The sequence below is a fragment of the Streptomyces sp. DSM 116793 genome (assembly GCF_057320905.1).
Genome location: NZ_CM170494.1, coordinates 7,190,912 through 7,248,582, shown reverse-complemented (window position 1 = coordinate 7,248,582; position 57,671 = coordinate 7,190,912). Strand labels below are relative to the sequence as shown.

General features: G+C 72.2%; 41 protein-coding genes and 1 riboswitch (2 of these 42 running past the window's edge). Of the genes, 11 read left to right on the top strand and 30 right to left on the bottom strand.

The window, feature by feature from the left end; all coding sequences use genetic code 11:
- Nucleotides 1–140: the 5' portion of a DNA polymerase III subunit gamma/tau domain-containing protein gene (locus ACSMXW_RS28435; protein ID WP_485800437.1), read on the bottom strand. 1,108 nt of this gene lie to the left of the window's left edge; 140 of the gene's 1,248 nt are visible here — the first part of the coding sequence; the start codon lies at nt 138–140; its stop codon lies off the left edge, out of view.
- A gap of 642 nt (nt 141–782) precedes the next feature.
- Here ACSMXW_RS28435 and sepH point away from each other — a divergent pair.
- Nucleotides 783–1,826 carry a septation protein SepH gene (gene sepH, locus ACSMXW_RS28430; RefSeq protein WP_485800436.1) on the top strand — a complete coding sequence of 348 codons (1,044 nt, stop codon included), beginning with the start codon at nt 783–785 and terminating at the stop codon, nt 1,824–1,826.
- Between the two features lie 65 nt (nt 1,827–1,891).
- On the opposite strand, the gene ACSMXW_RS28425 is transcribed toward sepH, so the two are convergent.
- Nucleotides 1,892–2,809: a sulfurtransferase gene (locus ACSMXW_RS28425; RefSeq protein WP_485800434.1), complete on the bottom strand. Its 918-nt coding sequence runs from the start codon at nt 2,807–2,809 to the stop codon at nt 1,892–1,894.
- Between the two features lie 307 nt (nt 2,810–3,116).
- Here ACSMXW_RS28425 and ACSMXW_RS28420 point away from each other — a divergent pair, with 307 nt between their 5' ends.
- Nucleotides 3,117–3,932, top strand: coding sequence for a VOC family protein (locus ACSMXW_RS28420; protein WP_485800433.1), 816 nt, complete (start codon nt 3,117–3,119; stop codon nt 3,930–3,932).
- A 358-nt stretch (nt 3,933–4,290) separates the two neighbouring features.
- Here ACSMXW_RS28420 and ACSMXW_RS28415 read toward each other — a convergent pair whose 3' ends face one another.
- The 3 genes from ACSMXW_RS28415 to ACSMXW_RS28405 form a co-directional block, all read right to left on the bottom strand.
- Entirely contained in the window at nt 4,291–5,475 is a 1,185-nt protein-coding gene (locus ACSMXW_RS28415; RefSeq protein ID WP_485800432.1) for an alkaline phosphatase family protein, read from the bottom strand.
- The gene (locus ACSMXW_RS28410; RefSeq protein ID WP_485800430.1) at nt 5,475–6,083 is read right to left on the bottom strand and encodes a DUF5998 family protein; all 609 of its coding nucleotides are present in this window, start codon (nt 6,081–6,083) and stop codon (nt 5,475–5,477) included. The genes ACSMXW_RS28415 and ACSMXW_RS28410 overlap by 1 nt, the downstream gene beginning before the upstream one ends.
- A 120-nt stretch (nt 6,084–6,203) precedes the next feature.
- Nucleotides 6,204–9,176, bottom strand: a complete 2,973-nt coding sequence (locus ACSMXW_RS28405) for a bifunctional acetate--CoA ligase family protein/GNAT family N-acetyltransferase (protein WP_485800428.1) — start codon at nt 9,174–9,176, stop codon at nt 6,204–6,206.
- A 395-nt stretch (nt 9,177–9,571) separates the two neighbouring features.
- Between ACSMXW_RS28405 and ACSMXW_RS28400 the strand changes: the two genes are divergently transcribed.
- Nucleotides 9,572–9,853, top strand: coding sequence for an HPr family phosphocarrier protein (locus ACSMXW_RS28400; RefSeq protein ID WP_485800426.1), 282 nt, complete (start codon nt 9,572–9,574; stop codon nt 9,851–9,853).
- A 628-nt stretch (nt 9,854–10,481) separates the two neighbouring features.
- On the opposite strand, the gene ACSMXW_RS28395 is transcribed toward ACSMXW_RS28400, so the two are convergent.
- The 4 genes from ACSMXW_RS28395 to ACSMXW_RS28380 all read right to left on the bottom strand — a co-directional run bounded on the left by ACSMXW_RS28395 (nt 10,482) and on the right by ACSMXW_RS28380 (nt 15,709).
- Entirely contained in the window at nt 10,482–11,144 is a 663-nt protein-coding gene (locus ACSMXW_RS28395) for a GntR family transcriptional regulator (protein WP_485800424.1), read from the bottom strand.
- A 347-nt stretch (nt 11,145–11,491) separates the two neighbouring features.
- The gene (locus ACSMXW_RS28390; RefSeq protein ID WP_485800423.1) at nt 11,492–12,277 is read right to left on the bottom strand and encodes a M23 family metallopeptidase; all 786 of its coding nucleotides are present in this window, start codon (nt 12,275–12,277) and stop codon (nt 11,492–11,494) included.
- Nucleotides 12,278–12,289: 12 nt separating this feature from the next.
- A riboswitch (cyclic di-AMP (ydaO/yuaA leader) is annotated at nt 12,290–12,448 on the bottom strand.
- 436 nt (nt 12,449–12,884) lie between these two features.
- Nucleotides 12,885–14,267 carry a M16 family metallopeptidase gene (locus ACSMXW_RS28385; protein ID WP_485808368.1) on the bottom strand — a complete coding sequence of 461 codons (1,383 nt, stop codon included), beginning with the start codon at nt 14,265–14,267 and terminating at the stop codon, nt 12,885–12,887.
- A 32-nt stretch (nt 14,268–14,299) separates the two neighbouring features.
- Nucleotides 14,300–15,709 (bottom strand): M16 family metallopeptidase, encoded by a 1,410-nt coding sequence (locus tag ACSMXW_RS28380; protein ID WP_485800422.1) that lies wholly within the window; start codon nt 15,707–15,709, stop codon nt 14,300–14,302.
- A gap of 242 nt (nt 15,710–15,951) precedes the next feature.
- Between ACSMXW_RS28380 and ACSMXW_RS28375 the strand changes: the two genes are divergently transcribed.
- Nucleotides 15,952–18,402, top strand: a complete 2,451-nt coding sequence (locus tag ACSMXW_RS28375; protein ID WP_485800420.1) for a DNA gyrase/topoisomerase IV subunit A — start codon at nt 15,952–15,954, stop codon at nt 18,400–18,402.
- Nucleotides 18,403–18,464: 62 nt separating this feature from the next.
- On the opposite strand, the gene ACSMXW_RS28370 is transcribed toward ACSMXW_RS28375, so the two are convergent.
- Together ACSMXW_RS28370 and ACSMXW_RS28365 are read right to left on the bottom strand one after the other, a co-directional pair.
- Nucleotides 18,465–19,712 carry a CobW family GTP-binding protein gene (locus tag ACSMXW_RS28370; RefSeq protein WP_485800419.1) on the bottom strand — a complete coding sequence of 416 codons (1,248 nt, stop codon included), beginning with the start codon at nt 19,710–19,712 and terminating at the stop codon, nt 18,465–18,467.
- Nucleotides 19,713–19,817: 105 nt separating this feature from the next.
- Nucleotides 19,818–21,014 (bottom strand): citrate synthase, encoded by a 1,197-nt coding sequence (locus ACSMXW_RS28365; protein ID WP_485800418.1) that lies wholly within the window; start codon nt 21,012–21,014, stop codon nt 19,818–19,820.
- A gap of 128 nt (nt 21,015–21,142) precedes the next feature.
- Here ACSMXW_RS28365 and ACSMXW_RS28360 point away from each other — a divergent pair, with 128 nt between their 5' ends.
- The gene (locus tag ACSMXW_RS28360; protein WP_485800416.1) at nt 21,143–22,420 is read left to right on the top strand and encodes a citrate synthase; all 1,278 of its coding nucleotides are present in this window, start codon (nt 21,143–21,145) and stop codon (nt 22,418–22,420) included.
- Nucleotides 22,421–22,626: 206 nt separating this feature from the next.
- On the top strand, nt 22,627–24,273 hold the full coding sequence (locus ACSMXW_RS28355) for a sensor histidine kinase (protein ID WP_485800414.1): 1,647 nt from the start codon (nt 22,627–22,629) through the stop codon (nt 24,271–24,273).
- A gap of 154 nt (nt 24,274–24,427) precedes the next feature.
- Here the strand turns inward: ACSMXW_RS28355 and ACSMXW_RS28350 are convergent, their stop codons facing one another.
- From ACSMXW_RS28350 to ACSMXW_RS28335, 4 genes are all read right to left on the bottom strand, one after another.
- Nucleotides 24,428–25,117, bottom strand: a complete 690-nt coding sequence (locus ACSMXW_RS28350) for a response regulator transcription factor (RefSeq protein ID WP_485800410.1) — start codon at nt 25,115–25,117, stop codon at nt 24,428–24,430.
- Nucleotides 25,114–26,265 (bottom strand): sensor histidine kinase, encoded by a 1,152-nt coding sequence (locus ACSMXW_RS28345; protein ID WP_485800408.1) that lies wholly within the window; start codon nt 26,263–26,265, stop codon nt 25,114–25,116. The genes ACSMXW_RS28350 and ACSMXW_RS28345 overlap by 4 nt, the downstream gene beginning before the upstream one ends.
- Complete coding sequence (locus ACSMXW_RS28340) at nt 26,262–26,786, bottom strand: DUF1453 domain-containing protein (protein WP_485800407.1); 525 nt, start codon at nt 26,784–26,786, stop codon at nt 26,262–26,264. Before ACSMXW_RS28340 ends, ACSMXW_RS28345 begins: the two co-directional genes overlap by 4 nt.
- A 904-nt stretch (nt 26,787–27,690) precedes the next feature.
- Nucleotides 27,691–29,826 (bottom strand): DNA gyrase/topoisomerase IV subunit B, encoded by a 2,136-nt coding sequence (locus ACSMXW_RS28335; RefSeq protein ID WP_485800405.1) that lies wholly within the window; start codon nt 29,824–29,826, stop codon nt 27,691–27,693.
- Nucleotides 29,827–30,265: 439 nt separating this feature from the next.
- Here ACSMXW_RS28335 and ACSMXW_RS28330 point away from each other — a divergent pair, with 439 nt between their 5' ends.
- The gene (locus ACSMXW_RS28330; RefSeq protein WP_485800403.1) at nt 30,266–30,496 is read left to right on the top strand and encodes a DUF7455 domain-containing protein; all 231 of its coding nucleotides are present in this window, start codon (nt 30,266–30,268) and stop codon (nt 30,494–30,496) included.
- Between the two features lie 386 nt (nt 30,497–30,882).
- On the opposite strand, the gene ACSMXW_RS28325 is transcribed toward ACSMXW_RS28330, so the two are convergent.
- The 5 genes from ACSMXW_RS28325 to ACSMXW_RS28305 form a co-directional block, all read right to left on the bottom strand.
- Nucleotides 30,883–31,779, bottom strand: a complete 897-nt coding sequence (locus tag ACSMXW_RS28325; RefSeq protein WP_485800402.1) for a serine protease — start codon at nt 31,777–31,779, stop codon at nt 30,883–30,885.
- Nucleotides 31,780–32,033: 254 nt separating this feature from the next.
- Nucleotides 32,034–33,596 carry an RNA polymerase sigma factor gene (locus tag ACSMXW_RS28320; protein WP_485800400.1) on the bottom strand — a complete coding sequence of 521 codons (1,563 nt, stop codon included), beginning with the start codon at nt 33,594–33,596 and terminating at the stop codon, nt 32,034–32,036.
- Between the two features lie 685 nt (nt 33,597–34,281).
- Complete coding sequence (locus ACSMXW_RS28315; RefSeq protein ID WP_485800399.1) at nt 34,282–35,172, bottom strand: FadR/GntR family transcriptional regulator; 891 nt, start codon at nt 35,170–35,172, stop codon at nt 34,282–34,284.
- Nucleotides 35,173–37,033: 1,861 nt separating this feature from the next.
- Entirely contained in the window at nt 37,034–37,795 is a 762-nt protein-coding gene (locus ACSMXW_RS28310; protein ID WP_485800397.1) for an NUDIX hydrolase, read from the bottom strand.
- Between the two features lie 439 nt (nt 37,796–38,234).
- Entirely contained in the window at nt 38,235–39,689 is a 1,455-nt protein-coding gene (locus ACSMXW_RS28305; protein ID WP_485800395.1) for a DUF4192 domain-containing protein, read from the bottom strand.
- A 1,047-nt stretch (nt 39,690–40,736) separates the two neighbouring features.
- On the opposite strand from ACSMXW_RS28305, the gene ACSMXW_RS28300 reads away from it, so the two are divergent.
- The 3 genes from ACSMXW_RS28300 to ACSMXW_RS28290 are packed head-to-tail and all read left to right on the top strand — an operon-like array spanning nt 40,737 to nt 43,558.
- Entirely contained in the window at nt 40,737–41,723 is a 987-nt protein-coding gene (locus ACSMXW_RS28300) for a phosphotriesterase family protein (RefSeq protein ID WP_485800393.1), read from the top strand.
- A 48-nt stretch (nt 41,724–41,771) separates the two neighbouring features.
- Nucleotides 41,772–42,023: a DUF3311 domain-containing protein gene (locus ACSMXW_RS28295; protein WP_485800391.1), complete on the top strand. Its 252-nt coding sequence runs from the start codon at nt 41,772–41,774 to the stop codon at nt 42,021–42,023.
- Nucleotides 42,020–43,558: a sodium:solute symporter family protein gene (locus tag ACSMXW_RS28290; RefSeq protein WP_485800390.1), complete on the top strand. Its 1,539-nt coding sequence runs from the start codon at nt 42,020–42,022 to the stop codon at nt 43,556–43,558. Before ACSMXW_RS28295 ends, ACSMXW_RS28290 begins: the two co-directional genes overlap by 4 nt.
- Before the next feature lie 116 nt (nt 43,559–43,674).
- Here the strand turns inward: ACSMXW_RS28290 and ACSMXW_RS28285 are convergent, their stop codons facing one another.
- The 8 genes from ACSMXW_RS28285 to ACSMXW_RS28250 form a co-directional block, all read right to left on the bottom strand.
- On the bottom strand, nt 43,675–44,658 hold the full coding sequence (locus tag ACSMXW_RS28285; RefSeq protein WP_485800389.1) for a DMT family transporter: 984 nt from the start codon (nt 44,656–44,658) through the stop codon (nt 43,675–43,677).
- 38 nt (nt 44,659–44,696) lie between these two features.
- The gene (metK, locus tag ACSMXW_RS28280) at nt 44,697–45,845 is read right to left on the bottom strand and encodes a methionine adenosyltransferase (protein ID WP_485800387.1); all 1,149 of its coding nucleotides are present in this window, start codon (nt 45,843–45,845) and stop codon (nt 44,697–44,699) included.
- Between the two features lie 277 nt (nt 45,846–46,122).
- Nucleotides 46,123–47,172, bottom strand: coding sequence for an aminotransferase class I/II-fold pyridoxal phosphate-dependent enzyme (locus ACSMXW_RS28275; protein WP_485800386.1), 1,050 nt, complete (start codon nt 47,170–47,172; stop codon nt 46,123–46,125).
- Between the two features lie 6 nt (nt 47,173–47,178).
- A complete protein-coding gene (locus tag ACSMXW_RS28270; protein ID WP_485800385.1) occupies nt 47,179–48,303 on the bottom strand; it encodes an iron-containing redox enzyme family protein in 1,125 nt (374 codons plus the stop codon).
- Nucleotides 48,300–49,790 carry an alanine racemase gene (gene alr, locus ACSMXW_RS28265; RefSeq protein ID WP_485800384.1) on the bottom strand — a complete coding sequence of 497 codons (1,491 nt, stop codon included), beginning with the start codon at nt 49,788–49,790 and terminating at the stop codon, nt 48,300–48,302. The genes ACSMXW_RS28270 and alr overlap by 4 nt, the downstream gene beginning before the upstream one ends.
- Nucleotides 49,791–49,858: 68 nt before the next feature.
- Nucleotides 49,859–51,061, bottom strand: a complete 1,203-nt coding sequence (locus tag ACSMXW_RS28260; protein ID WP_485800383.1) for a KamA family radical SAM protein — start codon at nt 51,059–51,061, stop codon at nt 49,859–49,861.
- A 61-nt stretch (nt 51,062–51,122) separates the two neighbouring features.
- Complete coding sequence (locus ACSMXW_RS28255) at nt 51,123–52,046, bottom strand: C-terminal binding protein (protein ID WP_485800382.1); 924 nt, start codon at nt 52,044–52,046, stop codon at nt 51,123–51,125.
- 799 nt (nt 52,047–52,845) lie between these two features.
- Nucleotides 52,846–55,005: a RecQ family ATP-dependent DNA helicase gene (locus tag ACSMXW_RS28250; protein ID WP_485800381.1), complete on the bottom strand. Its 2,160-nt coding sequence runs from the start codon at nt 55,003–55,005 to the stop codon at nt 52,846–52,848.
- Between the two features lie 537 nt (nt 55,006–55,542).
- Here ACSMXW_RS28250 and ACSMXW_RS28245 point away from each other — a divergent pair.
- Nucleotides 55,543–56,181, top strand: a complete 639-nt coding sequence (locus ACSMXW_RS28245; protein WP_485800380.1) for a hypothetical protein — start codon at nt 55,543–55,545, stop codon at nt 56,179–56,181.
- Nucleotides 56,182–56,714: 533 nt separating this feature from the next.
- Here the strand turns inward: ACSMXW_RS28245 and ACSMXW_RS28240 are convergent.
- Both ACSMXW_RS28240 and ACSMXW_RS28235 read right to left on the bottom strand, forming a co-directional pair.
- Nucleotides 56,715–57,392: a hypothetical protein gene (locus ACSMXW_RS28240; RefSeq protein ID WP_485800379.1), complete on the bottom strand. Its 678-nt coding sequence runs from the start codon at nt 57,390–57,392 to the stop codon at nt 56,715–56,717.
- Between the two features lie 67 nt (nt 57,393–57,459).
- Nucleotides 57,460–57,671, bottom strand: partial view of a ribonuclease HII gene (locus ACSMXW_RS28235; protein WP_485800378.1) — the end only. The gene runs 490 nt beyond the window's last position; the window shows 212 of its 702 coding nt (coding positions 491–702); its start codon lies beyond the right edge, outside the window; the stop codon is at nt 57,460–57,462.

The following is a 57,671-nucleotide window of genomic DNA, read 5'->3' as shown; positions in this document are numbered from 1 at the left end:
GCGGCCACCACCGCGGCCACCGCGCTGCCGGCCACCTGGGGGAGGTTCAGGTCCAGGCGGCGCCTGCGGCCGCCCTCCGCCGGGGCGTTCCCGGGTGCGTGCGCGGAAGCGTCCACGGAGGCGTCGGCGGGGCCGTGCACGGAAGGGGCTCCAGAAGGGTCCGCCACGCCCGGGGGGACACGACCCGCACCGCCGTGCGCTCCGCCCTCGTCCGCCGTGGCCCTTCCCGTCCGGTCGCCCGCCCTGCCGTCGGCGTATCCCTGTACCTGCCACCGGGGATCAGGCCTCTTGCCCATCTGCGACCCTTGCCTGCCCTTCTCGACCGTTTGCACGGGAAATTGCACAGCTAGAGTACGTATGAGCCGGGTATTCTGGTTCCGCTTCTGGTGGTTTCGTGAACTATGACACGCACAATCTCCACGGGATCCACCGAAACGCCAGTCAACTCCCGCACCTCTACAGAACTTCAACGGCGCGCCGGTCCACCCGGCTGGCCCAATGGAGTACTGTTGCGAGCCCTGGGTCCGGTCTCCCGCCAGGGTGCCGAGGATCGTCCAGGACCGCCGAAAGGGGGCACATTGCACGCCGCGTTGCACAGAGTGGCCAGAGCAGTCACTCAGCGTTGCGATCAGGTAACCGTGCCATAACGGCGATCCAGGGTCCATGCCCGACACGCCGGGCAACTCGGCAAGGTTGTGGCAGGCTGCACCCGGGCAGGCCACACTCGACCAGCGGAAGCAGCGACGCACGTGACGTCGGCAGGCACCACCCGGGAGGTCCCCATGCCCGAACTGCGTGTCGTGGCCGTCTCAAATGACGGCACACGGCTGGTGCTGAAAGCTGCGGACAGCACGGAGTACACGCTTCCCATCGACGAACGGCTCCGCGCTGCCGTGCGCGGCGACCGTCCGCGCCTCGGCCAGATCGAGATCGAGGTGGAGAGCCATCTCCGCCCGCGCGACATCCAGGCGCGTATACGTGCCGGTGCCACCGCGGAGGAGGTCGCGCAGCTCGCCGGCATCCCCGTCGACCGGGTGCGGCGCTTCGAGGGCCCCGTGCTCGCGGAGCGCGCGTTCATGGCCGAGCGGGCGCGGAAGACTCCGGTGCGCCGTCCGGGTGAGAACACCGGCCCCCAGTTGGGTGAGGCGGTCCAGGAGCGGCTGCTGATGCGCGGCGCCGAGCGGGACACCGTGCAGTGGGACTCCTGGCGGCGCGACGACGGCACCTGGGAGGTGCTGCTCGTCTACCGCGTCGCGGGCGAGACCCACACGGCCAGCTGGACCTACGACCCGCCGCGCCGCCTCGTGCAGGCCGTGGACGAGGAAGCGCGCTCCCTGATCGGCGAGTCCGACGACCTCGCTGCGCCGGAGCCGAGCTTCCCGTTCGTCCCGCGCATCGCACGGCTGCCACGCGAGCGGTCGCTGGAGCGTGCCACGGACCGGCCGAGCCTGCCCGCGCCCGCAAGCCCCCTGGACGACGCCGACGACGCCGACCAGGGCCGTGACTCGCTCACCAGCCTCCTGGAGGCCGTGCCGAGCTTCCGCGGCGACCTGGTGGTGCCCGAGCGCTCCGAACCGGCGGCCGAGCACACCCCGGAGGAGCCCGAGCAGGAGCCGGAGGCTGAGGAGCCACCGGCGCCCGCGGCCTCGGCGGGGTCCGCGTACGCGGACGTGCTGATGCCGCGCTCGGTCGGCGGTCACCGCGATCGACTGATCGGCGCGACGGACCGTCAGGCGGAGCAGGACGGCGTACGGCCCGGCCGCAGGGCGGCGGTGCCGAGCTGGGACGAGATCGTCTTCGGCACCCGCCGCAAGAAGCAGGAGTAGGGACGCGCATGAGAGAACGGCGGCCACACCGGGGTGTGGCCGCCGCCTTGCCATGTCCAGGCCGCCTACTGGGGGTCGGGGCCCGTGGCCACCGGGCGGTCCGGGTCGGACGACCACTCGGACCACGAGCCCACGTACAGGTCGGCACGGATGCCCGCGACGGCCAGCGCCAGCACCTCATGGGCGCCGGAGACGCCGGAGCCGCAGTACACGCCGACCTCGCCGCCACCCGCCGCGCCCAGTGCCGCGAAGCGCTCGGCCAGCTCGCGGGCCGGCCGGAAGCGACCGTCCGCGGTGACGTTCTCGGTGGTCGGCGCCGACACCGCGCCCGGGATGTGGCCCGCCGCCTTGTCGAGCGGCTCGACGTCCCCGCGGTAGCGCTCGGCCGCCCGTGCGTCGAGCAGCACACCGGACCGGGCGAGCGCCGCCGCGGCGTCCGCGTCGAGCAGCCCGGACGCCTCGGCCCCACTGTCGGAACCTCCCGTAACCGACCGGGAACCGCCCTCCGCCGACCGCGACATGTCGGAAGCGGACCGCGAACGGCCCGGAATCGGCCGGAAGTCGCCGGCTTCCGGGCGGGTCTCCGGCTGTCCGGATTCCAGCGGTCCCTGCCAGACGCCGAGGCCGCCGTCCAGCACCCGGACCGAGGGGTGCCCCGTCCAGCGCAGCAGCCACCAGGCGCGTGCGGCGGCCCAGCCCTGGCCACCGTCGTAGACGACGACCGGGCGGTCCGTGCGCACCCCGGCCGCGCGCATGGCCGCGCCGAAGGCCTCGATGTCGGGCAGCGGATGCCGGCCGCCCGGCCCTGCGGGGCCGGCGAGCTCGGTGTCCAGGTCGACGTAGACGGCACCCGGGATGTGGCCCTCCAGATAGGCCGGCCGCTGGCTGGGACCGCCGAGCTGCCAGCGCACGTCGAGCACGACCGGAGGTTTGGGACCGGCAGATTCGGCCATGAGTTCGGATGCAGAGATGATGGCTTCCATGAGGCCATCCTTGCGCATGGGGTGGCCCCCTCGCCTCGCTGCGGATACTCTGCTCGGCGACCAGATGCGACCACGGCGCGTACTGGAGTGGACACACGCTGTGCACTTGACCTACATCCGCCGATCATTCAACAGAAAAGAAGAGTCAATAAGAAACAGTCAGAAAACAGAACAGAATCAGAAAAAGGGCCGAACAGTTAAGGCGAGCAGCTCCAGAGCGTGCGGGTGCAATGGGGCACGGCGCCCACTCCCCTGCGCACGGAGCGGCAGCGAAGCGGCACCACGAAGGGTCGAGGAGAGAGTGACGATGACCGAGGCGCTGGGTTCGACCGGCAGACTGGGTGCCCCCGGGCACCCCCGGCGGACACCGGGAACGCCCTGCTGGGTGAGTCTGCTGGTGCACGATCTGGCGGCGACCCAGGAGTTCTACGGAGCGCTGTTCGGCTGGGAGTTCCGGCCCCAGCCCACCGCCACCCCGCTGGGGTACTACGTCGAGGCGCTACTGGACGACCGGGAGGTCGCCGTGATCGGGCAGCTCCCGGGCGAGCGCCGGTTCCCCGTCGCCTGGACGCCCTATCTGGCCGCGGACGACGTGGACCGCACCGCCGAGAAGGTGCGGCTGTGCGGCGGCACCGTCGGCTTCGGGCCGCTGGACGCCGCCGCCGCGGGCCGGCTGGCCCTCGCCTCCGACCCGACCGGCGCCGTGTTCGGCATCCGGCACGCGGCCGCCCATCCGGGCCACCCGGCCTCCGGGGTGCCCGGCGCGCCCGCCTGGACGGAGCTGATGACCCATGAGTCGGCCCGGGTGATCGGGTTCTACCAGGACGTCTTCGGCTGCACGCACAAGCCGAACGTCTCCGCGGGCCCCGACTGCCTGACCCTGCACACGGCGGACGGCCGTCCGGTGGCCTCCGTCCGCGGAGTCGGGGGCGCGCAGTTGCATGACCGCGGCGCCCACTGGATGACGTACTTCGAGACGCTGGACGTCGACGCGGCGGCCGAGCGGGTGGCGGAACTCGGCGGCAAGGTGGTCGAACCGGCCGAGGAGGGCCCGTACGGCAGGGTGGCTACCATCACCGATCCCGAGGGGGCGGCGTTCGCCCTGGTACGCACACCGGGCTGACCGTGACGTACGGGCCGTCCCCGTCCCCGTAGGGGCGCGGGGAACTGCGCGCCAAGCCCCCACCGGCCGGTGGCAGGACATGAGACCGCAAGGGGCACCCCCCTCCAGGGGCGCGGGGAACCGCGCAACCACCCCCCACCGGCCGGCGGCCGAACACGAGACCGCAAGGGACACCACCCCTCCAGGGGCGCGGGGAACCGCGCAACCACCCCCCACCCGCCCGGCGGCCGAACACGAGACCGCAAGGGGCTCGGCCCGGAGGCCCGCCGCAGGCGCAACGGGGGCGCCGCCCACGCGGCGGGGGCACGCGCCCTCACTGCGGATCCGCCCCGGGCGGACCGGGGCGCCGCAGCGCCCCTCAGGTACGTACCTCGAGCAGAGGGACCAACTGCTCCGCGGGCGTCATCGAGCCATGGTTGCCGACCATGGCTGACTCCTTCGGCTCCAGCCGGCTCGCGGTGATAAGAACGTCGTCCCTGGCCGCCGCGATCACATCGCCCAGCCGCGCGTACACCCGCTCGTCGACCGCCGGGCCGAACCAGCCCGCGGCGATCGCCTCGTCCCGTGCCGCCACCCAGAACCGGTCGCCGAGCACTTCCCGCCAGACCGCGAGCACGTCCCCGGCCGCGCCCGGAACCGCGTAGACGTGCCGCGCGCGGCCCTCACCGCCCAGCAGTGCGACGCCGGCGCGCAGCTCCCAGTCGTCGTCGAAGTCGATGCGGTGCCGTTCGTCGAAGGGGATGTCGAGCATGCCGTGGTCGGCGGTGACGTAGAGGACGCTGCGCGGCGGCAGCTGCTCCGCGAGGCGCTGCACCAGGCGGTCGGCGTGGGCGAGCTGGTCGCGCCACTCGTCGGAGTCGACGCCGAAGCGGTGCCCCTTGCCGTCGACGTCCGCGTAGTACGTGTAGACGAGGGAGCGGTCGCCGCCGGCGAGCTGCCGGGCGGCGAGGTCCATGCGCTCCTCGCCGGAGAGCCGGCCGTGGAAGGTGCCGCCGCTGAGGGCCACCTCGGTGAGCGGGGTGGTCTCGAACGTGGGGGACGACACCTGGGCGGTGTGCACCCCGGCGTCGGCGGCCCGCTGGAAGACCGTGGCGTGCGGCTGCCACCGGCGCGGCGCCGTCCACGGGTGCCAGCGGAGCTGGTTCATCAGATCGCCGGTCTCCGGATTGCGGACGGTGTAGCCGGGCAGCCCGTGCACGCCGGGGGGCAGTCCGGTGCCGACCGACGCGAGGGACGTCGCGGTGGTGGCGGGGAAACCGGCCGTGATGGGCCGGCCCGTGCCGCCGCGTGAGCTGTTCAGCAGCGCGGTCAGGCAGGGGGTCTCGTCCGGGTGGGCCAGGAGCTGCTCCCAGCCGAGGCCGTCGATCAGGAAGACACAGGCACGGTCGGCCGGCGCCAGCTCCTGGATCGCGACGGACGTCCCGGGCACGCCCTGGTGGGCGACGAGGGTCGGCAGGAGGTCGGCGAGCGAGCCGGTGCCGTACTCCGGCACCGGGGCGGAGGCGACGGCGAGCGGCTCGGGATCCAGCGCGGGCTGTGTCATCAGTGCCCGGTGTCCGTGCCGGCGGCCGTGGTCGCCTCGGAGAGCGCCTGGGCGAAGGCGAGGGTCTGCCGTACGGCCTCCGGGCCGTCGCCCGCCTCGCTGACCCGCAGGCTGAGGTCGTCGGCAGTGGAGCTGCCCGTGTAGCCGTGGTCCGCCTCGCAATTGGGGTCACCGCAGGCCGCGGGCTCCAGGTCGAGCCGGGACACGGCGCCCCAGCCGATGGTCAGGACCACTTCACGGGGCAGGGTGCCGGGGGTGTACGACTCGGGGTTCGCCACGACCCGGCTGACCACGACCGACGAGATTCGGCCGATCTTCACCGATTCGGTGGAGGTGGTCGCGTACGGCGTCGGCGAGCTGGAGTCCGCCGCCTGCTCGTCGGTGTGGCTGACGATGAACCGGGTGCCGGTGAGCACCAGGACCGTCACATGGCGGCGCACCTCGTTCGCGTCGAAGGTGGTCTCCTGGTGGACCAGGAACGACCCGATGCCCTCGCCGCCGACCGCGGCCTCCACCGCCTCGGCCACGAGGGCCGGGTAGTAGCCGCTGCGCTCGATCGCCGCTCGCAGCCCCTGGGTCGTCGTACTGGTCTTGGCCATGCCGTCCATCCTACGGCCCTGGGGGCCGCCTCAGGTCCCCCAGGAGGCCCGGTGCGCGGGCCCGTCCCCGCGCCTTCGCGCTCGCCCCGGGACGCCCCGGGTCCGCGCGCCTGAGCCGGACGGCCGCGTTCAGTAGGCGGCCATGGTGCGGGGCCCGAGGTCGGTACGGGCGGGTGGCGGGGCGAGGCGCACGGACGCGCCCAGTACGGACGCCCCCCGCGTGGCCACGACCACGGGCTCCAGGGAGACCGCCACCACCTCCGGATGGCCGTCGACCAGCCGGGAGAGGCGGAGCAGCAACTCTTCCAGGGCGGCTGTGTCGACCGGTGCGGAACCGCGCCAGCCGAACAGGAGCGGGGCGGTCCGGATGGACCTGACCACGGCACGGGCCTCGCGGTCGGTGACCGGGATCAGCCGGTGCGCCATGTCCCCGAGCAGTTCGGAGGCGGCGCCGGCGAGCCCGAAGGAGAGCACCGCTCCGGCGGTGGGGTCGATGACGGCGCGCACGACGGTGTCGACCCCGCGCGGCGCCATCGACTGGACGACCGGGAGCAGTTCCCCGGGGCTGCCGAAGGTGTCGGTCAGCTCCGTGTAGGCGCGCCGGAGTTGCTCCTCGTCGGCCAGGTCCAGCCGGACGCCGCCCAGGTCGGCGCGGTGCCGCAGATGGGGTGCGGTGGTCTTGAGCGCCACCGGGTAACCGAGCTCGGCGGCGGCCCGCGCGGCCTGATCGGGGCCCGGCGCGGGCAGGGCGGCACGGAGCGGGATGCCGTAGGCGCCGAGCAGTTCGCGGGTGTCGCCGGGGGCGAGCGTGGCTCCGCGCGGATCGTTCCCCGAACGCTCCAGGAGGTCCTGGATCAGCTCCGCGGCCCGCTTCGCGTCGATGTCGTCGTAGTGCGGCACCCTGCCGGGGTCGGCCGCCTCGCGGCGCCACTGCGCGTACCCCACGGCCTCGGCGAGCGCACGGACGGCGCGCTCGGCTGCCGGGTAGGCGGGGATGCGGCGGTCGGGAGCGGTCTCCGGGCCGGGGGCGCGGACGGTTTCGGGGGCAGGGTGGTCGCGGGCGGCTTCAGGGGCAGGGTGGTCGCGGGTCGCAGAGGGTTCGACGGCAGCGGAGGACTCGGGGGCACGAGAGGACTCGGGGGCCTCGGCGGGCTCGGCGGGCTCGGCGGTGTCAGAGGACGGGGTGGTCTCGGCGGGCCCGGGCGGCTGCTCGCGGGCCGGCGGGGCGGGGCGGCGCGGGCCCGTGCTGGTGGCCGCGGACAGGGCGGCGGCCAGGCCGCCCAGCTCGACGTGGACCACGGAGAGGGGCTTGTGCGGGTGGGCCGCGGCGGCGGACCGGAGCGCCGCCGCCAGTACCCCGTCCGCCGCGGGTCCGCCGTCCACGGCGGGGATCACGGTGACGACCACGGCGTCGCAGTCGGGGTCCGCCAGGGCCTCGCACAGCGCGGCGTGGAAGTCGTCCGGGGTCGCCGACGTCGTCAGGTCCCGGGGCCGCAGCGGGCGCAGCCCCTCGGAGAGGCAGGCGTCGTAGGTGAGCAGCCCCAGGGACTCGGAGTTGCCGAGGATCGCCACCCGGGGCCCCGCGGGCAGCGGCTGCCCGGCGAGCTGGAGGCCCGCGTCGACCAGCTCGGTGATGGTGTCCACCCGGATGACACCGGCCTGCCGGAGCAGCGCGGAGACCGTCGCGTGGGGCAACCGGGTGGGCTGCACGGCGTGCCCCGTGGGCGCGCTTCCGCCGTGCCGGGCGCCCTGCACCACGACGAGCGGCTTGACGGCGGCGGTGCGCCGGGCGAGGCGGGTGAACTTGCGGGGGTTGCCGATCGACTCCAGGTACATCAGCGCGACGTCGGTGTCCGGGTCCTCGTACCAGTACTGCAGGACGTCGTTGCCGGAGACGTCGGCGCGGTTGCCCGCGGACACGAACGTCGAGAGGCCCACCGCGCCACCGCCGCGCCGGTGCAGCCGGGACAGCAGGGCGATGCCGGTCGCGCCGGACTGCGCGAACAGGCCGATCCGCCCCGGCCGTGGCAGCTGTGGGGCGAGCGAGGCGTTCAGGAGTACGTCCGGGGCGGTGTTGACGATGCCGAAGGCGTTGGGGCCGATGATCCGCATGCCGAAGGAACGGGCCTGGCGGACCAGCGCCCGCTGCCGCTCGAGGCCCTCCTCCCCGCTCTCCGCGTAGCCGGCCGAGAGCACCACGAGCCCCTGCACGCCGTGCGCCCCGCACTCGTCGGCCACCTCGGGCACCCGGGACGCGGGCACCGCGACCACCGCCAGGTCGACGGGCCCGTCCAGCTCGGTGAGGGCCCGGACCGCGGGCACGCCGTCGAGCGAGGTCAGCTCCGGCGGGAAGGCGTGGTTGACGGCGTACAGACGGCCGGTGAAGCCGGCGTCGCGGATGTTGGCCAGCACGCTGCGGCCGACCCCGCCCGGGGTCCGGCTGACGCCGATCACGGCGACGGCGCCCGGCCGCAGCAACCGCTGCACGGAGCGCGCCTCGGCCCGCTGCTCACGGGCGAGCTGGACGGCGCGGGACCCCTCGGTGGGCGCCAGGTCCAGCTCCAGGAGCACGACACCGTCCTCGAAGCTGCGCTTCTGCTGGTAGCCGGCGTCCGTGAAAACCTTGATCATCTTGGTGTTGGCGGGCAGCACCTCGGCAGCGAACCTCCGGATGCCGCGCTCGCGCGCCACCGCGGCGATGTGCTCCAGCAGCGCGGAGGCCACCCCCCTGCCCTGGTGTGCGTCCTGCACCAGGAAGGCGACCTCGGCCTCGTCGGCCGGCTGCCCGGCCGCCCTGCGTGCGCCGTCGATGCGGTCGTAGCGCACGGTCGCGATGAACTCGCCGCCCACCACGGCCGCGAGCCCCACCCGGTCCACGAAGTCATGGTGGGTGAAACGGCGCACGTCGTTCGCGGAGAGCCGGGGGTACGGGGCGAAGAAACGGTAGTACTTCGACTGGTCCGACACCTGCTCGTAGAAGCTGACCAGGCGGTCCGCGTCGTCGGCGGTGATCGGCTTGATCCGCGCGGTGCCACCGTCGCGCAGCACCACGTCGGCCTCCCAGTGCGCGGGGTAGGCGTGCCGGTCCGACGGGCTCTGCATGGGGTCAGGGTACGGCGTACGGGGGCGTGTCTCCGGGTGGGACGGGGCGGGTGGCGGGGTGTGCGGCTGCCGTCTCCGGGGGCGGGGCGGGAGTGCGCGCGGGGGCGGGCGCCCCAGGCTGAACCGGGGCGGGCTGTGGCCAGGGCGCGGGTGACTCGGGGCGAAGCGGGGCCGCTGCGCGAGGGCACTTCCGCGGACGGCACGGGTGGAGCGCGGCCGGAGCCGCGGGGGCATCGCTCGTGTTCGGTGGGGCCGCCCCGGCGCTCCGGACCCGTGTGCGACACTGGTCTAGACAACTACCGGGAGTCATCGCCACGCCGTCGGCCAGACGGCACGCACGGGACCCTTGCCGGACACGCCGGGACACTCCGAGACACTCGAAGGGCAGCAACACCATGGCTGAGCGCCGCGTCAACATCGGCTGGGCCGAGGGGCTTCACGCCCGACCCGCCTCCATCCTCGTCCGGGCGGCCACCGCCTCGGGCGTGCCGGTGACCATCGCCAAGGGCGACGGCGCTCCGGTCAACGCCGCGTCCATGCTCGCGGTGCTCGGCCTGGGGGCCCAGGGCGGTGACGAGATCGTCCTCGCCTGCGACGCGGAGGGCGCGGACGCAGCCCTGGACCGCCTGGCGAAGCTGGTCTCCGAGGGGCTGGAGGAGCTGCCCGAGACGGTCTGAGGGTTCCAGCCGCCCGTCACCCTTGCCGCGCCCGCCGGACGCCTCCGTTCCGGTGGGTGCGGCTTTCGCGTTCTCCGGGCATGGTGCGCGCCCTCCGGGCATGGGCACGTGGTTCAGCGCAGGGGCGCGTTGTTCAGGGCATGGTGGCGTTGTTCAAGGCATGGTGGCGTGGTTCAGGGGTCATGGGCGGTCTGTTCAGGATCATGGGCGGGTTGTTCAGTACACAGGCGGCTTGTTCGGGCATACAGGTCACGTCTCCGGACACCCGGGCTCCACGCCCTCCCGGTGCTTCGGCCCGGTGCCGCGGCCCGGTACGGCGGCCTCGGTGAATCGGCCCGGAGAGTTCGGCCCCGGTGCATCGGACCGAGCGCGTCGATTTTTCGCATTCCGGGCCGGTGAATGTGCTGTGGCAATGCATAGAGGCACATGAGAAGGCGCCTGCGGGATACCGAAAGAAGGCCCCGCCATCGCACGCGTTCACACACGACACGCATAACCGGCCACGGCGAATTCCGCCGCCGCCCACACATGGTGCACGGCACGGATACCGGCCGTATACGAATTCATCGCCAGCTTCGTTTTTACGGGGTTCCTGTTAAAGGCAGTACCCTGCCGCGTGTACGGCGTGTTACGAAGCCCTCACGCGGTCGGGGCGGGCGGGGGTCCTGGGGAAGCGCAGGCGGTGTGCCGGGATGCCCCGTTCGGTGTGCACGGCGGTCACCGCGCGGGCCCGTTCGGCGTCGCCGCGGGCCACGGCGTCGAGGATCGCGGCGTGCTCCGCCCAGGACTCCGCGGGCCGCTCGGTCACGTCGACGGTGTACATCCAGGAGACCTTGTGCCGGAGCTGGGTGAGCAGCGAGGTGAGTCCGGGGCTACCGGAGGCCTGGGCCAGCGTCTCGTGGAACCAGCTCTCCAGCGAGCGCAGATCCTCGCCGTGACCTCGCCTGACACGGTCGTGGCCCAGGCGTACCAGCCCCCTGAGCACCTTCAGATGGGCCTCGGTGCGGCGCTGCGCGGCACGGGCGGCGCCCAGCGGTTCCAGCAGCATACGGATCTCCAGGAGGTCGGCGGCCTCCTGCTCGGTGGGCTCGGCGACACAGGCCCCGGCGTGCCGGCGGGTGACGACGAAGCCCTCCGCCTCCAGGGTGCGCAGCGCCTCGCGCACCGGGATGCGCGAGACGCCGTAGCGCCGTGCGAGGACCTCTTCGGTGAGCCGGCTGCCGCGTTCCAGCAGGCCGGAGACGATGTCGTCCCGGATGGCCGTGCATACCGACTGCGCGGGAATGCGCATGACCGGACCTCCGCCTTGATCCCCGCGAAAACGCGGCCCAATGAAGCCTGTTCGGCGACTCTATTGCAGACAGCCGCATTTGCCGAAGGGTGGCGGGGAACCATGGGTATTTTTTGGACTCGGTCCTGACACCGCCGGGTGCGGTGTCAGGAGGCGGGCGTTCGGCACCGGGCGCTGCCGTATTTCCTTTCGGCGGTCCCCGGCTTCGGTTCGCAAAGGGACGGTGGTCGGCCCTGGGGCAACCATCACCCCGGGGAAGCCGTCGCCCGCGGGGAGCCGTCACCCCGCGGGGAGCCGTCGCCTCGGGGCTCAGTCGTCTCCACGGGAGCAGCGGTGGTTCCCGGTGATCAGACGTCGACCCCGTGGGAGCGGAGGTAGGCCACCGGGTCGATGTCCGAGCCGTAGTCGGGCGTGGTGCGGGCCTCGAAGTGCAGATGGGGGCCCGTGGCGTTGCCGGTCGCGCCGGAGAGGGCGATTCGCTGCCCCGGGGCGACGCTCTGGCCGACGGCGACGCCGATGGAGGACAGATGGCCGTACTGGGTGTACGTGCCGTCGTGCATCCGGATGACGATGTTGTTGCCGTAGGCGCCGCCCCAGCCGGCCTCGACGACGGTGCCGGCGCTCACGGCGTGCACCGGGGTGCCGGACGCCGCGTGGAAGTCGATGCCCGTGTGGCTGCCGGAGGACCACAGGGAGCCGCCCGTCCGGTAGCCCGTGGTGATGTACGAACCGCTGATCGGGACGGTGTAGCCGGTGCTCCTGCGCACCGCGGCGCGGGCGGCCCGCTTCTTGGCCGTGCGGAGCTTGGCCACCTTGGCCTCGGCCTTCCGCTTGGCCTGCGCCGCGGTCCGTGCCGCCTTCTCTTCGGCCGCGCGGCGGGCCGCGGCCTCGTCGGCGGCCCGCCGCTGGGCGGCCGCCTGCGCGCCGATCCGGTCGGCCGTCGTGGCGCCCGCCAGGAGGGCCCGGGTCAGGCCGGCGTCCTCGGGCGGCCGCTGCGCGGCGAGTGCGGGGGTTGCGGTGAGGCCACCGATGACGCCGGTGGCGGTGAGTGCGGCGATGCCTGCCGCGTACGCGGTGGAGCGCACGAGGCGGCCTGGTCGGCGGTGCTTCCCGGTGACACGGGTGAACGCCATGAAGCGGCTGGTCCTTTCCCTCCTTCTCGCCTGCCGGGTTAGCTGACGGGTTCGGAGCAGGAAGGTCTCCTACGGACACCCCCTCGGGAAGGGAGTCCGATTCACCCCGGGACATGTTGGGTCCCCGGCTCCCCCGGCTCGCGCCGTGTGGGGACTCGGCGATGGCTGCCCGGCACCGCGGGCGCGGCGCAGGTCCGACGAACAGCCGGACCGACGCTAAAGGGGACATCTCCAGACCAACAAACAGATCAGCCCTTTTGTAGCGCATGCCACAGGGGCAGACTGGCTTTCTTCCTGTCAATTCGGACAGCGGGTGGGTGAATTCGGGGTGTTTGCCGGTGCCACGGGTGGTGATTGTGGTAGGCGCGGGCGGTGCACGGGCGTACGCGGACGAGCGGGCGTACGGAGTGAGCGGGCGTACGCCGTGAGCGGGCGGCCGGGCGGCATGCGGCGTGCGGCGGGGCCGGGCGGTGGGCGGCGGGTGGGTGTGTTTGCCGTATGCGGCGAGCCGGCGGCGTCCCGCCGAGCGTCCGGCCGTACGCGGCGACGGCGCCCCGCGGAAGACCGCTGGGGCGCCGTCCCGTCACGTCCGGGGTGCGGGGTGCCGTCAGCCGGAGACCACCGTGACCTCGCCGATCCCCAGCGCCCGTACGGGCTCCTCGATCTGCGCGGCGTCCCCGACGAGCACGGTGACGAGCCGGTCCACCGGGAACGCGCTGACGACTGCGGCCGTGGCCTCCACCGTGCCCGTGGCGGCGAACCGCTGGTAGAGGTGGCCCTGGTAGTCGTCCGGAAGGTGCTGCTCCACCTGGTCGGCCAGCGTGCCCGCGACGGCGGCGGCGGTCTCGTACTTGAGGGGGGCGACGCCGACCAGGTTCTGCACGGCGACATCGCGCTCGTCGTCCGTGAGTCCGTCGGCGGCGAGGTCCCGCAGCACCTTCCAGAGGTCGTCAAGGGCGGGGCCCGTGGACGCCGTGTCGACCGACCCGGAGATCGCCAGCATGGCGGCGCCGGCGGCCCCTTCGGGCGACGACGGCGCGGACGAGCGCAGCACCTGGCTGAAGGCCCGCACGCCGTACGTGTAGCCCTTCTCCTCGCGCAGCACCCGGTCGAGCCGGGAGGTGAGCGTGCCGCCGAGGCAGTAGGTGCCGAGCACCTGGGCGGGCCAGACGCGGTCATGGCGGTCGGGTCCGATCCGGCCGATCAGCAGCTGCGTCTGGACGGCGCCGGGCCGGTCCACGATCACCACACGGCCCCGGTCGTCTGCGATGATCGGCGGCACCGGGCGGGGGGCGGCGGTGTCACCGGTCCAGGACCCCAGCGTGTCGGCAAGCACCGTGTCCAGGTCGGTGCCGGTGAGGTCGCCGACCACGACCGCGGTGGCCGTCGCCGGGCGTACGTGCTTCTCGTAGAAGGCGCGCACCGCACCGGCGTCGATGGCGGCGACGGTCTCCTCGGTGCCCTGCCGGGGCCGCGACATGCGCGACGTCGCCGGGAACAGCTCCCTGGAGAGCTCCTTGGCGGCACGGCGGGCGGGGTTGGCCATCTCGTGCGGGATCTCGTCCAGGCGGTTGCGCACCAGGCGCTCGATCTCGCTGTCGGCGAAGGCGGGCGCGCGGAGGGCGTCCGCGAGCAGGCCGAGCCCCTTGGGCAGCCGGGAGGCGGGCACCTCCAGGGAGAGCCGCACTCCCGGGTGGTCGGCGTGCGCGTCCAGCGTGGCGCCGCAGCGCTCCAGCTCGGCGGCGAAGTCCTCCGCGGAGTGCTTGTCGGTGCCCTCGGAGAAGGCGCGCGCCATGATGGTGGCCACCCCGTCGAGGCCCTCGGGCTCCGCGTCCAGGGGGCTGTCGAGCAGCACCTCCACGGCGACCACCTGCTGGCCGGGGCGGTGGCAGCGGAGCACCGTCAGGCCGTTGGAGAGCGAGCCGCGCTCGGGGGTGGGGAACGCCCAGGGCCTGGCCGCGCCGGGCTGGGGCTGGGGGTGGAAGTCCATCGTCGTGCCCTGTTCTGACGTCGCGGCCTCGGTCACTTCGCCGCCTCCTCGTCCTGGTCGGTGCTGTCGGCGGCACCCGCGGCCGCTGCGGTCTCTCCCGTCGCTCCGGTCTCCGCGGTGTCACCGGCGTCCCCGGCGTCTTCGGTGGGTTCGTAGACGAGCACTGCGCGGTTGTCCGGGCGCAGCCGGGCCCTGGCGGCCTCCTGGACCTCCTCGGGGGTGACCTCCAGGGCGCGCTGCACGGCGGTCAGGGCGAGCTGGGGGTCGCCGAAGAGCACGGCGTAGCGGCAGAGTTCGTCGGCGCGGCCCGCGACGGTGCCGAGGCGGTCCAGCCACTCGCGCTCCAACTGCGCCTGCGCGCGCTCCATTTCGCCGGGGGTGGGGCCCTCCTCGGCGAACCGCGCCAGCTCCTCGTCCACGGCGGCCTCGATGACGGGGATCTCCACGTCGCCGGAGGCCTTCACGTCCAGCCAGCCGAGCGAGGGCGCCCCGGCCAGCCGGAGCAGCCCGAATCCGGCGGCCACGGCGGTGCGGTCACGGCGCACGAGGCGGTTGTAGAGCCGCGAGGACTCGCCGCCGCCGAGGACGGTCAGGGCCAGGTCGGCGGCGTCGCACGCGCGCGTGCCGTCCTCCGGGAGGCGGTAGGCGGCCATCAGGGCGCGCGCCGGGACCTCCTCCTCGACGACCTCGCGGAGCTGCTGGCCGATGGTCTCCGGCAGGGCGCCGTCCCGGGGCGCCGGCTTGCCGTCGTACGCGGGGATGCTGCCGAAGTACTTCTCGACCCAGGCCAGCGTCTGCTCCGGGTCGATGTCGCCGACGACGGACAGGACGGCGTTGTTGGGCGCGTAGTAGGTGCGGAAGAACTCCTGGGCGTCCTCCAGGGTGGCCGCGTCCAGGTCGGCCATCGAGCCGATCGGCGTGTGGTGGTAAGGGTGACCCTCCGGGTAGGCCAGGGCCGTCAGCTTCTCGAAGGCGGTGCCGTAGGGGACGTTGTCGTAGCGCTGGCGGCGCTCGTTCTTGACGACGTCGCGCTGGTTGTCCAGGGACTGCTGGTCGAGCGCGGCGAGCAGCGAGCCCATCCGGTCCGCCTCCAGCCACAGGGCCAGCTCCAGCTGGTGCGCCGGCATGGTCTCGAAGTAGTTGGTGCGCTCGAAGCTGGTGGTGCCGTTCAGGGAGCCGCCCGCGCCCTGCACCAGCTCGAAGTGGCCGTTACCGCGTACCTGCTTCGAGCCCTGGAACATCAGGTGCTCGAAGAGGTGCGCCAGGCCCGTACGGCCGGTGACCTCGTGGCGGGAGCCGACGTCGTACCAGAGGCAGACCGCGGCGACCGGGGTCAGGTGGTCCTCGGAGAGCACCACGCGCAGGCCGTTGGCCAGGCGGTGCTCGGTCGCTGTCAGGCCGCCGGAGCCGGCCTGCGCTGTGGCCGTGTGACCCATGGGCATGTACGTCCCTTCGATCGCGAAAGCTGTGGAAACCCCCTGCGGGGTGTCGGGCGACGGGCGCCGGTCCGCCCACTGTATGCAAGCGTGCAGACACCTCGCGAAGTTCCCGCTCCGGCGGTGTCGCGGCCGGGCCCGGCCGGGTCACGGTCCGCGTTGTCCGTGGGGCGGTCCACAATGGAGCGCGTCAGACCCTCGTCCGGTCCCGGCAGTACCGGCAGTATCCGTGAAGGAGCCGCGCAGCGATGGCCCGCCGCAGCACGAAGACCCCGCCGTCCGACGACCCGTTCGAGGAGCGGATCCTCGACATCGACGTCGTCGACGAGATGAAGGGCTCCTACCTCGAATACGCGTACTCGGTCATCTATTCGCGGGCCCTGCCGGACGCGCGGGACGGCATGAAGCCGGTGCACCGCCGCATCGTCTACCAGATGAACGAGATGGGCCTGCGCCCCGACCGCGGCTATGTGAAGTGCGCCCGCGTCGTCGGCGAGGTCATGGGCAAGCTCCACCCGCACGGCGACGCGTCGATCTACGACGCCCTGGTGCGCATGGCCCAGCCGTTCAGCATGCGCCTGCCGCTGGTCGACGGGCACGGCAACTTCGGCTCGCTGGGCAATGACGACCCGCCCGCGGCCATGCGCTACACCGAGTGCCGGATGGCGGACGCCACCTCCCTGATGACCGAGTCGATCGACGAGGACACGGTCGACTTCAACCCGAACTACGACGGGCAGGAGCAGGAGCCGGAGGTCCTCCCGGCCGCCTATCCGAACCTCCTGGTGAACGGCGCCTCGGGAATCGCCGTCGGCATGGCGACGAACATGCCCCCGCACAATCTCCGCGAGGTCGTCGCGGCCGCCCGCCACCTGATCAGGTACCCGGGCGCCGACCTGGAGACGCTGATGAAGTACATCCCGGGCCCCGACCTGCCCACCGGCGGCCGCATCGTCGGCCTCTCCGGCATCCGGGACGCCTACGAGACGGGCCGTGGCACCTTCAAGATCCGGGCGACGGCCTCCGTGGAGAACGTCACCGCCCGCCGCAAGGGCCTGGTCGTGACCGAGCTGCCCTTCGCGGTGGGCCCCGAGAAGGTGATCGCCAAGATCAAGGACCTGGTCGGCGCCAAGAAGCTGCAGGGCATCGCGGACGTCAAGGACCTCACGGACCGTGAGCACGGCCTGCGTCTGGTGATCGAGATCAAGAACGGCTTCGTCCCGGAGGCCGTCCTGGAGCAGCTCTACAAGCTGACCCCCATGGAGGAGTCCTTCGGGATCAACAATGTGGCGCTGGTCGACGGCCAGCCCCTGACGCTGGGCCTCAAGGAGCTGCTCGAGGTCTACCTGGACCACCGCTTCAACGTGGTCCGCCGCCGCAGTGAGTTCCGCCGCGGCAAGAAGCGCGACAGGCTCCACCTGGTCGAGGGACTCCTCGTCGCCCTGGTGGACATCGACGAGGTCATCCGCCTGATCAGGTCCAGTGAGAACTCGGCGCAGGCGAAGCAGCGCCTGATGGACCGCTTCTCCCTGAGCGAGGTCCAGACCCAGTACATCCTGGACACCCCGCTGCGCCGCCTGACGAAGTACGACCGCATCGAGCTGGAGTCGGAGCGCGACCGGCTCAGGGCCGAGATCGAGGAGCTGACCCGCATCCTGGACTCCGACGCGGAGCTGCGGAAGCTGGTCTCCGCCGAACTGTCCGCGGTCGCCAAGAAGTTCGGCACCGACCGGCGCACGGTCCTGCTGGAGTCGGCGGACGCCCCGGCGATCGCCGTGCCGCTCCAGGTGGCCGACGACCCGTGCCGCGTCCTGCTGTCGTCCACCGGCCTGCTGGCCCGTACGGCGACGGACCAGCCGTTCGTCCCGGAGGGCGGCAAGCGCGCCAAGCACGATGTGATCGTCTCCTCCGCGCCCGGGACGGCCCGCGGCGAGGTGGGCGCCGTCACCTCCACGGGGCGGCTGTTGAGGCTGTCGGTGATCGACCTGCCGCAGCTCCCGGAGTCCGCGTCCACGCTCTCGGGCGGGGCGCCGGTCGCGGAGTTCCTCTCCCTGGAGGCGGACGAGGAGCTGATCTGCCTGACGACCTTCGACGAGTCCTCGCCCGGCCTCGCCCTGGGCACCTTGCAGGGCGTCGTCAAGCGTGTGGTTCCCGACTACCCGGCGAACAAGGACGAGCTGGAGGTCATCACTCTCCGTGACGGCGACCGCATCGTGGGCGCGACGGAGCTGCGCACGGGCGAGGAGGACCTGGTCTTCATCACCGACGACGCCCAGCTGCTGCGCTTCCCGGCCGCCCAGGTGCGTCCGCAGGGGCGGCCGGCGGGCGGCATGGCGGGTATCAAGCTCGCGGAGGGCGCGAAGGTGATCTCCTTCACAGCTGTGGACCCCTCGGCCGACGCGGTCGTGTTCACGGTCGCGGGCTCGCGTGGCACGCTCGACGACTCGGTCCAGACGACCGCGAAACTCACGCCGTTCGACCAGTACCCCCGCAAGGGCCGGGCCACGGGCGGGGTCCGCTGCCAGCGATTCCTGAAGGGCGAGGACTGCCTGCGGCTGGCCTGGGCGGGTCCCACGCCGGCCCGGGCCGCGCAGAAGAACGGCACACCGGTCGAGCTCCCGGAGCCGGATCCGCGGCGCGACGGCTCGGGGGTGTCGCTGCAGAAGACGGTGGCGGTGGTGGCCGGGCCGCTGACGTGACGCGGTGACGCTGAACGCCCGGCCGGGGTGCACCCGGCCGGGCGCACCCGCCGGCAGGCCCGTTACGGCGCCGGTGTGCGGCCCGTGTCCCCGGCGTCGGAGTACTCCCCCGGGCCGGGGTGACCGGCCTCCGGGTCCGGGGCGTCCCCGGGCTCCCCGGGCGCGACCGGAAGTTCTTCGTGCTCGCCGTGCCGCACATAGCGCAGGACGCCCCACATGCTGTGCTCGTCGGGCGGCTCCTGTGCCGCGGAGCCGGTGATGCGACAGGCGGCCAGCCCTTCGAGCAGGGCGTCGCCGTCGATGGCCGAGCCGATGAGCACGAGACGGGTGAACCGCCCGCCGCCGACGCCCCAGTTCTCGGACGGCACCGGAAGCGACGCCCACGGTTCGGACGCCCACGCCCCCGGCATCTGCGTCTCGGGAGTCACAGGCACGCTGGACCAGGGCTCGGGTGAGAAACGCAGGAAGCTGCCGACGGCGTGCACGTGGTAGCGGTTCACCGGGTCGGCGGCGCCGAAGTCGACATAGCCCTTGATGCGGTACAGCCCCTTGGGGCGGCTGTCGAGGAAGGCCATGGTCCGGCGCGGGTCCATGGGCGTGCCGGAGGTGAAGGAGACGCTGTCGTACGCCAGGTGCAGGTGTTCGTGGTCCGGGTGCCCCTCATGGGCGCGCAGATCGTCGAAGGAGAGCTGCCCGACGCGTTCGGTGACCGCCTTGCGGTCGAAGAGCAGGTCCGGGTCGATCCGCCCGTAGGAGGCGGCGATCACGGCCGCGCGGTCGGCCAGCGCCCGCACGACGCCCAGGGTCCGCTCCCGGGCCGCCGCGTCCACCCGGTCGGTCTTGTTGAGCACCACCAGGTCGGCGATGCGCAGGTGCCGCTCGATCTCGGGATGCCGCTCCCTGGTGGCGTCGAACTCCGCGGCGTCCACCACCTCCACCAGTCCCCCGTAGACCACCCGGGGGTTCTCGCTGGCGAGCACCATCCGCACGAGCTCCTGGGGCTCGGCGAGGCCGCTGGCCTCTATGACGATCACATCGATGCCGGCGGCCGGCCGGGTCAGCCGCTGCAGGTACTCGTCCAGCTCGCTGACGTCGACCGCACAGCACAGGCAGCCGTTGCCGAGCGACACGGTCGAGTCCCCGAGCTGTCCTGCGACGGCCAGCGCGTCGACCTCGATCGCACCGAAGTCGTTGACCACTGCTCCGATGCGGCTGCCCCTGCTGCTGTGCAGCAGGTGGTTGAGGAGTGTGGTCTTGCCGGAGCCCAGGAAGCCCGCGAGCACGACGACGGGAATCTGCTGGTCAGTCACGTGCGGCCTCTCTCACGCGCTCGCTACGACGCATGGGGTGCGATACGGCCCCAGGATACGAGCGCGGCACGCGACGGTGCGAACCTCGTGCCTTAAGGCCCTACTTCACGCCACCGGCGCGGGAGCCGGGGGAACGGGGACCGGCGGAACCGCCCCCACATACCTGGCCGCCGGACGGATGATCTTGGAATCCTCGGCCTGCTCCAGGATGTTGGCGCTCCAGCCGACGACGCGGGCGGCGGCGAAGGTCGGCGTGAACATCTCCCGCGGCAGGCCGCACAGTTCCATGACGACGCCCGCGTAGAACTCCACGTTGGTGTGCAGGTCCCGGCCCGGTTTGAGCTCGGCGAGAATGGCCTCCACACGCCGCTCCACCTCGATGGCGAAGTCCACCAGGGGGCCGCCGAACTCCTCGGCCAGGCCGCGCAGCATCCGCGAACGCGGGTCCTCCGTGCGGTAGACGGGGTGCCCGAAGCCCATGATGCGGTCCCCTTCGAGCACCCGCGCACGGATCCAGGCGTCGATGCGGTCGGGTGTGCCGATGGCGTCGAGCGTGTCCAGGGCGCGGCGCGGCGCCCCGCCGTGCAGCGGGCCGGAGAGCGCGCCCACGGCGCCGGACAGGCAGGCGGCCACGTCGGCGCCGGTGGACGCGATGACGCGGGCCGTGAACGTTGACGCGTTGAATCCGTGATCAATGGTGGAAATCAAGTATTGCTCGATGGCCCGGGCCCGCCGGGGGTCCGGCTCGGTGCCCGTCACCATGTACAGGTAGTTGGCCGCATACGGCAGGTCGTCGCGTGGCTCCACCGGCGCCAGGCCGCGGCCGAGCCGGTACAGCGCCGCGAGCAGGGTGGGGACGACCGCGCAGACGGCGAGGGTGTCGGCTCGGCGCCGGTCGGCGTCGATGTCGTAGACCGGCTGGAAGCCCTGTGCGGCGCCGAAGAGGGAGAGCGCGGTGCGCAGGCCGGCCAGCGGCCCGGACCGGGGGCCGGCCGCGGCGACGGCGGGCAGGGCGGCGGCGACGTCCTCGGGCAGCCGGCGCAGCGCCGCGGTCCGCCGGGTGAAGTCGGCGCGCTGGGCGGCGTCGGGCAGGCCCCCGTGGACCATGAGGTGCCAGACGTCCTCGAACGCGCGGGTCCGCGCCAGCTCGACGGCGGAGTACTGGCGGTAGTGGTAGAAGCCCTCGCGTCCCCGCACGTCACCGATCGTGGTCTCGGTGACAACGACTCCTGCGAGTCCTCGGGGAACGTCGACGGGGGCGGTCGCCCTGTTCGTCGGCTCGGTGGGCGTCGTGGGCTGCATCGGGGTCTCCTCTTGCGTCCTCTGCGTCCTCCATGGACTTGATTAGACGATCCATGCTTGACTACTTAGTTGTCAATATTGATTAAATCAACATACGGACGCCGACTCTCCCGGATACGGTGACGCCCATGAAGGATCAAGACCTCGCCTCCGATCACAACCGGCGTATCAGCACCAAGGAGGCCGCCGAACTGCTCGGCGTGAAGCCGGAGACGGTGTACGCGTACGTCAGCCGCGGCCAGTTGGGAAGCCGCCGTGGCCAGGGCGGGCGCGGCAGCACTTTTGACGCAAAAGAGGTGGAGGCGCTGGCCCGGCGGCACAGGAGGGAGCGGCAGCCGGCGCGCACCGGCGGCGAACTCTCCGTACGCACCCGCCTCACGTTGATCGACGATGACCGGTACTACTTTCGCGGTGTCGACGCCGTCGAGCTGGCCACACGGCACTCCTACGAGGAGGTCGCGGAGTGGCTGTGGACCGGCGTGCTCCGGCCCGGCGTACGGTTCTCGGCCCCCGAGGCGTCCGTGGCCGCGGCCCGCCGGGCGGTACGCGCCCTGCCCGGGATCAGCGGCCCCACGGACCGGCTCAGGGTGGCCGCGGTGGCCGCCGCGGCCGGGGACCCGCTCCGCTTCGACCTCTCCGAGAAGGCGGTCCTCGGCACCGCACGCACCCTCGTCCCGACGCTGGTCGCGGCCCTGCCGCCGGTACCGCGCGGCCACCGCGACGAGGGCCCGCTGGTTCGCGATCTGTGGGCGCGGCTGACGGGTCGGCCCGTCGACGAGGCGGCGCTCCGCGTCCTCGACACGGCACTCGCGCTGCTCGTGGACCACGACCTGGCCGCCTCGACGCTCGCCGTCCGGGTCGCCGCGTCGGCACGCGCGCACGCCTATGCCGCGGTCTCGGCGGGCCTCGGCGTCCTCGAAGGTCCGCTGCACGGCGCCGCGAGCGGCCTGGCCCACCGGATGCTGCTGGAGGTGCTCGACCAGGGCAGTGCCGCCCCTGTGGTGGCGGACGAACTGCGCGCCGGGCGGCCCATCCCCGGGCTGGGGCACCGGCTGTATCCGGGCGAGGACCCGCGCGCGCGGGCGCTGTTCGGGCTTCTGGAGGACGTCCCCGGTGCGGCACCGGCGCTTGCCGCGGCCCGGGACGTCGTGGCCACCGCGGCCCGGCACACCCCCCTGCACGCCAATGTCGACCTCGCCCTGGCCGTCCTGACCGCCTCCACCGGCATGCCCGCCGCCGCGGGCGAGACGATCTTCGCCGTGGCACGGACCGCCGGCTGGATCGCCCACGCCCTGGAGGAGTACGCGGAACGCCCGCTCCGGATGCGCCCCAGCGGCCTGTACACGGGCCCGCGCCCCCCACAGCTGCTCCCGGTCCCCTCAGACGAGGCGCCCCCCGGCGCCTAGGGTGAGGGCGGCCGGCCCGTGGCGCCATCACTCGCACGAGGTATGTGCCGCCCGCCGGCCGTTCACCCTTGCGTGCACGGTGGGCCGCCCGCGCTCCCGCGCGCGCCGCGGCTGCGCGACCGCGGGGTGCCCTCCTCCCCCGCCGCGACGGAGCGTTCCGCACAGGGCCCCGGCCGGGCCCGCCCCGCCCCGTACCGTTCCTACGCATGAGCACGACCCGCACGGCCCGGCGGCTGCGCCTCGGGCTGCCCCGCCGCGTCTTCTCACAGGTCCTGCTGATGCAGCTGGCGATCGCGGCCGGGGTCGCCGTCCTGGCCACCGGCCTCTTCCTCGCACCGCTCGGCGACCAACTGGACGACCAGGCGATGCGCCGCGCCCTTGCCATCGCGCAGACGACCGCCGCCCAGCCGGGCCTGGCCGAGGACCTACAGACCACGGCCCCCACGGCCGACGGCCCCGTACAGCGCCGCGCGGAACGCATCCGCCGGGCCAGCGGCGCCGAATACGTGGTGATCATGGACCGGCACGGGGTCCGCTGGTCCCATACGGATGTCGGACAGATCGGCAAGGTCGTCTCGACCGATCCCAGCGTTCCCCTCTCCGGCCACGAGATCATGCAGATCGACAGCGGCACCCTGGGGCGCTCGGCACGCGGCAAGGTCCCGCTGCGCGACGCACACGGCGCCGTCGTCGGCGCGGTCTCCGTCGGCATCGAGTACGACAGCGTGCGGGCCCGCCTGGTCCACGCGATCCCGGGCCTCCTCGCCCACGCCGGTGGGGCGCTGGCCGCCGGTGCCGCGGCGGCGTTCCTGATCTCCTGGTGGGTGCAGCGCCGCACCCGCGACCTCGCCTTCTCCGACATCGCCGCGCTCCTCGCCGAGCGCGAGGCGATGCTGCACGGCATCCGGGAGGGCGTCGTGGCGCTCGATAGGACCGGCCGGATACGCCTGCTCAACGACGAGGCCCAACGCCTCCTGGGCATCGGACCCGACACCGTGGGACAACCCCTGGACGCGGCGCTCGGCCCCGGCCGCACCACCGACGTCCTGGCCGGCCGGGTCACCGGCAAGGACCTGCTCACCGTGCGCGGCCAGCGGGTACTGGTCGCCAACCGGATGCCGACCGACGACCGCGGCGCCGTCGCCACCCTGCGCGACCGCACCGAACTGGAACAACTCGGCCGTGAACTCGACTCCACCCGTGGCCTGATAGACGCCCTGCGCGCCCAGGACCACGAGCACGCCAACCGCATGCACACCCTGCTCGGCCTGCTGGAGCTGGAGATGTACGACGACGCGCTCGCCTTCATAGGCGAGGTCGCCGGCAGCCACCGGGTCACCGCGGAACAGATCACCACCCGGGTCCGGGACCCGTTGCTCGCCGCGCTGCTGGTCGGCAAGGCCACGGTCGCCACGGAACGCGGTGTGACCCTGGCCCTGTCACCCGGCACCGCGGTCCCGGATCGGCTGGTGGACGCCCGCGGACTGGTCACCGTCGTCGGCAACCTCGTCGACAATGCGCTCGACGCCACCGCCGGCACCCCCGGCGCTCACGTGGCCGTCGAACTGCGCGCGGACGGCCACACCGTCGTCCTCCGCGTCAGCGACACCGGCCCGGGTGTCCCGCCCGGCGAGCGGGACCGGATCTTCGTCGAGGGCTGGTCGACCAAAGGGGCTTCCACGCACGGCAAACGGGGCATCGGCCTCGCCCTGGTCCGCAGACTCGCCGAGCGCCAGGGCGGCACGGCCACCGTCGGCGAAGCCCCCGGCGGCGGTGCGGAGTTCACCGTCGTCCTTCCGGAGGCCCTCACCGGACCCGAGCCGACCGGCGCCGATGGCCTGGGCGCGCCGTGATCGGCGCACCGGGCCCGGACCGGAGGGGCCCGGAGGCCACCTGATGGGGCCATGGCCCGTACTCGGGCGCCTCGGGCACGCCCGGCCATTCCGGAAGACCGACGGCCTTCCTGGCGGTCCCCGGCGCTGTCGGCACCGATCCGCTGCCGCTTCCTCAGGTGGCCGTGCGCCCCGGAGGCCGTGCCAGGCCGTGCGTGTAGGCGTACCGCACGGCCCCCGCGCGGTCCTTGAGGCCCGTCTTGGCGAAGAGGTTGTTGATGTGCGTCTTCACCGTGGCGGTGGAGACATGTAGGCGGCGCGCGATCTCATGGTTGGTCAGTCCTTCCGCGATCAGTGTCAGCACCTCGGTCTCGCGTGCCGTGAGGCCGTCGGGAGGCCCTGCCGACGGTGGAGGGGGCTCGGGCTGGGAGAGCTTCTCCAGGAGCCTGCGCTGGATCGCCGGTGAGAGGCCGGCTTCGCCGGAGAGCACGCTGTGCACGGCACGCACGATCTCGTCACCCCCGGCGTCCTTGGTGAGGTAGCCGCGGGCGCCCGCCTTGAGCGCGGGGAAGAGCGACTCGTCGTCCACGTAGGTCGTGAGCACGACCACCTCCGTCCCCGGGTACTCGCTCCTGATCCGCCTGGTCGCCTCCACACCGTCGCAGCGGGGCATCCGCAGGTCCATCAGCACGACGTCCGGCGCGAGCTCCCCGACGAGCTTGACCGCCTCGTCACCGTCGCCCGCCGCCCCGACCACCTCGATCCCGGGCAGCAGCCCCAGCAGCATCACGATTCCCTCGCGCACGACCGTCTGGTCGTCCGCCACGATCACCCGTGCCGTCGTGCCGATGCGCTCGGCCGTCATGCCGGCACCTTCAAGGTCACCGCGAACCCCTCCTCGTACGGGCCTGCCGCCAGCGTGCCGCCGAGCAGCTCCGCGCGCTCCTTCATCCCCAGCAGACCGTATCCGCCGCCGGAGCCGGCCAGCTCACCCGGAGTGCCGCCCGAGTCCTTCACGTTCAGCGTGATGTCGTCCTTGCCGTACTCGAGGTGGACCATGATCTTTGCACCCGGGGCATGCTTGCGGGCATTGGTCAGGGCCTCCTGGGCGACCCGCCGCACGGCCTGCGAGGCCTCCGCCGGCACGGGCCTGCGGTCCCCGGCGACGGTGACCTCGGCGGCGGTCGTCGTGGACACCAGCTCGCGCAGGTACTCCTCCAGTGGTGATATCTCGCCGCGGAGTGCGGAGAGCGCCTGGCGGGTCTCCGCGAGTCCGTCCCGCGCCATACGCCTGGCGTCCACCACCCGCTCGAGGATCTGCTCGCGGGACGCCCCGCGCTCGATGAGCAGACGGGCCGCCTCCAGGTGGACCAGTTGGGCGGACAGGCTGTGGGCCAGCACATCGTGGATCTCACGGGCGATACGGGTGCGTTCGGCCAGCGCGGCCGACTCGCCCTCCGCCTTCCGGGCCGCCCGCTCCTGCGCCAGGAGCCGCAGCGCGCTGCCCCTCGCCTCGGCGTCCAGGCGCAGCACATAGCCGGCGAGCAGCAGACCGCCCGCGGTGATCACATTGGTCGTGGTGGTGTCGTTGTTGTAGGCGAAGAAGCCGGTGAGGGCCAACGAGGAGATCGGCAGAGCCGCGACCAGCGGCATCCGCTCCACCGCGGTGACGACACAGCCGCACCACATGACGAGTGCCGGGACACGGAACTCGGCCTGCTCCGCCGCGAGCGCCATACCCCCCACCAGTGCGAGCAGGCCCATCGCCGGCACGAGCCGGTGCGCCAGGGTCATCCGGAAGACACCCCATGCAGCCGCACCGCAGGCGCAGACGCCCACCAGCAGCAGCGCCGTCTGCCACGGGTTCAGGCCCCGGTGCGACACCGCGCTCCATACCAGGACTCCTAAGGTGCCCACCCTCGTGGCCCGTGCCAGCCAGCGCCGTGCCGGAGTGAGGCCTGCACGGGAGAGCGCCTCGCGGGAGGGCCACGCGGTCCAGACGTTCACGGTCACACGGGGTCCTTCCACGACGTGGCACGCAGGTCGTCACCGTACGCCGTGACACGCTCGGAGCTGTCGCGGATGAGCCTGGTGCGCCAGGCCAGCAGCCCGGAGCGGACCAGCAGCGAGGCTGCCAGCGCGAGCAGCAGCGCTCCGGTGCCCTGGTGTATCCCCATGACGACGCCGAGGCCGGCGAGGGCCACTCGAATGGCTATGCCCCCGATCCAGACACCCAGCGTCGCCTTGGTGCCCCGCACCCACACGGAGCCGTCCGGCTCGGTCCAGATGCGGCTGGTCCAGGCCCAGGCAGCACCGATCCCCGTGCCCATCAGCAGCTCGGCGGCGAGGAGCACCGCGGAGGCGGCCTGGTGCCGGCTGTCCACGAGGCCGGGCTCGCGCAGCGCGAGGTAGACCAGCACTGCGGGCACCAGCCACCACCGCTTGCCGTCGATGGCTCGCTGGGGCCTCGTCTGGCGCACCACGATGACGGCGACGACAGTGAGGGCCACCACAGCATCGGTGAGCGTGGACATCAAAGCCTCCGTGGGGCGTGAGACGCGGACGGTCGAGGCACCGGCGCGCCGTGCGTGCACGAAGAACGTGCGAGCACTCGCCGGAGTCGAGCAACGCCTCCGACGCTACGGAAAAGGCCTGGTCACGGGATCGGAGCGGAGGTTGATCCCGGGTGGATCAAGGGCTCCACCCACGGGTGGAGCCCGCTGGGGCGGGCGAGGGTGCGGGCAGGCCCCGAGGCGGACGGGGTACTGACGTCCGAGGCTTCGGGCTCTGGAACGGGTGGGCCGGCGGACTCCCGGAATGGGGCCAGGGGGCCGGGATGCACGGGGCTGGGCCCCGGGTGGCAGCCAGGACGGGGCCCGGCAAGCTGCCCGTGGCCCGGCAGAGGCACGCCGGGCCACGGTCCGGCAGAGTCACGCCGGCAAGTGGCCTACGAGCCGGCAGAGTCACCCCGACAAGAGGGCCCACGCAGCCCGGCAGAGTCACCCCGACAAGAGGGCCCACGCAGCCCGGTAGGAGCGCCCAGGAGCGACGGATGGCCCCGGAGGCGGGCAGACGGCGGACAGACCGACCGCGAGCCCGCCGACGGCCCGGGAGCGGGGCAGCGCCGCACCACTTCATGGCGCGCAGGAGCGCCGTGGCCCGGGTGCGCCAGGAAGCCAAGGGACCGAAACGGACGCTGGGAGCCTCGCAGCCGAAGCCGCCGCGTTGCCCGGAAGCCGGAACGCCGGAACGGAGAGCGAGCGCCCCGCAAGCGACGCGGGCGCCGCATGGCGCCGGGGCCGGAACGGACACCGGCCGGTACGCGCCCGTAGCAGACGCACGGCCGCCACATCACCCCGGAACGGGTCCGGACACCCTGCGGCCCCGCCCCCGACGCGGGCGCCGGGTGTGGGGCCGGAACCGGGGGCGCCGGGCCGCTCAGGCGTCGATGCGCGACCGGTCCAGCGTCGCCGCCGACCCGCTGATGAACTCCTTGCGGGGCGCCACCTCATTGCCCATGAGCAGGTCGAAGACCTGCTCGGCCGAGTCCAGATCCGAGATGTTGATCCGGCGCAGGGTCCGGCGGCGCGGGTCCATCGTGGTCTCCGCGAGCTGGTCCGCGTCCATCTCGCCGAGGCCCTTGTACCGCTGGATGGAGTCCTTGTACCGCACGCCCTGCCGCTGGAGGTCCAGCAGGGTTTCGCGCAGCTCGCGGTCCGAGTACGTGTAGAGGTACTTGTCCTGGTTCTTCTTGGGCTGGACGAGCTCGATGCGGTGCAGGGGCGGTACGGCGGCGAAGACGCGGCCGGCCTCCACCATGGGCCGCATATAGCGCTGGAACAGCGTCAGGAGCAGGCAGCGGATGTGCGCGCCGTCCACATCGGCGTCGACCAGCAGGATGATCTTTCCGTAGCGGGCCGCGTCGATGTCGAAGGTGCGGCCGGATCCGGCCCCTATGACCTGGATGATCGATCCGCACTCGGCGTTCTTGAGCATGTCCGAGACCGAGGACTTCTGGACGTTGAGGATCTTGCCGCGGATCGGCAGCAGGGCCTGGAACTCGGAGTTCCTGGCCAGCTTGGCGGTGCCGAGCGCCGAGTCGCCCTCGACGATGAACAGCTCGCTGCGCTCGACGTCGTCGCTGCGGCAGTCGGCCAGCTTCGCGGGCAGCGAGGACGACTCCAGGGCCGTCTTGCGGCGCTGCGCCTCCTTGTGCTGCCGGGCGGCGATGCGGGTGCGGGCGGCCGCGACGGCCTTCTCCAGGACGGCGCGGGCCTGCGCCTTGGCGTCGCGCTTGGTGGACGTCAGGAAGGCCTTGAGCTCCTTGGCCACGACGTTGGCCACGATCCGGTTGGCCGCGGACGTGCCGAGCACCTCCTTGGTCTGGCCTTCGAACTGCGGCTCCGCCAGGCGGACCGTGACGACCGCAGTGAGGCCCTCAAGGGCGTCGTCCTTGATGATGTCGTCCTCGGCGACGCGCAGCAGCTTCTGGGCCCTGAGCACTTCGTTCACCGTCCGTGTGAGCGAGCGCTCGAAACCGGAGACGTGCGTGCCGCCCTTGGGGGTGGCGATGATGTTCACGAACGATCGGACGGTGGTGTCGTAGCCGGTCCCCCAGCGGAGCGCGATGTCGACTCCGAGGTCGCGGGTGACCTCGGTCGGGGTCATCTGCCCGCGGTCGTCCAGGACCGGAACGGTCTCCTTGAAGGTGCCCTGTCCGGAGAGGCGGAGGACGTCGCAGACGGGCTTGTCCGAGGCCAGGTACTCGCAGAACTCGCTGATGCCGCCGTCGAAGCGGAATGACTCCTCGCCCTTGCTGCCGCCCTCGCCGAGGCCGTACTCGTCCCGGACGACGATGGTCAGGCCGGGCACCAGGAAGGCGGTCTGGCGGGCGCGCTGGTGCAGGGTCTCCAGGGACAGCTTGGCGTCCTTGAGGAAGATCTGGCGGTCGGCCCAGTACCGGACGCGGGTGCCGGAGCGGGTCTTGGGGATCTTCTTGGTCTTGCGCAGGCCGCCCTTGGGCTCGAAGGAGGCGTTCGCCCCCTCCTTGGCGAAGGCGCCGGGCACGCCGCGCCGGAAGCTGATCTCATGGGTGCGGCCGCCGCGGTCGACCTCCACGTCGAGCCGGGCGGACAGGGCGTTCACCACGGAGGCGCCCACGCCGTGCAGGCCGCCCGACGCGGCGTACGAGCCGCCGCCGAACTTGCCGCCGGCGTGCAGCTTGGTCATGACGACCTCGACACCGGACAGGCCGGTCTTGGGCTCGACGTCCACGGGGATGCCGCGGCCGTTGTCGCGGACCTCCACGGAGCCGTCGTCGTGCAGGATGACCTCGATGTGGTCGCAGTAGCCGCCCAGGGCCTCGTCGACCGAGTTGTCGATGATCTCCCACAGGCAGTGCATCAGGCCACGGCTGTCCGTGGAGCCGATGTACATGCCCGGGCGCTTCCGGACGGCTTCGAGCCCTTCGAGGACGAGGAGGTGCCGCGCGGTGTAGTTGGAACTGTCCCTGTCCACGATGCCGCCTGCTCCGGTCAGCAGCGCTGTGGACGGCACGGACGTCTCGGCGGTCACGCGGTTCGCTCCTCGCTGAATTTCTGTCGGTCCCTGATGGAACGGTGGGTCGGCGTCGGTCACCGCTCTGAGGGTACCGAGGCCTGGTAGAGCCGTTGTAACGCCACCCACGCCACCTCTTACAGTAGCCCAAGGGTCGCATATCAGTTCGATCCCTCGTTGGAGTGACGTGTACATCACGTTCCCTTCGAGGCATGAACCATTTAGGCTCCGGGCACGTCCTCATGAACACCGGCAAGCCAGCCGGGAGGATTGAACCCACAGAGAAGTGCGAACCCGTAAGACGCAACGACACGCAATACGGCACATTCGCCGCCAACCGCCAGCAGACAGCCACCCCGGGGAGAAATCTTCGAGGAAATGCCACGAGCGGGAACGTTTTGGGGCTGGTTGGATGTTGACCTGGTACGACAGCTCGTCGAGCTAGAGAAGAGGCGACGTGACTACTGTTCTGACCCCCGCGAGCCCGCTGACGGCCGCCGACCGCTGCGACCGCTGCGGAGCCCAGGCCTACGTGCGCGTTGTCCTGACAAGCGGCGGTGAACTGCTCTTCTGCGCCCACCACGGCCGCAAGTTCGAGCCGGAACTCAAGAAGATCGCCGCTGAGATACAGGACGAGACGGAGCGGCTGACGGCCGTCCCGGCGTCAGCCACCGATGAAGAGCGCTGACCACATCGCATCGACGACGAGCAGCCCGGCGTGAGGCCGGTGATGGGCGGCCACCTCTGGCTCACCAGGGGTGGCTGTTCGTTTCCCCTCCGACAGCGGGTCTGCTTCCGCCTTGGAGCGTGCTCCAGGGTGTCATAGGGCGCTGCATGGAGTGCCGGCTTGCTGACCGATGGTGTTCCGCCTCGAGCGCACTCCCGCAACGAGCCCGGGCTCCGCTGCGAGTCCGGATTCACCTGTGTCCGGGCCTCCGCTGTCCGGCCCCCTCTGAGTCCGGCACCCGCGAGTCCGGCTCTCCAGTGAGTGAGGGCTCATTGCTGTCCGGACCCCTCCTGCCCACGGTGTCGGCCCGAGATGGCCCTGTCACCGTTCGGATCGTCCTTGCGGGATCACAGTCCGGCCGCGTCCCCGGCCTGGCCGTCACTCGACCGGGACACCGCATCGAGGTCGCCGAGATCCCCGAGGACCCCGGAGATCCGCGTGTAGACCCCGGGGCGGCCCGGGCGGCCGCAGCCGCTGCCCCAGGAGACCAGCCCTATCAGCTGCCCCTGGGCGACCAGCGGGCCCCCACTGTCGCCCTGGCAGGCGTCACGGCCGCCTTCGGAGACTCCCGCGCAGAGCATGGACCCGGCGACGTAGGTGCCGTCCGTACCGCCCGGGTAAGCCGCCTCACAGGCGCTGTCGGACAGCACCTGGACCTCTGCCGCCCGGAGGCCCTCCGAGAGCTCTCCAGCGCCCGTCGTGTCCCCCCAGCCGTACACGGTGGCCTGAGTGCCCGCCTCGTACGCGCTGTCGCCTTCAGAAGCCATAGGGAGCACGGCGCTCTCCGGAAGCGGGGCCGAAAGTGTGAGGGCGGCCACGTCTTCCGCATTGGTCCTGCTGTCGTAGTTGGGGTCGACATCGGCCTCCCGCACCGGGATCTCTTGCCCGGCGCTCGTACTCAGGTCCGCACGGCCTGCGATGATCTTCAGATCGTGTACGTCGCCGAGCGCCACGCCGAGCGTTTCGTCGCCGAGGCAGTGGGCGGCCGTCAGGACCGTCGACGGCGCGACGAGGGCTCCGGCGCAGAACTGCCCGGAGCGCGCGTCACCGAAGCGGTCCCGGCTGGAGAGCGCCACCGTCCAGGGGGCGTCGGCCGTTCCGACCGGCTGGCCGCCCACCACGACGCCGCCGGCCCCAGCGGCGGCGCGGGCCCGCGCGGCGGCCGGCGGGGCCGCGGGCAGGAGCGCTGTCGCGGTACCGAGGGCGAGCGTCACGGCCAGTGCTCCCAGGATGCATCGACGCATGGGGGCGCTCCTCACTCCGTGTGGCAGGTGCACACACCCAGGGTCACCCGGGATCGGCGGAAGCGCATCCGTACAGACGCCGGCGGCCCGCTCCCCCGAGGGGGCGGGCCGCCGGTGTGGCATGTCCGTCGCCGATGCGAGCGGTGTCCCACGCGCGCGGGACGACCTGCCCGGAAGTCTCCGTGGACGAAAGGCCGCCCCCGTCGGACGGCCTCTGCCGAGCCTTCCAGGTCGGACGGTCCCTGCGAAGCCTCTCAGTCGAGGTAGTCGCGGAGCACCTGCGAGCGGGACGGGTGGCGCAGTTTCGACATGGTCTTGGACTCGATCTGCCGGATCCGCTCGCGGGTGACGCCGTACACCTTGCCGATCTCGTCGAGGGTCTTCGGCTGACCGTCGGTGAGACCGAAGCGCATGGAGACGACGCCCGCCTCACGCTCGGAGAGCGTGTCGAGCACGGAGTGCAGCTGCTCCTGGAGGAGGGTGAAGCTGACGGCGTCCGCCGGGACGACGGCCTCGGAGTCCTCGATCAGGTCGCCGAACTCGCTGTCGCCGTCCTCGCCGAGCGGAGTGTGCAGGGAGATCGGCTCGCGACCGTACTTCTGGACCTCGATGACCTTCTCAGGGGTCATGTCGAGCTCCTTGGCCAGCTCCTCGGGGGTGGGCTCCCGGCCGAGGTCCTGGAGCATCTGGCGCTGCACCCTGGCGAGCTTGTTGATGACCTCGACCATGTGCACCGGGATGCGGATGGTGCGGGCCTGGTCTGCCATCGCCCGGGTGATCGCCTGGCGGATCCACCAGGTGGCGTAGGTGGAGAACTTGTAGCCCTTGGTGTAGTCGAACTTCTCCACCGCGCGGATGAGGCCGAGGTTGCCTTCCTGGATGAGGTCCAGGAAGAGCATGCCGCGGCCGGTGTACCGCTTGGCGAGCGAGACCACCAGGCGGAGGTTGGCCTCCAGGAGGTGGTTCTTGGCCCGCCGGCCGTCCTCGGCGATGATCTCCAGCTCGCGCTTGAGCTTGGGGGCGAGCTTGTCCGCGTTGGCGAGCTTGTCCTCCGCGAAGAGGCCGGCCTCGATGCGCTTGGCGAGTTCGACCTCCTGCTCGGCGTTGAGGAGGGGGACCTTGCCGATCTGCTTCAGGTAGTCCTTGACCGGGTCCGCGGTGGCTCCGGCGGCGGCGACCTGCTGGGCGGGGGCGTCGTCCTCGTCCTCGTCGGAGAGCACAAAGCCCTGGGTGCCGTCCTCGGCGGGCTCCTCGGCGCCGGGCTTGCCGGTGCCGGGGGCGTCCTCGACGACCTCCTCGTCCAGGATCTCCTCGGGATCCTTCTTGGCGGTGGTCTTCTTCGCCGCCGTCTTCTTCGCGGTGGTCTTCTTGGCGGTGGCCTTCTTCGCCGGCGCCTTCTTGGCCGCCGCCTTCTTGACGGGTGCAGCCTCTTCCGCCGGCACGTCGACGACCGGCACCTCCGGCGCCGGGGCGGTGGCCGCGGCAGTGGTGGCCTTCTTGACGGTCGTCGTCTTGGCCGCCACTGTCCTGGTGGCGGTGCGCTTGACGGGACTCTTCGCTGCGACGCTCTTCCGGGTCCGCTTGGGTTCCGCGGCACTGACCATCAGCGTCACACCCTCTTCCTCGAGGATCTGGTTGAGGCTGCGCAGTACGTTCTTCCACTGAGTGGCCGGAATCTGGTCAGCTTCGAAGGCCCGACGCACGTCATCGCCGGCGATCTGCCCCTCAGCCTTTCCCCGCTCGATGAGCGCCATGACAGAGACGGACTCGGCGATCTCCGGCGGGAGCGTACGGGATGTGCTGGCCGACACGAACAACCTCTCGGAACGTTGGAAAACGGCTTCCGGCCCCGTCCACTGAAGGACCGGAGCCGACGACCGCCGGCTTGGGAGTGGGCCGACGGCGCGGGCGGGCCGGGGAGATGGACAGCGCCGCCATTGGCCGCTGTATTCCCTCCTCGACTGTCACCTCTTAGGTCATCGCGCAGTCCGGAGGAGCGTTACGCCCAATCCACGTGGCCCGAGTCACACCGCGTAAGCGCACAAAAACGTACAAACACCCCCTGAGCGCTCCCGGAAGGTGGCCCGTTGGGCCAAATGGGGGTGCGACGGGATCGGCTCGGGCGTTCTCAGCCGGTCGGGCGCGGGAGTGCCTCAGAGGGCCCTGCCGCGGCGACCGCTCCCGGACGCCGCCTCATGGACGCCGCCCCGTGAGAGGCCGCGTCGCGGGGCGCCGCTTCGTGCGACGCCGGCTCAGGGACACCGTCTCGTGGGACGCCGACTCAGAGACACCGGCTCAGGGGCGCCGTCTCATGGGACGCCGCTTGATGACGGCAGGGCCGGCGTGTCGCCGGACCCGTGCCGGTTCCCGGTCAGGTTCCGGCACGGGTCCGGCCTGCACATGCCGCATCGGGGTGGCGGACGGGCACGGCGGTTCCGAGGTCGCGCGGTGCGGCACGTGAATCACGCCGCATGGCCCGTCCTGCTGTGGCGTCGCATGGCCTCAGTGCTCGCGGGGAGCGGGAACGACGCGCTCCACCTCCGGGTGGACGGTGAGCAGTTGACGCATGGCCCCTTCGGCGGCCGCGCCGTCGCCGGAGGCGAGGGCCTCGGCGATCCGGGCGTGCAGCCCCAGAGCCGTCTCGTTCGGCCGGTCGCAGCCCGTGACGGGGCCGCCGGACACCTGGAGGGCGGCCGACACGATCCCGGACAGGTGCTCCAGCATGCGGTTGCCGGCGACCTGGATCAGCAGGGAGTGGAACTCGGCGTCGGCGCGGGAGAAGGTGATCGTGTCCGCCTGGGCCAGGGCGTGGCCCATGATCTCGACCATGTCCCCGAGCCGCTGCTGGACGTCCTCCCTGCCGTGTCCGGCGGCGAGCCGGGCGGCCAGGGGCTCGATGGTCCAGCGCAGCTCGCTGAGCTCGCGACGCTGGTCGTCCCGCTGGGGGCCGAAGGCCCGCCATTCGATGATGTCGGGGTCCAGGAGGTTCCAGTCGCTCACGGGACGGACGCGTGTGCCGACGTTGGGGCGGGCGCTGACCAGTCCCTTGGCTTCGAGGACGCGCAACGACTCACGGACGACGGTGCGGGAGACCTCGAAGCGATGGCCGATCTCCTCGGGAACGAGGGGACGATCGGCGCCCAGATCGCCGGAGACGATCATCTGGCCGAGTTGCTGGACGAGTTGGCCGTGCAGTCCCCGGCCGCGACTGCCGGCGGCTCGGCGGCCCACACGGCCCAGTTCGGGCTCCGTGCCTTCCCAGCCGGCTGCGCCGCTGACGCGGTCGCCTCCCGGCGCTTCTGCGTAGGGGTAGCTGTCGAGTTCGCCCGGTCCGACGAAGCCGGAGTCCGAGGAGCGGGCGGTGGTCATCATGGTGTGCGCAAGGGTACTCACGGATCCTTTGTCGGCGTCACTCGTAACTGCCTTGAGGTCTTTGGTGAAAAGCACACGAAAGGGTGATCGCTCACTCCGCGATAATTGACGCCTTATCGGAAAGAAATGGGCATTGCCTCGGGAGTTGCGTACAGCAACGGAAAGAATCAAGAAGAAAAGGAATGGAAAAGGTCATCATCGTGCTCTTCGGCCCAGCCGGCTAAACACGTACTCGTGGAGCAGCGCCGCCTGGACAACGCCAGTGCTCCGCCCACGGGTTGCAAGGTCACGGGTGCTCCCACGGCCTTGTGCGCCTCGCCTCCAAGCGGCCACCGACCGGCCCGAACTCCCGCAACCACACGCGAAACCCGGACGCCTCGCGCACGGGCGGCCTCGCAACTGCCGTGCGCACCAGGGGTACGACGACAAGCGGAACGGCCGGTACGGCAGAAAGCCCGGCGGTGATGGAGCGGAACACTCCGGCCGCAAGCACCCCTGCCCAGGCACACCCGGGCACAAACGAGATCCAACTCACGCTGGATCAAGGCCAGTCGACGGGAACTCCACTCGGCCGAAATCCGTATACAAGGTGAAACAGCGCGGCATCACAGGTGAAGACCCAGTCGGCGAAAGGCACTGCTGCCCCCGCAGCAACAAGCAGTTTGACGGCGGGCATCCCGAGCGGCACGGCACGGTCCCGCGGTCGGTGGCGAGCGCGGAGCGCCGGAATTCATCCCCGAAGCCCAGGGCATCCAGCAGTGCGGCGCCCAGAGCGGCCGGCGGCAGCGGCAGTTCCCGCGGCCAGCCGAGAAGTGCACGCGGCTGGGGAATGCGCACGCTTCCGGCAAGCAGCAAGGAAAGGAGTGCGGAAGAAACAAGCACACACGCAGCGGTGACATATCCGGCTGCCGCCCCGCCGCCACGGTGCACCTCGTGACGGACGGGACGCAGGGGGCTCCTCGCCGAGCCGGCCGTGAGGCGTGGCGGCAGCGCCCCGGACCCGGCAGGGGCGGACTCACGGTGCCGGAGGGGCCGCAGGCCGCGCACATGCGGCACAAAGGCCCCGAAGTCCTTGCGGGACGCCCGGAGGAGCGGGGCGACACGATTCGGCGTCGCCACCGGGCGCGGTGCGGGTCTCCCGGTCCTCCAGAGCCGAGCCGTTCCGCGCGCCGGTAGGGAGGAGGCGCCGGAGAGCGAGGCGCCGTTCCCCGCGAGCCTGCCGCGGACGGTCTCGGGCACCGAGGCGACGAGTGGCGCCGTCTCCCCCACCCCGCCATGATGGCCCCTCGGGCCCACGCCTCCGACCCCGTCCGCGTGATGTCCCCGACCGGCTGCAGTCCGAGCATCAGCCGGAGCGCCATCGTCCCCCCTGAATCAGGCGCACCCAGCAGCGCGGTGATGCGTCCCGGGTGCGCCTCCGGGGACACATCGTCGAGGGCGAGAGCAGTGGCCCCGCCGCTCACACCGGCCCAGTCCCCCGTGCGCGCGGGGCCGGTCAACCGCTCCTCGGAGCGGTTGCCGGTCAGTCCGATGGCCTGGATCATCGCTTCTCTCGCGGAGGGTACGACCGCTCGACGGCCGGGGCCCGTCCGGCGGATCACAAACGGACAAGCCCCGCAAGTACGGAAGCAAGATATCGCGATATTACTGATTTTCCGGGCAAGAGGGGCGCATAGATGTCCGACCGCCGATGCCCGGATCGCCGAACGGACGGACGGCGGCGGGCGAGGCGGCCGACCGCTTCCGGCTTCAGGCCCGCCGAGAAAGGGCGCGGGGAACTGCGCGACCAGCCACGGCGAGGCAGGAGGATCACCACAGCCCGCAGGGCAGCCCCTTGCCTTCGGGCTTCGGGCTTCGGGCTTCGGGCTTCAGGCTTCAGGCTTCAGGCTTCAGGGCGCAGCATCGGCGGGTTGAGGAGGGTGGCACCGCCGGCGCGGAACAGCTGGGCGGGACGGCCACCCTGACGCGTCGTCGTACCGCCCGTGGGGACGAGGAACCCCGGAGTGCCGGTCACCTTGCGGTGGAAGTTCCGCGGGTCGAGCGCGACACCCCACACCGCCTCGTAGACACGGCGCAGCTCCCCGACGGTGAACTCCGGCGGGCAGAACGCGGTGGCCAGCGAGGAGTACTCGATCTTCGAGCGGGCACGTTCCACACCGTCCGCGAGGATCTGGGCGTGGTCGAACGCGAGCGGGGCGCTCTGTTCCTCCTCCCGACCTCCGGGCACCGGTGCCAGCAGCGTCTCCACCGGTGCCCAGCGGGCGCTGCGGGCGTCGCCACCGGCTCTCGGCGCCGGCAGGTCGGGCGCCAGAGCGAGGTGGGCGACGCTGACCACCCTCATCCGCGGGTCGCGCTTGGGATCGCCATAGGTGGCGAGCTGCTCCAGATGCGCGCCGTTGTCCTGCACCGGGGAGTCGGGGCTGTGCACGCACAGCCCGGTCTCCTCCCTGAGCTCGCGGGCGGCCGCGGAGGTCAGATCCTCGTCGGCCCGCACGAAGCCGCCAGGCAGTGCCCAACGCCCCTGGAACGGCGGCTCGCCGCGCCGCACCGCGAGCGCACAGAGCGCATGGCGCCGCACGGTCAGCACGACCAGGTCCACGGTGACAGCGAAGGGCGGAAAAGCCGACGGGTCGTAGGGCGACATGACGCGATCATAGTCGTCTGGGTGACGATAAACACGCGCTTCGCCATGGGTTCCGCATCTGCGCCGACCACTCCCGGCCATATGCTTCGCGTCGCTCCGTGTACCCCGGGATGAGCCGGTCAGGCCCCTACCCGCGGGTTTGCGGACGAGCCGCCAGGGGGTGCCGATCGACGTTGGGTCAGGTTCCGGTTCCGCCCGGGAGGGGTCGGTGGGGGTCGGTGCGATTCGGTGGAGCGGGGGGCTACGGGCGAGCCTGTCCTACAGACCTGTGGGACAGATCTGTAGGACGGACACATGGGGCCGGCCTGCGGGGCGGCCTGTGGGGCGGGCTTGTTGGGCGGGGCTCCGTTGGGACCCGAAGGCCAGCCCGGCGCGGGGGCGCTGACTGCCCGTCCGGTGCGTGGGCCGGTCTCACTGGCCGGTTCACGGCGCGTTTTCTTCACGGCGCGTCCTTCGGGGTGCGGGGGCGGCGGGGCAGGGACCTGATACCGGGTGTCGTCCCCGGGCCTGAGCCCTTGGGCCGGGGCGGACGCGGCCCGCGGGCGGCGGGTCCTCCGGTGTCCGGCCGGCGAGGACGGAGGGGCCGGGGCGGCCGGGGCGGCCGGGGCGGCCGGGGCGGCCGGGGGCGCCGCGGTAGAGCGGACGGTGACCGGGGCTCATCGGTCCCGGGTGCGTGCGGCGCTGCTGCCGAGGGGGCGCCGGGCGACCCGGTTGACCTGGAGTCCGCCGGTGCTCCGGCCTGCGCAGCGCCCGTGGCCGCGGTGCGCAGGGCAGCCGTACGCTCCGCGCGCTCCTTGCGGAGGCACCGGCGGATGGCTTCCGGGTCCAGGCCTTCGTTGCACGCTTGGTGGAGGAGGCGGGCGAAGACGTACTCCGGGTCCCGGCCGAGGGCCATCGCCAGCGCCTCGCGGGCTTCCAGCTCGTCCCCTGACGACCAGGCGAGCCAGCCCGCGAGGGTGAGGGGCGCCGCGGCGTGCTCGGCGTACGGGCCCACGCAGCGGCGGGCCAGTGCGCGCCAGAGCCGCAGGGCCGAGGGGGCTTCCGCTTCCTCCATCCACTCCGCCGCGCGGTCGCGTGTGGTCCTGTCCTGCAGGCCGAGGATGAGCGCCGCGGCCTCGTCATGTGCGATCAGCTCGTCGTCCCGGAGGTCCGCCTCAAGAGTGCCGTGGGGGAGTTGCGCGGCGGCGAGGCGGTCCATGACCCGGCGCGCCAGGTCCAGGGTGTCCGTGATCACCGCGGGGCGTCGCGACTCGTCCAGCATCCTCGGGACCAGCGCCGCGGCCGCCGTGTCCAGCGCGGCCTCCTGGTCCAGGGCCGCGGCGGTCTCCCAGGGCAGCAGTCTGGCGTGGAACTCCTTCAGGGTGCCGCGTACCTGGAGGCCGGCGTAGGTCATGGCCGCGGAGAGGACGGAGGCGCCCGGTAGGCCCATGGGTTTGCCCTCCTCGGGGCAGCACTGGGGGCCGGGGCAGCAATACGACCAGAATCGACTCCCGGAGAGGCACAGCGCTTCGAGCACCGGGATGTCGAGGCTGCCGCACTCGGTGCGCAGGAGCTGCGCCAGCGGCCGCAGGTCCTCCATCACCTGACGACCGGTTCCGCCGCGCTCCGGCTCCCGGCAGACGAAGGCGACCATGCCCTCCGGCCGCGCCCCGCGCCGCTCGCTCGCGGCCACCAGGCACCGGGCCATCTGCCGGGCGGCCTCCGGCCAGTCCTCCCGGTGGTCCGGGATGCCCAGGCGGGCGCGTGCGCCCAAGCATCCGTAGCCGCCTCGGTCATGGAGGGCGACCAGCACGATGCTGTCCTCGGGGCGGTACCCGAGGATGTACGGGAGCGCGTCGGCCAGTTCGGCTGCTGATCGCAGGGTGACCTGGTCCAGCTCCGTCTCCGTGCGCATACCGGCGTGGCTCATGGCTGCCGGCGCCACTGCTCCGGCCCCCGCCTGCCAGGGCGGCGTCCCCCGTCCGGGGTGCGCCGCTCGGAGGGCCCGGTCGAGGGGTTCCAGGGGCATCGACGAGGGGAGCACGGTGCCCGGGTCGGCGTGCTCGGGGGATTCACCCGGCCTCGCGGGGGCGTCCGGCCTCCGCGTCCGGGCCGGCGTCGAGCACTCGCCTGGCCTCTGAGGCCCGCGCGTCTCCAGGTGCTCGTATGTCTCCAGGGACTCGTATGCCTCCATCGGCTTGTACGTCTCCAACCCCTCGTGCCTCTCCAGAGGCTGGCTCGTTCCCACAGGCTCGGCCGTCCCCGAGGCCTCGGTCGTCCGCGGGGATCCGGCCGGCGCCGAGGGGGCGGCGAACTCGTCCGGGGCCGAAGGGGCGGGGTCAACCGGGGCCGAGGGGGCCGCGGACTCGACCGGTACCGCATGTCCGGCCGGTACCGCGGGGACCGGGGCGCTGGGGTGCGTACGGGCGGAGTCGCGAGCCGAGCCGGGATCGTGTGCCCGGCCGGCGGCACGGGCCTGGTCGGGGCCGGCCGTATGCTCCCGGCCGGCGGGCTCGACGGGTTCGATTGCCTCGCTGCGATTCGTCATGCCGCGACCTTGCCCCGAAATACAAGGTTCCGGTTTACCCTGTGGATAAGTCTGATCAGGGACACAACAAGAGTTATCCACAGACTCGACGGCTCGCTCGCACGATGTCGGACCCATCGGGTTGCATGGGGGCATGAGCGACGAAGAGCCGCGCACGGCGGCGGATGCCGTGCTGCCCCGGGAAGGCAACCCATCGTGTCGCGTGGGCCGGACCGAGCCGCGCCGCGCCGTCCACCCGCGGCCCCGGCGGCACCGGAGCCCGAGCCGGAACCACGGCCTGACCCGAAGGACCAGAAACCGCGACCGGACCCGGATGACCAGAGCCGCAGGCGCGGGCCGGACCGCGAATCCGGCGCCGGCAACATCATTGCCGCGTGGCGGGCACCGGCGTACCGTGATCACGTGGCATCTGTCATGACCACTACAGGATTGGTCGAAGCGGGGCAACTCGGCCTCGCTCTGCCCCATGAGCATCTGTTCGCGAACACCATCCGGGAGTACCGGCGCACGGGACTGCTGCACGACGAGCAGGTGATGTCCGAGGAGGTCCGGGCCTTCGCGCAGGCGGGGGGCGGGACGATCGTGGACGTGACCCCGGCGGAGATCGCGCAGGGTGCCGCCACCGACCCGCTGGGTGTGCTGGGGCCCGGGAGCGGGTCGTTACCGGCGGACACCGCGGGTACCCGACCCGTCGCCAACGTGCTGGCGTTGGCGCGGCTGGCGGCCGAGACCGGTGTCCGTCTGGTGCTCGGCACCGGGCACTACCGTGACCCGTACCTCGACCGGGACTGGTTCGACCGGCACAGCGCGGACCAGATAGCCGACCTGATGGTCAGGGACCTGGAAGAGGGCTTCCCCGGTACCGGTGTCAGGGCCGGCATCATCGGTGAGATCGGTGCGGAGCAGTGGTACGTCTCGGCTGCCGAGGAGCGCTCGTTCCGGGCCGCCGCCCGCGCCCACCTGCGCACCGGTGCCACCATCACCACGCACGCCGCCCGGTGGCCGGTCGGACTCGCCCAGCTCGACATCCTCCAGGCCGAAGGCGTGGATCCGGCGCGGGTCGTCATCGGGCACTGCGACATGGTGCCCTCCGAGGAGTACCACCTCGCGATAGCCCGGCGCGGTGCGTACGTCCAGTTCGACACCTTCCACCGCTGTACGGACGGACGCGCGCTGCGGGCCCGCGTCGACGCCATCGTGCGCCTTGCGCGCGCGGGGCACCTGGACCGGGTGCTCGTCTCCCACGACGTGTTCCTCGCCGACCATCTGAGCAGCGCCGGTGGCACGGGGCTGGCGTTCATCCCACGGGAGCTGCCGACGGCGCTCGCCGCGGCCGGGCTCGGCCCGGACGACATCACGCAGATCCTCATGGCCAATCCCCAGCGGGCGCTCGCCGGCTGAGACGACCCGAGCGGTACGGCAGACAGGCCGCAAACGAAAGGCTGTTGTATGGACGAGGGCTACAAAGGCCGCGTCGGGCACGGTGAGCGGCTGGTCTTACGCATCGCGCTCACCACGGTGCCCTGCCTCGGCATGTGCGGCGCCGTGCCCGCGGTCAACCGTGTGACGCCCTACGTCCTCGGTCTGCCGTTCCTGGTCTTCTGGGTCGCCGCCTGGACGGTACTCACGAGCGTCTGCATGGCCTTGGTGCACCTGCTCGACCCGGCCCGCCGGGAGGAACACGAAGGACGCAGCCGATGAACGCCGGCCTTGTGCTGCTGGCCCTGGCGCCGGTGCTGGCTCTCGCCGTCGCCGTGCTGGGCCGTACCCGCAACACCGACCTGGAGCAGTGGGCACTCGGCGGCCGGCGGTTCGGCGCGCCGTTGGTCTTCCTGCTGCTCGCCGGTGAGATCTACACGACGTTCGCCCTCCTCGGCGGCAGTGGCTGGGCCTACGGTCAGGGGGGTGCCGCCCTCTATGTGCTGGCCTACTCACCGCTCGCCTACGCCGTCTCCTACTGGCTGCTGCCCGCGGTCTGGCGGTACGCCAGGAACACCGGCGCCATATCCCAGTCCGACTTCTTCGCCACCAAGTACGACAGTCCCGCCCTCGGAGTGGTGGTGACCGTGGTCGGCGTGATCGCCATGGTCCCGTACCTCACCCTTCAGCTCCAGGGCATCAGCATCATCTCCGAGGAGGTCTCCTACGGCAGGATCGGCCGAACACCGGCGGTGCTGGTCGGCGCACTGCTCCTGGTGGTGTACTCGGCCGTCGGCGGGCTGCGCGGTGCCGCGCTCAACGCCGCCGTGAAGGACGTCGCGGTCCTGGCCGTCGTCCTGGTACTCGCCGGGTACCTGCCGCACCACTACTACGGTTCGATCGGCGGCATGTTCCACGCCGTCGAGGCGAAGGACCCCGGGCACACGACCCTGCAGGCCGCCACCGGTCACGGAGTCGCCTGGTTCGTCTCGACCGTGCTGATCAGCGCGGTCGGGTTCTTCCTCTGGCCCCATCTGTTCACGGCCTCGTTCTCCGCCCGGAACGAGTCCCTCTTCCGGCGCAACGCGGTCCTGCTGCCCCTGTACAACCTGCTGTTGCTGTTCTCGCTGCTGATCGGCTTCACGGCCTTCGCCAGGATCTCCGGGCTGGCCGGCACCGACCAGGACCTGGCCATGCTCCGGCTGGTCAGCCAGGCCCTGCCGCCGTGGCTGGTCGGGCTGATAGGTGCGGCCGGACTGCTGACGGCGCTGGTCCCCGGCGCGGTGCTGGCCACCACGGTGGGAACGCTGATGGCCCGCAACGTGTACCGTCCGCTGCGGCCCGGCGCCTCCGACCGGCGGCTTGCCGTCGTCGCCCGTGGCGCTGTGCTGATGGCGGTCGCCATCGCCGCGCTGCTGGTGTTCTACGGCGGTTCGACACTGGTCAGCCTGCTGATCGTGGGCTACTCCTACATAGTGCAGCTCCTGCCCGCGCTGCTCACCAGTCTGCTGCCGCGCAACCCACTGGAGCGCTGGGGCGTGGGTCTGGGCGTCGCCGTGGGCATAGCCGTCGCCTCGGTCTTCGCCTTCGGCGTGGTCACACCCGCCTACCTCGCCACCGTGCTGCCCACGTCGGTGGCGCAGCTCAACAGCGGGGTGTTCGCCCTCGCCGGCAACGTCCTGGTGGCGTTCACCGTGTCCGCAGCCGTGCGGCGCCGCGGTCGTGCGCGCTCCCCGCACCCGCGGCGCACCGCGGAGGGCCCCGGTCCCGTGGCCGAGGCGCGGCACGCGGAGAGCGGTGGGCATCCTCCCGTGTGATCACCGACCGGGGCCGACCTGAGGCGGTCACCCCCCGGGTCACGTGTGGCCGGTGAGCCTCTCCACCGGATTCGCGCATCGGGAGCGGCGCGGGCGGCCGAGCGCCGCCGCGCGGGTCAGGAGCCCGGCCCGCCGCCGACGCCCGGTTCGGCGCTCGCCGTGTCCGATTCGGCGCCCGCCGGCTCCGGTGCGGGCGGCGCCGCCGGTGTCCGGCGCACACGGCTGCGCTGGGCCATGAGTACGGTCCCGCCGACCGCCAGGCCCACCGCCATCATGGTGACGTTCAGGTGCTCGCCCAGCAGGGCCGCGGCGAACAGCATGGTGAGGATCGGCTGGAGGAGCTGGATCTGGCCGATCTTCGCCACACCGCCCAGCGCCAGGCCCCGGTACCAGCAGAAGAAGGCCAGCAGGGAGCTGCCGACGGCCAGGTACAGGAACGCGCCCACCGTGTGCCAGGTCAGCTCGGCGTGCGCGGGCACGCCGGTGACCAGCACGATGACGAGGACCAGGGGGAAGGAGAGGATGACGGACCAGCAGGTGATGATCCATCCGGGGGTGTCCCGGGACAGCGTGCCGCCCTCCGCGTAGCCCAGCGCGCAGAGCAGGACGGCCGCGATCAGTTCCACGTCCCCCACGCCGAAGTCGGAGTCGGCGCCGAGAACCAGGTAGCCGGCGATGATCGCCGTCCCCAGCGAGCACCACGCCCAGAAGACGCCGGTCGGCCGTTCCCTGGCCCGCAGCACCGCCATCACCGCGGTCGCCGCCGGCAGGAAGGCGAGCGTCACCGCGGCGTGGCTGGCGGAGACCGACTTGAGGGCATGGGCGGTCAGCAACGGGAACCCCACCACGGAGCCCACGGCGACGACGCCGACGGAGACCGCCGACCGCGCCGGGGGCAGCAGCGGCCTGCGTAACACCAGCAGCAGGATCGCGGCGATGACCGCGGCCAGCAGGGAGCGGCCCGGCCCCACAAGTTCGGGGCCGAAGGCGGGGACGGCGTACCGGGTGACGGGAAGGGTCAGGCTGAAGCCGAGGATGCCCGCCGCACCCAGCCCCAGCGCGGTCAGCGTGGTCCCGGTCCCCGGGCCGCCGTCACTCATGGCTGCTCCTCTCCCGGCGGGGCGTCCGCCGCGTCGCCTCACGTGAAGTGGGCACCGATCGTAGCGGCGAGATCACGGCCGTCCCAGGGGAAGCGCTGGTCGGCGCGGCCGAAGTGACCGTAAGTCGCCGTAGGCCGGTAGGCGGTGCTCCGCAGGCCCAGACGTTCGATGACGGCGTCGACCCGCAGGTCCAGGAGCTGCGGCAGCCCCTGGGCGAGGACGTGGGGGGCGACTGTGCCGGTGCCGAAGCAGTCGACGTCCACCCAGACCGGCAGGGGCTGGCCGATGGCGTAGGCCAGGCCGATCCGGCACCTGCGGGCCAGCCCGGCCGCGACGATGTTGACGGCGAGGTGGCGGGCCAGGTAGGCGCCGGACCGGTCGACCTTCGTGGCGTCCTTGCCCGAGCAGCATCCTCCGCCGTGCCGGACGAGGCCGCCGTACGAATCGACCATCAGCTTGCGGCCCGTGAGTCCCGCGTCGGCCGAGGGCCCGCCGACGACGAAGGTGCCCGCCGGGTTGACGGTCACCCGTGACGCCTCGACGTCCCGTGCGCGCAGGGCCGGGACGACCAGTTCCTCGGTGACCGTCTTGGTCAGTTCGGTCAGCGGCAGGTCGGCCGGATGCTGAGCCGACACCACCACCGACGCCGTGGTGCGTTCGCCGTCCGTGGCCAGTTCCACCTGGACCTTGCCGTCCGGCCCCAGCCGTGCCGAGCCGCCGTCGCCCGCGGTGCTCACCCGGCGGGCGATGTCGTGCGCGAGCACGCAGCTCAGCGGCATGTACTCGGGGGTCTCGTCGGTGGCGTAGCCGTAGACGATGCCCGAGTCGCCGGCCCCTCCGCGATCGACCCCGTCCGCGATCTCCCGGGACTGGCGGTCGACGAGGATGCGCACCTCACCGTCTGCGGCGGAGAAGCCGTGCCGTGCGGGGTCCTCGTAGCCCACGTCGCGCAGGACGCCGCGGACGGTGGCCTCGATGTCCACGTCCGCGTTCGCGGTGATCTGGCCGGTGGCCACCACCGTGTCGCGGGTCACGAGCACCTCACAGTTCACACGCGAGCGTGGGTCCTGGGTGAGGAAGGCGTCGAGCACGGCGTCGGATATCTGGTCCGCGACCTTGTCCGGGTGGCCAGGACACACGGACTCGGCGATCTGGGAGGACGGCGTGGCGGAGGCCGGAGGGTGCACGGTTGACTCCTTCAGTCACTTCTTCAGTCGGTGTGGGCGTGTTACGTCACTTCTTCAGCCCGCGGCTGAGCCGTTTCCTCAGCCCGCGGACGGCTGAGCCACTTCCCCAGCCCGCGGACGGCTGAGCCACTTCCCCAGCCCGCGGACGGCTGAGCCACTTCCCCAGCCCGCGGACGGCTGAGCCACTTCCCCAGCCGGCGAGCGGCTGAGCCACTTCGTCAGATGGCGGGCGGCTGAGCCACTTCCTCGGTCGGTGGCCGTGAACGGCTTCGGTTCGCTACACGAGTGCGGCCATGGCCGCGAGCACCGAGGCGCGTTGCGGGGCGGGGCCGATGGTCAGTCGCAGGCAGTCCGTCATGGTCGGGGCCGTGAGGTGCCGGACGGACACGCCCTGCGCCATCAGAGCGGCGGCGAGGCGTTCGGCGGCGGGTCCGTCGGGGCACCGCGCCGTCACGAAGTTGGTGGTACCGGGCAGCACCCGCAGGCCCAGGTCCTTCAGGGACCGTGTGTAGTGGGCACGGCCGGCGGCGGTGGCGCTGATCACTTCGGCGAGGTGCGACGGGCAGGCGAGGGAGGCGAGCGCGGCCGACTCGGCCACCCGGCCGACGACGTAGTGCTCGGCGCGGTCGGCCAGCGGGGCCAGCAGGTCCGGTGCGGCCACCACGTAACCGATCCGCAGCCCGGCCAGGGCATGGGCCTTGGAGAACGTGCGCAGCCACAGGACGCGCCGGTCGACGATGTCCTTGGCGGTCAGCCGGTCCAGTGGGTCCTGGTATTCGGTGTAGGCCCCGTCCACCACCAGGATGGTGTGCCGTGGCAGGGAGTCGGCGAGGTCGAGCAGGGCCTGTCTGCCCAGCGCCGTTCCGGTCGGGTTGTCGGGTTCCGCCACGTAGACGGCGCCGGCGCCGGTCTCGTCGGCGAGCCGGGCAAGCGCCGGCGCGTCGACGTGGTCGTCCCGGTAGTGGGCGAGCCGCAGCGTCGCCCCGCAGGCACGGGCGAAGTAGGCGAACGTGGGGTAGGTGGCGGCGCTGGTGACGGCGGTGCGGCCGGGACCGAGGAACGCCCGGCACACCTCGCCCAGCAGCCCGTCGATGCCGGAGCCGGTGCGGATCAGGTCGGGGGCGACCTGCAGTTCCGTGGCGAGCCGGTGGCGGAGCGCGAAGTGGTCGCAGTCCGGGTAGCGGTGTGCCTCCAGGGCTGCGTCCGCGATGGCGCGCACCACCTCGGCGGCGGGTCCGAACTCGTTCTCGTTGGTGCTCAGTCGCTCACGGACCCGCCGTCCGGTCGCCCTCTCGACCATCTCCATGGAGGGGAACGGGTTGGTCATGGTCGCCTAGGCGTCCTTCCCTGCGTCCCGTGCCGCGGCGATCTCCGCGGGGTCGGCCAGCCCCAGGCGTTCGGCCAGGTACTCGTTGTAGCGGCGCATCGCGAGCATGCGCAGCGCGCCTCCGGTGATCAGTTCCAGGCCGGCCTCGGGCTCGGCCTCGACCGCGCGCACGACGACCCCGTCGAGCCACTCGGGGCCGTGCTCGGCGTCCCCCTCCACGTGGTTGTGGAAGAACTCGAAGTCCTTCTCGGCGGTGAAGCCGACCCGTTCCAGGCCGCGGATGACCGCCGTGTCGCGGTCGACGTCGAACAGCTCCGGCATGGCGAGGCTGCCCAGGGCCTTGAAGTAGTGCTGCCGGTTGCAGCCGAGGAGGAAGTACAGGTTGTGCCCCGCGTACGGGCGCCAGTCCTCCCAGGGCGGCACGGTGGGCAGAGCGAGTCCGAGGCGTTCCAGGCTGCGGGTGAACTGCACGGTGTGCGCGAAACGCGCGTCGCCCTCGCCGGCCTCGTCCCACATGTGGGTGGAGATCTCGTGCTTGATGCTCTCCATGAAGTGCGGCTGGGCCAGCACCAGCGCGTCGTAGAAGCGGTAGTTGAGATAGCCGTCCGCCTGGATGAAGGCGGCGAGCTGCTCGACGGTGGCCCGGTGCTCCAGGTAGTGCTCCGTGGCGCGGTCCAGCGCGCTGCGCTGCTTGGCCTCGCTGAGGAACCAGTCGCGGACGAAGGCCGGGCGGACGGCGTCCGCGGGGTCGGGCAGACGGTCGGCGACCTCCCTGACGTCCGCTGCGAGCACCCGCTCCTCGTAGGTGGAGCGGAACGTGTTGAACCAGGTGCTCCGTTCGTGGCGTGCCCCGGGGCCGAGGGGGTGGCCCAGCAGCGTCTCATAGCAGGCGTAGGCGCTGCGGTGCACGTCGAGGAGGGCGTCGGTGTCCTGCTGTCCGAGCCCCTTGTCCAGTTGCCTGCCGAGGGCGTCGAGCAGCGCCGCATGGGCGTCGTCCGGCTGCGGGATGCCCGCGGGGCCGCGCAGGCAGGTGCCCAGCAGGCGTTCGACGGAGTCCGGTGCCGTCTCCTGATCGGGCCGCAGCGGAGGCTCACGGGGCGGGATGCGCTGGTTCAGCGGTGCGAGACTCATACGTGTGCTGCTCCTTCGTCGTTCGATGCCGTACGACTGTCGTTCGGTTCCGAGAGGCCGTCGTTCGATGCCGTACGGCTGTCGTTCGCTTCCGAGCGGCCGTCACGCGAGGCCGTACGGCTGTCGTTCGATCCCGAGCGGCCGTCACGCGAGCCCGTACGGCCGTCGCTCGATGCCGTGCCGTGCGCTGGGGCGGGCTGCCACGTGACGGGCATCCGCCAGGTGGCGAGTAGCTCGTAGGGCGTGCGTCCGAGTTCCGCGCACGTCTCGGCCGTGCTCTTCCGCCCGGCCCCGGGCCCGGCCTCGCCGAGGAGGGTCATCCAGTCACCCGGCCGCGCCTCGGGGACGTCCGTCACGTCGAACTGGGTGCAGTCCATTCCGGGACGTCCGACCATCGGGCAGCGCCGGCCCCGCACGATCCCGGTGAACCGGCCCTGGACCGCCACCAGCCCGCGGGAGAAGCCGATCGCGGCCGAGGCGACCCGTGTCCCCCGCGGCAGGACGGCCGACCGGTCGTAACCGAGCCCCTCGCTCCGGGTGACGTCCACGACCTGAAGGATCCGGGCGCGTACCGTGACCACGGGCCGCAGCCGGTCCAGTCCGGACGCCTGCCAGCCGGGCAACCGCCGGCTCTCCGGCTGGAGGATGCCGTAGAGGCCGATGCCGGGACGCACCCACGCCGTGTTGCGCAGGGCGTCCGGGTGCAGCAGACCGTGGGTCGCCGCCAGGCTGGCCTCGACCGACCGCCCGAGCACGGCGCGGGTGCGGGCGACGCGGGCGCGGAACTCCTGTGTCTGCTGCCCGGTCTCGGCGGTGTCGGCGGCGGAGCTGGACAGGTGGGCGAAGACCGCGGCCGTGCGCAGGTGCGGCGCCTGCTGCTCCAGGCAGTGCAGGACGGCATCGAACTCCGCGTCCTCGCGGGGGCCGAAGCGGTTGAAGCCGACGTTGGTGCGCAGCCATACGGTGAGGGGCGTGCCGCGTCGCCGGGCGACGGCGGCGTGCCTGAGGATCTGGGAGCGGTCGGCGACGGCGGGCGTCAGCCGGTGGTCGGCGCAGTGTTCCGCGTTCTCCGCGACGTCGACGTCCATGACGAGGATGGGCACGTCGACGCCGTGTTCCCTCAGGTCGACGCCTTCCGCCACGGTGTCCACGGCCAGTGCGTCGACTCCGGCGCCGAGCAGGACGTCACCGACGGCGCGGGCGCCGAGCCCGTAGGCGTCTCCCTTGACGACCGCCATGATGCGGCGGCCGCCCGCCGCCGCCCGCAGGACGGCGACGTTGTGCCGCAGGGCGTCGGTGTCCACGGTCTTCTGGAGCCGGGCCGCCGCGGCGGAGGCCGCCGGGGTGCGGGCGTCGTCACGTACGGGGGGCGCGACCGGGACGGGGGGCGCGACCGGGGCGGGGGGCGCGGCCCGCCCGGGGTCCGGACCCGTCCCGGGGCACGCGTCCAGGCGGCCGGTCACGGGGCGCGCGTCCGGGGCTGTCACGGGGCGCGCGTCCGGCGCTGTCACAGGGCGCGCGTCCGGCGCTGTCACGGGACGCGTGTCCGGGCCCGTCATGCGGCTTCCGGGTCCGGGTAGTGGGCCCGCTCGCCCAGCCAGTTCACGATCTCCAGGACCTGCACCCCGTCGTCGTCGAGGACGTGCCGCGGCTGCTCGTCGGGCGACAGCAGCAGGGGCACGGTGTACTTGCCGGATGCGTGCGGCAGCACGTACTCGGGGACGGCCGGGTTGGAGATGTGCCGTTTGAGGGCCCGCACGATCTCCACGCCGCGCCGCACCGGGACGCGGAAACCAGCGGCCTCCGGGCTGTGCGGCATGAAGTGGTAGAGGTACCCGGCGTGCACGCCGCGTCGGTACAGCTCCATGCACAGCTCGCGCATGGTGGCGGTGTCGTCGTTGACACCGCCGAGGAGCGGCACGTTGGCGAAGATGATCGGCACCGCCTTGTGCAGCAGGGCCAGCGCGGCGTCGAACTCCGGGCTGATCTCGCGTGGCGAGGTGATGTGCAGTCCGACGGCGGTCACCCGGTGGCGGGCGAGCACCTCCGCCAGTTCCTCGTCGACCCGGAAGGGGTTGAAGGTCAGCGCCCTGGTGTGCAGGCGCAGCACCAGGTCGGGTCGGACGTCACGGGCCTCGCCCAGCGCCTGGTCGATCTGGGCGTTGCTGTGCATGAGAGGTTCCCCGCCGCTGAGGATGACCTCCTCGACCTGCGGATGGGTACGGAGGTAGTCCAGGGTCTCCTTCCAGTGGTGCTGGTCGAAGGAGACCTTCTCCGAGTCCTTGGTGAGGGTGCGCAACGCCTCGTAACAGAACTGACAGTACGCATGACAGACGTTGGCGTAGCGGACGATTATTCGGTTGTCGTACTTCTTCTGGGCGATGGGCGTCACCATCTCGTGCGGTAATTCCCAGTTCTCGGTCTCACCGTCGAAGGAATAGGGGGTTTCGGCCGAGACCTCCCCCAGCGGCGCCACCTGCCTCCAGAGCGGATCGTCCTGTAACGGGTTACCGGTCTCCGGGTCCGTCCCCACCAGGGAAAGGTAATAGGGCGTCACCTGGAACCGCTTGGTTTGATTGTGCCGCTCGATACGGTCCAGCAGTTCCTGTTCGCATCGGGGGAATGCCGCCTTGAGCTGGCGGGCCGAGCGTATCGCGTTGCGCTGCTGCCATTTCCAGTCCGTCCAGTTCTTCTGGTCCGTCTGGTGCCGCCGGTCGGTCCGGGCGGCGTCACGTGCACTGTGCGTTGCGGTGGCCACGGTGCTCCTTGTACTCGAAGGATGGCGAAGGGCAGGACGACGGGCGGCGCCTCGGTGCGGGTCAGGCAACGGGGAACGCCGCGGAGACAGGAGCACCCTGGACGAGTTGCCGCACGGCCTCGGCGGCACGGGTACGCAGCTCGGCCAGCGACTCCACCGAGTAGAAGGCGGCGTGCGGGGTGACCAGCGCCTGCGGGTGCGAGGTGAGCCAGCCGGGGATGCCGGGCTCACCCTCGACGACGTCGAGGCCGACGTGGCCCGGGCGTCCGGAGCGCAGGGCGCCTTGCAGCGCCTCGACGTCGACCAGGGCGCCCCGAGCCGTGTTGACCAGGAGGGAGCCCTCCTTCATCAGGCCCATCTCCCGCTTGCCCAGCAGGTGGTGGGTGCCGGAGTCCAACGGCACGTGCAGCGTGACCACGTCGGACTGGCACAGCAGGTCATCCAGGTGCGCCATACGCTCGATACCGAGCGCCTTCTCGATGCCGGGGTGGTTGTACGGGTCGTGGAACACCACTCGCATCCCGAACGCCTGCGCGCGCCGCGCCACCGCCGTGCCGATACGGCCGAGGCCGATGACGCCGCAGGTGAGCCCGCGCAGCCGGCGCGGGTTGCCGATGGCCCGCCAGTCCCAGCCTCCGTCGCCGACGTGCCGCTGCAGGGCGGGCACCCTGCGGGCCAGGGACAGCATCAGCGCCATGGTGTGGTCGGCCACCTCTTCGGTGCCGTAGTGCGGGACGTGGTAGAGCGGCACGCCCGCGTTCCGTGCGGCTTCGACGGCGACGTGGTCGTAGCCGACGCTCGCGCACACGATGCCGCGGCATCCCCGTTCCGTCGTGGCATTCTCGGCGAAGAAATCCGGGCCGAGGGAGACGCGGTGCCAGAGAATCATGTAGTCGGCGTCGATATCCGCCTGCCGGACGGACTGCCCGTCCGGCACGATCACCAGGCGTACGTCCGCATGCGGAAGAAGAATTCCCTCTTCCATGTCCGGTGATTCGACATACCCGCCGCCGGGTGCGTCGACAATGGCGACCTTTGGTCTTTGAAGTGCTCGCACACTTCCCGTCTGCGCGCTGGTCACGGGCCGGGTCATATCCCTCCCTCAGCTATTGGTCAATCGGAATATTGCAGTTACCGCTGAAGGTGTACAGGGTCGATAACAGGCCACCCGTTCCGGTTTTCGCGCTCTTGATACGGGTACCGAATTCTGCTACTCCCCCGCCCTCCTTGTGACGGCGCCGGCCCCGTCCCGGCGGACGGAAGTCGGCGGGAAAGGCTGCTCCCCCTTTGTCCGTACGCTTCGGGGCTGTCCGCGGATGATCTCCGGCAATACCGGATGACCTGCTCGTTTCTCCCTCATCGGACCGGCGGGAGAGGGTGCGGGCGGGAGACGCCGAGCATGGCGTGGTGGACGCTGTCGCCGTCGGGGCGGCGGTTGCGGAGGATCTTCCGGTTCCTCGTCCGGGCGGAGCCGGCGGCCGTCTTCGACGCCCTGAACGGGCCCCCTGACCGAGCGTGGCCACCAGGGGCCATGGACGCCTCCGGCCAGCCCCGTGGCCCTGCCCCGAACCGGGTCGCCGTGTCGCCGTTCCGCTTCCTGACGGCCTCCTGCGCTGGCGGGCCCGGGGTCGTCCCCCTGCGACGGCAGGCCCGGGATCGTCCCCCTGCGACCGCGGGCCCGGGATCGTCCCCCTGCGACCGCGGGCCCGGGATCGTCCTCCTCTGACGGCCGGCCCGGGCGTCGTCTCGCACGGCGTGCCCGGTGCCGGGGCGGCCGGCGCCGGCTAGCCGGCGATGGCGAGGACGAGTGGGAGTACCCGGTCGACGCCGGTCTGCCGCAGGAGGCGTGCGCCCACGGCCAGGGTCCAGCCCGAGTCGGTGTAGTCGTCGACGAGCAGGACCGGGCCGGGAGTGCCGGCCAGGGTGGCGGCAAGTTCGCCGGGCACGGTGAACGAGGCGGCCAGGGCGCGCAGCCGCTGGGCGGAGTTGCTGCGGTTCGCCGCATGCTCGTCGGCCTGCGGGGTGTAGACCAGGCTGCCCAGCAGCGGGAGCCTGCCGACCCGGGCCAGTCCTTCGGCCAGGGAGGCGACCAGGTGTGGTCGGGTGCGGGAGGGCATGGTGACGATCCCCACCGGCCGCGCCACCGCGTCGGGGGCGCCTTGGGCCCAGCCGCCGGGCGAACGGGCCCAGTCGGCCACCACGGTCACGACGGCGGCCAGCACGTCGTCCGGCACCGGCCCGTCCGCGGCCTGTGCCGACAGCAGCGGACGCAGGCGGTTGCCCCAGCCGATGTCCGACAGCCTTCCCAGCGCGCGCCCGGTGGCCGCCTGCTGCCCCGCGGGGATACGGCCCTTGAGATCGACCCCGACCGCGGGCATGCCCGACGGCCACATGCGGCGCGGCTCGACCTCGACTCCGGGGCGGTCCAGCTCGCCGGTCGCCGCCGCGAGGGCCCCGGGCGAGACGGCGGGGTCGAACCAGGGGCCGGCGCAGGAGTCGCAGCGACCGCAGGGGACCGCCTTCTCGTCGTCGAGCTGCCGCTGCAGGAACTCCATCCGGCACCCCGTGGTCGCCACGTAGTCCCGCATGGCCTGCTGCTCCGCCTCCCGCTGCCGGGCCACCCACGCATACCGCTGCGCGTCGTAGACCCACGGCCGGCCCGTGGCGGTCCAGCCCCCCTTCACGCGCTCGACCGCCCCGTCCACGTCCAGGACCTTCAGCATCGTCTCCAGCCGCGAACGCCGAAGATCCACCAACGGCTCCAGCGCCGGCAGCGACAACGGACGCCCCGCCTGCTCCAGAACCGTCAGCGTGCGCCGCACCTGCTCCTCGGGCGGGAAGCCCACCGAAGCGAAGTAGGCCCAGATCGCCTCGTCCTCCCGCCCCGGCAGCAACAGGACATCCGCATGGTCCACGCCCCGCCCCGCACGCCCCACCTGCTGGTAATAGGCGATCGGGGACGACGGCGACCCCAGGTGCACCACGAAGCCCAGGTCCGGCTTGTCGAACCCCATCCCCAGCGCCGAGGTCGCCACGAGCGCCTTCACCCGGTTCGCCAGCAGGTCCTCCTCCGCCTGCAACCGGTCGGCGTTCTCCGTCTTCCCCGTGTAGGAGGCCACCGCATGCCCGCGCTGCCGCAGGAACGAAGCGACCTCCTCCGCCGCCGCCACCGTGAGCGTGTAGATGATCCCCGATCCCGGCAGATCACCCAGCCGCTCTCCCAGCCACGCAAGCCGGTGCGCCGCATCCGGCAACTCCAGCACGCCCAACCGCAGGCTCTCCCGGTCCAGGGGCCCCCGCAGGACGAGGGCGCCCCCGCTGCCCGTCCCCAACTGCTCGGCCACGTCCGCGGTGACCCGTGCGTTGGCGGTCGCCGTGGTGGCCAGTACCGGCACGCCGGGGGCGAGCTCGGCGAGCATCGACCGCAGTCGGCGGTAGTCCGGCCGGAAGTCATGGCCCCAGTCGGAGATGCAGTGCGCCTCGTCGACCACCAGCAGGCCGGTGGCCCCCGCCAGCTTGGGCAGCATCCGCTCGCGGAATTCCACGGAATTCAGACGTTCCGGGCTTACGAGGAGGACGTCCGTCTCGCCACGCTCGACCTCCTCGTAGATGGTGTCCCACTCCTCCGGATTGGCCGAGTTGATGGTGCGCGCCCGGATACCGGCCCGCGCAGCCGACTCGACCTGGTTCCGCATGAGCGCCAGCAGCGGAGAGACGATCACCGTGGGCCCGGAGCCACGTCGGCGCAGCAGAGCGGTGGCGACGAAGTACACCGCCGACTTGCCCCAGCCGGTGCGCTGCACCACCAGCGCACGCCGGCGCTCCTCCACCAGCGCGGCCACGGCCTGCCACTGGTCCTCCCGCAACCGCGCCGAGCCCCCCGGACCACCGACGAGCTCGGCAAGGACGGCGTCGGCTTCATCGCGGAGCTCCAGATTCTCCATGCCCCCATGCAACCCGATGGCAAGGACAATCGGCGAATTCACCCAGCGTGACGACGGGCTCGCCGATGGCTCATCCGCAGGCATGAGGACCCGGGCGTGCCGACCGGTGACCGGGGAGAGCCGCGGCTCCGTGGAGCCGGGCGTGCGGACCGGCCGGTGCAGGGAACGCCCTCTCGGCCGGCGCGGGGATTCCGGCTCGGCCGGCGACGGGTGCTCCGGACCGGTGGGCACCGAACAGGCGCAGCCCGGTGAGCGACCGATACGGTGGACGATATGTGTCCGGCCCGGTGCGCCCACGGGTACGGCCGGTGGCCGCCGATGAAGTGCGGTGAGAACGGCGCGTCGGCGTCGGGAGATTGGCGGCGCATCGCCAGATAACGGCTGCCAGTGGCGGATTGCTCGTTGCCGCAGGCCAGTACGGAGGGAAGAATTGACAGTGCTCCCCCATGGCCCGTCCGGGCGCCGGCAGGGCCGTGCTGTGGCGCGCTTCCAAGTCCCGCCCCGCACCGCCCTGTGCGCGTGGCCGAAGGGAGGACCGTGACCTTCGGATTCACTCCGTCCGCAGCGGCATCGGCGGCGACGTATGCCAAGGCCTCCGAATTGTCCGCCGATTCCGACCACCAGGTCTCCCGGCTGTTGGAACCGGCTGAGTGGGCTGCCGCCGGCATCCCCCTGTTGCGCAACCCCCGTGAGGTCGTGGTCGGCCTGCACTCCCGGCACCGGCCGACGCCCATGACGGCCGTGGTGGCCGTCCTCGATCCGGAGGAACGGCTCAGGGCCAGCGCTTCGTTCGCCCGGCGTCCGTCGCCCGCGGACGGCTGGATATTCCGCAACGCCCTTCTCTCGCAGCTCCGCCGGGTGATACCGCACGACCTGCGGCGCCGCACGCCGGTACGCACGGCGGTGCTGATGTACTGCCGGGAGGGCGACGGACGGTGGACGCAGGAGGACGGGGCGTGGATGTGGGGGCTGCGGGACGCCTGCACCCTGCACGGGCTGCGGTGCGGGGCCTACATCACACTGACGCAGGACGGCTGGCAGGTCCTGGGCGAGGGCCGCGCCGGCCGGCGGCCGAACGCCGCGTCCCCTCCCGAACCGCTGGGAAACCCGGGCACCGCCCAGCCGCGTACCGGCGGTGCGAATTCGAAGGTCATGCGCAACGCGGCGGCCCGCTGAGTCAGGCACCGGGCCGGGCGGCGGCCCCGCCGTGTCGGCGCGTCGCGGTTGACGAACCGCGGTTGACGAACCGCGGTTGACGTCGCCGCTCGCGTCGCGGCTTCCCCGGGGCGGCGAAGAGCCCCCTCGACTCGGCTTGCCGTGAACCGCGACCCGGATGGACGTGTCCGGAACCGCGGCGCCCGAGCCACACCTACCTCCGAGCGCTCCTGAGCGCACAGCCCCTGAAGCCGTGCGGCGGAGCCGGTCCCGCCGGCGCGCCGGCCCACGGGCCCGTCGACGGGCCACCCCCCGATGGTGGCCCGGCGGCCCGCGTCGCCGAGGCCCGCACCCGGGGACTCAGACCCCAGGCTCGGCCCTCGGTGCTCGGACCTTCAAGGCTCCGGACACCGGACTCGGACCCCGGACCCAGCCCCGAGGCCAGGCTCAGCCCCCAGGGTCGGCGCTCGCCCCGAGGCCCAGGACTCAGCCCGAGGAGCCCGGGACTCGCTCCGAGAAGCCCAGGACTCAGCCCCGGGACTCAGCCCCGGGACTCAGACCCCCACGCCCAGCACGGAGTTGATCCGCTGCGGGTCACCGCAGACGATCAGCAGCGCGCTCGCCCGACTCAGGGCCAGGGGCAGGGCGGTGGCGGCGGCCTCGTCGGGGCCGCCGTTCACGGCGACGACCACGACGGGACGGCCGGCGGCGCGGCCCGCGACGGCTGCGTCGGCGTAGAACACGTCGTCGCCCGCGTCGTGTTGGGCCCAGTAGGCGGCCTCGCCGAAGGAGAGCTCGTGGGTGGCCCACGGGTGGGGCTCGCCCGTGGTGATGACCAGGATGTCGCCGGGTGCGCGGCCGGCGTCCAGCAGGAGGTCGACGGCTTCCTCGGCCGCGTCCAGCGCGCCGCCGGGCGGTGCCGGGATCAGCTGGATCTGCGGCTTGGCGGCACCGGCGGCACCTGAGGCGGGCTTGGAAGACGCGGACTTCGCCGGGTCGGTCGACGACGCGGCCGGGGCGGCGGGCCCCGGTGTGGCGGCCGGAGCCTCGCGTGGCGTGCGCTGCGCGGGCGGCGCCGGCCGGACAGGTCCCGGACGGCCGGGACGCGACGGCGCCCCGGGACGCGGACCAGGTACGGGACGGGGGGTCGGCACGCTGCGGCCACCGGCCGGAGCGGTGCCTTGACCCTGGGCACTCTCGTGAATCTGAGGCTCCTCGGGAATGAGAGGCATGGGTTGATATCTATCAAACGCCGGTGCGGACCACCCCGGCGGGTGGCACATACGTGCGACCGGGAACTCAGAGGTCGAAGTCGAGTTGACCCTCGATCTCGGGAATGGCTCCGGTCGCCCAGGTACGGGCCTTCTTGAGGTGCCGCCACCGGGGCAGCGCATCAAGATACGCCCATGTGAGGCGGTGGTAGGGGGTGGGGCCCCATTCGTTCAGCGCGGCCTGGTGCACCGGGGACGGATACCCGGCATTGGCCGCAAAACCGAAGTGTGCATGGTCGG

Excerpts from the sequence above, each read along its gene's own strand:
- ACSMXW_RS28285 (WP_485800389.1), bottom strand. The coding sequence starts at position 44,658 with ATGAGTGACGGCGGCCCGGGGACCGGGACCACGCTGACCGCGCTGGGG.
- ACSMXW_RS28395 (WP_485800424.1), bottom strand. The coding sequence starts at position 11,144 with ATGCGCATTCCCGCGCAGTCGGTATGCACGGCCATCCGGGACGACATC.
- ACSMXW_RS28305 (WP_485800395.1), bottom strand. The coding sequence starts at position 39,689 with ATGCGCACGGAGACGGAGCTGGACCAGGTCACCCTGCGATCAGCAGCC.
- ACSMXW_RS28425 (WP_485800434.1), bottom strand. The coding sequence starts at position 2,809 with ATGGAAGCCATCATCTCTGCATCCGAACTCATGGCCGAATCTGCCGGT.
- sepH (WP_485800436.1), top strand. The coding sequence starts at position 783 with ATGCCCGAACTGCGTGTCGTGGCCGTCTCAAATGACGGCACACGGCTG.
- ACSMXW_RS28300 (WP_485800393.1), top strand. The coding sequence starts at position 40,737 with ATGACCACTACAGGATTGGTCGAAGCGGGGCAACTCGGCCTCGCTCTG.
- ACSMXW_RS28410 (WP_485800430.1), bottom strand. The coding sequence starts at position 6,083 with ATGGACGGCATGGCCAAGACCAGTACGACGACCCAGGGGCTGCGAGCG.
- ACSMXW_RS28415 (WP_485800432.1), bottom strand. The coding sequence starts at position 5,475 with ATGACACAGCCCGCGCTGGATCCCGAGCCGCTCGCCGTCGCCTCCGCC.
- ACSMXW_RS28255 (WP_485800382.1), bottom strand. The coding sequence starts at position 52,046 with ATGGAAGAGGGAATTCTTCTTCCGCATGCGGACGTACGCCTGGTGATC.
- ACSMXW_RS28250 (WP_485800381.1), bottom strand. The coding sequence starts at position 55,005 with ATGGAGAATCTGGAGCTCCGCGATGAAGCCGACGCCGTCCTTGCCGAG.
- ACSMXW_RS28340 (WP_485800407.1), bottom strand. The coding sequence starts at position 26,786 with ATGTCCACGCTCACCGATGCTGTGGTGGCCCTCACTGTCGTCGCCGTC.
- ACSMXW_RS28400 (WP_485800426.1), top strand. The coding sequence starts at position 9,572 with ATGGCTGAGCGCCGCGTCAACATCGGCTGGGCCGAGGGGCTTCACGCC.
- ACSMXW_RS28360 (WP_485800416.1), top strand. The coding sequence starts at position 21,143 with ATGAAGGATCAAGACCTCGCCTCCGATCACAACCGGCGTATCAGCACC.
- ACSMXW_RS28405 (WP_485800428.1), bottom strand. The coding sequence starts at position 9,176 with ATGCAGAGCCCGTCGGACCGGCACGCCTACCCCGCGCACTGGGAGGCC.
- ACSMXW_RS28355 (WP_485800414.1), top strand. The coding sequence starts at position 22,627 with ATGAGCACGACCCGCACGGCCCGGCGGCTGCGCCTCGGGCTGCCCCGC.
- ACSMXW_RS28420 (WP_485800433.1), top strand. The coding sequence starts at position 3,117 with ATGACCGAGGCGCTGGGTTCGACCGGCAGACTGGGTGCCCCCGGGCAC.
- ACSMXW_RS28385 (WP_485808368.1), bottom strand. The coding sequence starts at position 14,267 with ATGGACTTCCACCCCCAGCCCCAGCCCGGCGCGGCCAGGCCCTGGGCG.
- ACSMXW_RS28365 (WP_485800418.1), bottom strand. The coding sequence starts at position 21,014 with ATGCAGCCCACGACGCCCACCGAGCCGACGAACAGGGCGACCGCCCCC.
- ACSMXW_RS28325 (WP_485800402.1), bottom strand. The coding sequence starts at position 31,779 with ATGCGTCGATGCATCCTGGGAGCACTGGCCGTGACGCTCGCCCTCGGT.
- ACSMXW_RS28350 (WP_485800410.1), bottom strand. The coding sequence starts at position 25,117 with ATGACGGCCGAGCGCATCGGCACGACGGCACGGGTGATCGTGGCGGAC.
- ACSMXW_RS28380 (WP_485800422.1), bottom strand. The coding sequence starts at position 15,709 with ATGCCCATGGGTCACACGGCCACAGCGCAGGCCGGCTCCGGCGGCCTG.
- ACSMXW_RS28295 (WP_485800391.1), top strand. The coding sequence starts at position 41,772 with ATGGACGAGGGCTACAAAGGCCGCGTCGGGCACGGTGAGCGGCTGGTC.
- ACSMXW_RS28240 (WP_485800379.1), bottom strand. The coding sequence starts at position 57,392 with ATGCCTCTCATTCCCGAGGAGCCTCAGATTCACGAGAGTGCCCAGGGT.
- ACSMXW_RS28275 (WP_485800386.1), bottom strand. The coding sequence starts at position 47,172 with ATGACCAACCCGTTCCCCTCCATGGAGATGGTCGAGAGGGCGACCGGA.
- ACSMXW_RS28375 (WP_485800420.1), top strand. The coding sequence starts at position 15,952 with ATGGCCCGCCGCAGCACGAAGACCCCGCCGTCCGACGACCCGTTCGAG.
- ACSMXW_RS28310 (WP_485800397.1), bottom strand. The coding sequence starts at position 37,795 with ATGTCGCCCTACGACCCGTCGGCTTTTCCGCCCTTCGCTGTCACCGTG.
- ACSMXW_RS28390 (WP_485800423.1), bottom strand. The coding sequence starts at position 12,277 with ATGGCGTTCACCCGTGTCACCGGGAAGCACCGCCGACCAGGCCGCCTC.
- ACSMXW_RS28290 (WP_485800390.1), top strand. The coding sequence starts at position 42,020 with ATGAACGCCGGCCTTGTGCTGCTGGCCCTGGCGCCGGTGCTGGCTCTC.
- ACSMXW_RS28270 (WP_485800385.1), bottom strand. The coding sequence starts at position 48,303 with ATGAGTCTCGCACCGCTGAACCAGCGCATCCCGCCCCGTGAGCCTCCG.